This window comes from Deinococcus aerius (assembly GCF_002897375.1).
GTDB lineage: Bacteria > Deinococcota > Deinococci > Deinococcales > Deinococcaceae > Deinococcus > Deinococcus aerius.
Map to the genome: position 1 here is coordinate 1 of NZ_BFAG01000010.1, position 57,388 is coordinate 57,388.

Annotated in this window: 52 protein-coding genes (1 of these 52 cut by a window edge); 37 read left to right on the forward strand and 15 right to left on the reverse strand. The window is 70.3% G+C overall.

The window, feature by feature from the left end; translation table 11 throughout:
- The 4 genes from DAERI_RS13735 to DAERI_RS13750 all read left to right on the forward strand — a co-directional run.
- Positions 1-573: EAL domain-containing protein (locus DAERI_RS13735; protein WP_133162037.1), on the forward strand; the 573-nt coding region annotated here is incomplete at its 5' end.
- Between the two features lie 115 nt (positions 574-688).
- Positions 689-1,570: a hypothetical protein gene (locus tag DAERI_RS13740; protein ID WP_103130008.1), complete on the forward strand. Its 882-nt coding sequence runs from the start codon at positions 689-691 to the stop codon at positions 1,568-1,570.
- A 248-nt stretch (positions 1,571-1,818) separates the two neighbouring features.
- Positions 1,819-2,307 (forward strand): alpha/beta fold hydrolase, encoded by a 489-nt coding sequence (locus tag DAERI_RS13745; RefSeq protein WP_235610391.1) that lies wholly within the window; start codon positions 1,819-1,821, stop codon positions 2,305-2,307.
- 10 nt (positions 2,308-2,317) lie between these two features.
- On the forward strand, positions 2,318-2,632 hold the full coding sequence (locus DAERI_RS13750) for a hypothetical protein (protein WP_103130009.1): 315 nt from the start codon (positions 2,318-2,320) through the stop codon (positions 2,630-2,632).
- Between the two features lie 165 nt (positions 2,633-2,797).
- Here the strand turns inward: DAERI_RS13750 and DAERI_RS13755 are convergent, their stop codons facing one another.
- Complete coding sequence (locus DAERI_RS13755; RefSeq protein ID WP_103130010.1) at positions 2,798-4,492, reverse strand: long-chain-fatty-acid--CoA ligase; 1,695 nt, start codon at positions 4,490-4,492, stop codon at positions 2,798-2,800.
- A gap of 209 nt (positions 4,493-4,701) precedes the next feature.
- Here DAERI_RS13755 and DAERI_RS13760 point away from each other — a divergent pair, with 209 nt between their 5' ends.
- Together DAERI_RS13760 and DAERI_RS13765 are read left to right on the forward strand one after the other, a co-directional pair.
- Complete coding sequence (locus DAERI_RS13760) at positions 4,702-5,982, forward strand: hydroxyacid-oxoacid transhydrogenase (RefSeq protein WP_103130011.1); 1,281 nt, start codon at positions 4,702-4,704, stop codon at positions 5,980-5,982.
- A gap of 77 nt (positions 5,983-6,059) precedes the next feature.
- The gene (locus DAERI_RS13765) at positions 6,060-6,269 is read left to right on the forward strand and encodes a hypothetical protein (RefSeq protein ID WP_103130012.1); all 210 of its coding nucleotides are present in this window, start codon (positions 6,060-6,062) and stop codon (positions 6,267-6,269) included.
- On the opposite strand, the gene DAERI_RS13770 is transcribed toward DAERI_RS13765, so the two are convergent.
- The 4 genes from DAERI_RS13770 to DAERI_RS13785 form a co-directional block, all read right to left on the reverse strand.
- Positions 6,232-7,839 (reverse strand): glycerol-3-phosphate dehydrogenase/oxidase, encoded by a 1,608-nt coding sequence (locus tag DAERI_RS13770; protein ID WP_103130013.1) that lies wholly within the window; start codon positions 7,837-7,839, stop codon positions 6,232-6,234. The two genes, DAERI_RS13765 and DAERI_RS13770, sit on opposite strands and share 38 nt — an antisense overlap.
- Positions 7,840-7,906: 67 nt before the next feature.
- The gene (locus DAERI_RS13775) at positions 7,907-8,686 is read right to left on the reverse strand and encodes a class I SAM-dependent methyltransferase (protein ID WP_103130014.1); all 780 of its coding nucleotides are present in this window, start codon (positions 8,684-8,686) and stop codon (positions 7,907-7,909) included.
- 40 nt (positions 8,687-8,726) lie between these two features.
- Positions 8,727-10,235, reverse strand: coding sequence for a glycerol kinase GlpK (glpK, locus tag DAERI_RS13780; protein ID WP_103130015.1), 1,509 nt, complete (start codon positions 10,233-10,235; stop codon positions 8,727-8,729).
- A 110-nt stretch (positions 10,236-10,345) separates the two neighbouring features.
- Positions 10,346-11,224 carry a manganese catalase family protein gene (locus tag DAERI_RS13785; protein ID WP_103130016.1) on the reverse strand — a complete coding sequence of 293 codons (879 nt, stop codon included), beginning with the start codon at positions 11,222-11,224 and terminating at the stop codon, positions 10,346-10,348.
- A gap of 253 nt (positions 11,225-11,477) precedes the next feature.
- Here DAERI_RS13785 and DAERI_RS23125 point away from each other — a divergent pair, with 253 nt between their 5' ends.
- The 14 genes from DAERI_RS23125 to DAERI_RS13850 all read left to right on the forward strand — a co-directional run bounded on the left by DAERI_RS23125 (position 11,478) and on the right by DAERI_RS13850 (position 28,227).
- The gene (locus DAERI_RS23125; protein WP_268806547.1) at positions 11,478-11,687 is read left to right on the forward strand and encodes an SDR family NAD(P)-dependent oxidoreductase; all 210 of its coding nucleotides are present in this window, start codon (positions 11,478-11,480) and stop codon (positions 11,685-11,687) included.
- Positions 11,645-12,490 (forward strand): SDR family oxidoreductase, encoded by an 846-nt coding sequence (locus DAERI_RS13790; protein WP_268806548.1) that lies wholly within the window; start codon positions 11,645-11,647, stop codon positions 12,488-12,490. Before DAERI_RS23125 ends, DAERI_RS13790 begins: the two co-directional genes overlap by 43 nt.
- Before the next feature lie 93 nt (positions 12,491-12,583).
- Positions 12,584-15,583, forward strand: a complete 3,000-nt coding sequence (locus DAERI_RS13795; RefSeq protein ID WP_165794211.1) for an ATP-binding protein — start codon at positions 12,584-12,586, stop codon at positions 15,581-15,583.
- 68 nt (positions 15,584-15,651) lie between these two features.
- On the forward strand, positions 15,652-17,319 hold the full coding sequence (locus tag DAERI_RS13800) for a tyrosine-protein kinase domain-containing protein (RefSeq protein ID WP_103130018.1): 1,668 nt from the start codon (positions 15,652-15,654) through the stop codon (positions 17,317-17,319).
- Between the two features lie 566 nt (positions 17,320-17,885).
- A complete protein-coding gene (locus DAERI_RS13805) occupies positions 17,886-19,241 on the forward strand; it encodes an NAD(P)-dependent oxidoreductase (RefSeq protein ID WP_103130019.1) in 1,356 nt (451 codons plus the stop codon).
- 137 nt (positions 19,242-19,378) lie between these two features.
- Positions 19,379-20,758, forward strand: coding sequence for an NAD-dependent dihydropyrimidine dehydrogenase subunit PreA (gene preA, locus DAERI_RS13810; protein WP_103130020.1), 1,380 nt, complete (start codon positions 19,379-19,381; stop codon positions 20,756-20,758).
- 37 nt (positions 20,759-20,795) lie between these two features.
- Positions 20,796-21,071, forward strand: a complete 276-nt coding sequence (locus DAERI_RS13815) for a hypothetical protein (RefSeq protein WP_103130021.1) — start codon at positions 20,796-20,798, stop codon at positions 21,069-21,071.
- Complete coding sequence (locus DAERI_RS13820; RefSeq protein ID WP_103130022.1) at positions 21,071-21,508, forward strand: type II toxin-antitoxin system VapC family toxin; 438 nt, start codon at positions 21,071-21,073, stop codon at positions 21,506-21,508. Before DAERI_RS13815 ends, DAERI_RS13820 begins: the two co-directional genes overlap by 1 nt.
- Before the next feature lie 10 nt (positions 21,509-21,518).
- Positions 21,519-22,883, forward strand: coding sequence for a dihydropyrimidinase (gene hydA / locus DAERI_RS13825; protein ID WP_103130023.1), 1,365 nt, complete (start codon positions 21,519-21,521; stop codon positions 22,881-22,883).
- A gap of 202 nt (positions 22,884-23,085) precedes the next feature.
- A complete protein-coding gene (locus tag DAERI_RS13830; RefSeq protein WP_235610392.1) occupies positions 23,086-23,895 on the forward strand; it encodes an ABC transporter ATP-binding protein in 810 nt (269 codons plus the stop codon).
- Positions 23,896-23,942: 47 nt separating this feature from the next.
- Entirely contained in the window at positions 23,943-24,776 is an 834-nt protein-coding gene (locus DAERI_RS13835; protein WP_103130025.1) for an ABC transporter permease, read from the forward strand.
- Positions 24,758-25,729, forward strand: a complete 972-nt coding sequence (locus DAERI_RS13840; RefSeq protein WP_103130026.1) for an ABC transporter permease — start codon at positions 24,758-24,760, stop codon at positions 25,727-25,729. The genes DAERI_RS13835 and DAERI_RS13840 overlap by 19 nt, the downstream gene beginning before the upstream one ends.
- Before the next feature lie 144 nt (positions 25,730-25,873).
- On the forward strand, positions 25,874-26,956 hold the full coding sequence (locus tag DAERI_RS13845; RefSeq protein ID WP_103130027.1) for an ABC transporter substrate-binding protein: 1,083 nt from the start codon (positions 25,874-25,876) through the stop codon (positions 26,954-26,956).
- A complete protein-coding gene (locus DAERI_RS13850) occupies positions 26,953-28,227 on the forward strand; it encodes a M20 family metallo-hydrolase (protein WP_103130028.1) in 1,275 nt (424 codons plus the stop codon). Before DAERI_RS13845 ends, DAERI_RS13850 begins: the two co-directional genes overlap by 4 nt.
- 67 nt (positions 28,228-28,294) lie before the next feature.
- Here the strand turns inward: DAERI_RS13850 and DAERI_RS13855 are convergent, their stop codons facing one another.
- Positions 28,295-28,657 carry an endonuclease domain-containing protein gene (locus tag DAERI_RS13855; protein ID WP_235610393.1) on the reverse strand — a complete coding sequence of 121 codons (363 nt, stop codon included), beginning with the start codon at positions 28,655-28,657 and terminating at the stop codon, positions 28,295-28,297.
- Between the two features lie 115 nt (positions 28,658-28,772).
- Between DAERI_RS13855 and DAERI_RS13860 the strand changes: the two genes are divergently transcribed.
- The 3 genes from DAERI_RS13860 (at position 28,773) to DAERI_RS13870 (ending at position 32,634) form a co-directional block, all read left to right on the forward strand.
- Positions 28,773-29,513, forward strand: a complete 741-nt coding sequence (locus tag DAERI_RS13860; RefSeq protein ID WP_103130030.1) for a PucR family transcriptional regulator — start codon at positions 28,773-28,775, stop codon at positions 29,511-29,513.
- A gap of 82 nt (positions 29,514-29,595) precedes the next feature.
- A complete protein-coding gene (locus DAERI_RS13865; protein ID WP_103130031.1) occupies positions 29,596-30,942 on the forward strand; it encodes an aminotransferase class III-fold pyridoxal phosphate-dependent enzyme in 1,347 nt (448 codons plus the stop codon).
- A gap of 177 nt (positions 30,943-31,119) precedes the next feature.
- Positions 31,120-32,634, forward strand: a complete 1,515-nt coding sequence (locus DAERI_RS13870) for a CoA-acylating methylmalonate-semialdehyde dehydrogenase (RefSeq protein ID WP_103130032.1) — start codon at positions 31,120-31,122, stop codon at positions 32,632-32,634.
- A gap of 355 nt (positions 32,635-32,989) precedes the next feature.
- Here DAERI_RS13870 and DAERI_RS13875 read toward each other — a convergent pair whose 3' ends face one another.
- The 6 genes from DAERI_RS13875 to DAERI_RS13900 are packed head-to-tail and all read right to left on the reverse strand — an operon-like array spanning position 32,990 to position 38,220.
- Positions 32,990-33,745: an SDR family NAD(P)-dependent oxidoreductase gene (locus DAERI_RS13875; protein WP_201262761.1), complete on the reverse strand. Its 756-nt coding sequence runs from the start codon at positions 33,743-33,745 to the stop codon at positions 32,990-32,992.
- Positions 33,742-34,764: a LacI family DNA-binding transcriptional regulator gene (locus DAERI_RS13880; RefSeq protein WP_103130033.1), complete on the reverse strand. Its 1,023-nt coding sequence runs from the start codon at positions 34,762-34,764 to the stop codon at positions 33,742-33,744. Before DAERI_RS13880 ends, DAERI_RS13875 begins: the two co-directional genes overlap by 4 nt.
- A gap of 52 nt (positions 34,765-34,816) precedes the next feature.
- Positions 34,817-36,115: a histidinol dehydrogenase gene (gene hisD / locus DAERI_RS13885; RefSeq protein ID WP_103130034.1), complete on the reverse strand. Its 1,299-nt coding sequence runs from the start codon at positions 36,113-36,115 to the stop codon at positions 34,817-34,819.
- 27 nt (positions 36,116-36,142) lie between these two features.
- Positions 36,143-36,940, reverse strand: coding sequence for an HpcH/HpaI aldolase family protein (locus DAERI_RS13890; RefSeq protein ID WP_103130035.1), 798 nt, complete (start codon positions 36,938-36,940; stop codon positions 36,143-36,145).
- Complete coding sequence (locus DAERI_RS13895) at positions 36,933-37,604, reverse strand: alpha/beta fold hydrolase (protein WP_103130036.1); 672 nt, start codon at positions 37,602-37,604, stop codon at positions 36,933-36,935. Before DAERI_RS13895 ends, DAERI_RS13890 begins: the two co-directional genes overlap by 8 nt.
- A gap of 4 nt (positions 37,605-37,608) precedes the next feature.
- The gene (locus DAERI_RS13900; protein WP_103130037.1) at positions 37,609-38,220 is read right to left on the reverse strand and encodes a cupin domain-containing protein; all 612 of its coding nucleotides are present in this window, start codon (positions 38,218-38,220) and stop codon (positions 37,609-37,611) included.
- 553 nt (positions 38,221-38,773) lie between these two features.
- Here DAERI_RS13900 and DAERI_RS13905 point away from each other — a divergent pair.
- From DAERI_RS13905 to eutC, 14 genes are all read left to right on the forward strand, one after another.
- Entirely contained in the window at positions 38,774-40,153 is a 1,380-nt protein-coding gene (locus DAERI_RS13905; protein ID WP_165794212.1) for an ABC transporter substrate-binding protein, read from the forward strand.
- A gap of 84 nt (positions 40,154-40,237) precedes the next feature.
- Entirely contained in the window at positions 40,238-41,188 is a 951-nt protein-coding gene (locus DAERI_RS13910) for a carbohydrate ABC transporter permease (RefSeq protein WP_103130039.1), read from the forward strand.
- Between the two features lie 92 nt (positions 41,189-41,280).
- A complete protein-coding gene (locus DAERI_RS13915) occupies positions 41,281-42,036 on the forward strand; it encodes a carbohydrate ABC transporter permease (RefSeq protein ID WP_235610394.1) in 756 nt (251 codons plus the stop codon).
- Positions 42,037-42,167: 131 nt separating this feature from the next.
- Positions 42,168-43,247 (forward strand): nuclear transport factor 2 family protein, encoded by a 1,080-nt coding sequence (locus tag DAERI_RS13920; RefSeq protein ID WP_103130040.1) that lies wholly within the window; start codon positions 42,168-42,170, stop codon positions 43,245-43,247.
- Between the two features lie 3 nt (positions 43,248-43,250).
- On the forward strand, positions 43,251-44,339 hold the full coding sequence (locus DAERI_RS13925; RefSeq protein WP_235610395.1) for a nuclear transport factor 2 family protein: 1,089 nt from the start codon (positions 43,251-43,253) through the stop codon (positions 44,337-44,339).
- A complete protein-coding gene (locus tag DAERI_RS13930; RefSeq protein ID WP_103130041.1) occupies positions 44,336-45,451 on the forward strand; it encodes an ester cyclase in 1,116 nt (371 codons plus the stop codon). The genes DAERI_RS13925 and DAERI_RS13930 overlap by 4 nt, the downstream gene beginning before the upstream one ends.
- Positions 45,429-46,523, forward strand: coding sequence for an ester cyclase (locus tag DAERI_RS13935; protein WP_235610396.1), 1,095 nt, complete (start codon positions 45,429-45,431; stop codon positions 46,521-46,523). Before DAERI_RS13930 ends, DAERI_RS13935 begins: the two co-directional genes overlap by 23 nt.
- A 10-nt stretch (positions 46,524-46,533) precedes the next feature.
- Positions 46,534-47,817 (forward strand): histidinol dehydrogenase, encoded by a 1,284-nt coding sequence (gene hisD / locus DAERI_RS13940; RefSeq protein WP_103130042.1) that lies wholly within the window; start codon positions 46,534-46,536, stop codon positions 47,815-47,817.
- A complete protein-coding gene (locus DAERI_RS13945; RefSeq protein WP_103130043.1) occupies positions 47,817-48,716 on the forward strand; it encodes a carbon-nitrogen hydrolase family protein in 900 nt (299 codons plus the stop codon). Before hisD (DAERI_RS13940) ends, DAERI_RS13945 begins: the two co-directional genes overlap by 1 nt.
- A gap of 43 nt (positions 48,717-48,759) precedes the next feature.
- Positions 48,760-49,884: a nuclear transport factor 2 family protein gene (locus tag DAERI_RS13950; RefSeq protein WP_103130044.1), complete on the forward strand. Its 1,125-nt coding sequence runs from the start codon at positions 48,760-48,762 to the stop codon at positions 49,882-49,884.
- A gap of 28 nt (positions 49,885-49,912) precedes the next feature.
- Positions 49,913-51,382 (forward strand): glycoside hydrolase family 32 protein, encoded by a 1,470-nt coding sequence (locus DAERI_RS13955; RefSeq protein ID WP_103130045.1) that lies wholly within the window; start codon positions 49,913-49,915, stop codon positions 51,380-51,382.
- On the forward strand, positions 51,379-52,554 hold the full coding sequence (gene solA, locus DAERI_RS13960) for an N-methyl-L-tryptophan oxidase (RefSeq protein WP_103130046.1): 1,176 nt from the start codon (positions 51,379-51,381) through the stop codon (positions 52,552-52,554). Before DAERI_RS13955 ends, solA begins: the two co-directional genes overlap by 4 nt.
- A gap of 47 nt (positions 52,555-52,601) precedes the next feature.
- Positions 52,602-53,984 (forward strand): ethanolamine ammonia-lyase subunit EutB, encoded by a 1,383-nt coding sequence (locus DAERI_RS13965; RefSeq protein WP_103130047.1) that lies wholly within the window; start codon positions 52,602-52,604, stop codon positions 53,982-53,984.
- Positions 53,981-54,742, forward strand: a complete 762-nt coding sequence (gene eutC, locus DAERI_RS13970) for an ethanolamine ammonia-lyase subunit EutC (RefSeq protein ID WP_103130048.1) — start codon at positions 53,981-53,983, stop codon at positions 54,740-54,742. Before DAERI_RS13965 ends, eutC begins: the two co-directional genes overlap by 4 nt.
- Positions 54,743-54,870: 128 nt before the next feature.
- Here eutC and DAERI_RS13975 read toward each other — a convergent pair whose 3' ends face one another.
- From DAERI_RS13975 to DAERI_RS13985, 3 genes are all read right to left on the reverse strand, one after another.
- Positions 54,871-55,662, reverse strand: coding sequence for an SDR family NAD(P)-dependent oxidoreductase (locus tag DAERI_RS13975; protein WP_103130049.1), 792 nt, complete (start codon positions 55,660-55,662; stop codon positions 54,871-54,873).
- A 25-nt stretch (positions 55,663-55,687) separates the two neighbouring features.
- The gene (locus DAERI_RS13980) at positions 55,688-56,851 is read right to left on the reverse strand and encodes a M20 family metallopeptidase (RefSeq protein ID WP_103130050.1); all 1,164 of its coding nucleotides are present in this window, start codon (positions 56,849-56,851) and stop codon (positions 55,688-55,690) included.
- Positions 56,852-56,937: 86 nt separating this feature from the next.
- Positions 56,938-57,388: the final stretch of a P1 family peptidase gene (locus DAERI_RS13985; RefSeq protein WP_103130051.1), read on the reverse strand. It continues 590 nt past the right edge of the window; the window shows 451 of its 1,041 coding nt (coding positions 591-1,041); the start codon falls outside the window, past its right edge; it ends in the stop codon at positions 56,938-56,940.

The window sequence follows — 57,388 nt, forward strand, 5'->3', positions numbered from 1 at the left end:
ACCGGGCGGGCGGTCAGGGTCGCCGTCAACGTGGCGCCGCTTCAGCTCGCCCAGCCGGACTTCGTGGACGTAGTGACGGCTGCGCTGAAAAGCACAGGGGTGTCCGCGGGCCAGCTTGAACTTGAACTCACGGAGGGGGCCCTGCTGCGGGATTCCCAGACGGTGCAGCAGACGCTGCGCACCCTCCAGCACCTGGGCCTGGCCCTGACCATCGACGACTTCGGGACGGGGTACTCGTCCTTGTCGTACCTGCGGGACCTGCCGATCAGCAGCATCAAGATCGACCGCTCCTTCGTGCGCGACCTGAGTGCGCCCCGCCGCGCTCCCCAGTACGCCCTCGCCCTGATCGAGGCGATCCTGACCGTGGCGCAGACGCTCGACCTCCAGGTGGTCGCGGAGGGGATCGAGACGCAGGCCCAGCTCGACGTGGTGCGCGACCTGGGCTGCCACGTGGGCCAGGGCTTCTACTGGTCCAGGCCCCTCCCTCCCCACGAGCTGGAGGCGCACCTGCGCCGGACCCCCGGACCCGGGCGTGCGGAGGCCGAGGAGCAGAGCGCTCGCCGGATCAATTAAGTTTTAATGAAGATCCAAACTCCCGAGCGTTGCATATATCTTGGGTCCACCCCTTTAGCTGATCTTTAATTACCCGCCCAGAGAAGCGGTGATCCTCACCGCCCAGGAGTTGAGTATGTTGCAAGTTCCGTTCACCGGACCCATCCCCGTCAAGCCCGCTCGGGTGGAGGAAGAAGCCCTGCTGAGCCGCATTTGCGTGCGCCCGCCGTATTTCGCCCTGCGCGAGATGGCGTTCGACGGCGAGACCTTCGCGGCCCAGGTGCGCGCGGAGGTGCCGCAGGGCGCCGAACTCGGCCCCATCCAGGGGGCGGACCTGAGCCGCCACGCGGCCATCGCCGGGCTGTGCCGGGCGGCGCTGGCGCAGGGGGACGACAAGCGGCGGTACTACCTCGCCCAGCAGGCCTGGTACGAGGGCCACCCGAGTGACGCGCCGTACGGCTCGCCGGTCACGCTGCGCGCCTCGTTGGCCGACCTCTCCAAGCGGTCGGCGCGCGCCTCCATCGAGGCGACGGCCCAGGGGGCGCCGCTCGCGCGTCTGGAGGTCGAGTACACGGTCCTCACCGAGGCCGCCTTCGAGCGGCTTTTTCAATCGCGCCGCAGGCTGACCCCCGAGAGCGGGGCCATGGCCGCCCTGCCGCCCGGCCACATCGAGCGGCGCGGCGCGACCCTCACCCGCGCCCTGGATCACGTGCCCGCCGAGGCCTGCGCCGGGCACTTCGAACACTACCCCGCCATGCCCGTCGCCATCCTGATGGGGCAACTCGCCCAGCTCGCGGGGATGGGCCTGGGTGACGGGCCGGTGCCCTACCGGGTGGTTCGCGGCCGCGTCGAGGCCCAGGACTTCTGCTGGGCCGGGGAGCCCGCCCGGTTTGAAGTCACCCCCACCGCAGGGGACGGGGGGCTTCACACCTTCCGCTGCGCCGCCCACGCGAGCGGGCGCCTCACGGGCAGCATGGACCTCACCCTCCAGCCGGTGGAACTGGCCGCCCAGGGGTGATGTCGGGCAGCCGGGCGAGCCTCCTGGCGCGGGGCCCAGCCTGGGGAAGGAGAGGGACGGCGGACCCGTCCAAATGGTCCTGGCGGGGAATGCCCAGCTTCCTCGGCAAAGCTTGCCGGACCCCGGGACGCTGGGCCACTTCGGCGCGGGCCGGTGCCTGTTCATCCACAGCCCCGGGGCAGGTGGCCCTGCTGCCCCGGGCCTGAAGTGGCGGGCGGCGCCGCGGGTCCGGCGGAGGGCCTCCTGGCGTGGGGCGCAAAAAGGTCGTCATGCTGAGGGCCAGCGAAACCAGCGCCAACCCCGCCTCCATCGTGGAGCAGAACCTCTGGAAGGGCATGGCGCAGAAGGCGAGCACCTACGGCCCGCAGTCGCTCGCCCCCGAACTGCTCAAGGACATGCTGACCGGCCAGACGCGGGTGAACCGACCCGCCGACGCCATGTTCCTGACCAACATCGTGAAGCAGGCCAGCGTAGCGGCGGATGTGGCGGGGGCGAACGTGCTGGCGACGCGGCCCGACTCCATCCCGACCCTGAAGACGATCACGGTGCCGACCCTGATCATCGAGGGGCTGGAGGACACGGTGTATCCGCCGGAATTTAGCCTGAAGATGGGGCAGAACATCCCGGGAAGCAAGCTGGTCATCATCCCGGGGGCGGCGCACGCGGCGATCTTCGAGAAGGCGAGCGCCGCCAACGCCGCGATCCTGAGCTGGGCGCGCGCCAACAACCTCCGCTGAGGCTGCCCGCATGTTCCTTTCCGGCCAGGGCAAGAGTTCAGGGCGTCCCGTAACAGGCCGGGAGGGGCATTCGGACGCCGAGCTGCTGTGTGCCCTCCCCCGGGGAGACCCCCGTGCCCTGAGGGAACTGCACCGCCGGTACGCCCCCTCCCTGTATGCCCTCGCCCGCCGCGCGGGGCACCACGACCCGGAGCCGCACGTCCAGGAGGCGTTTTTGCTCATCGCGCGTCGCGCCGACTGCCATGCCCGCACCGCCCTGGAGGCGCGCACCTGGATCATGGCGGTGGCGCGGCGGGCACTCGTGGGAACCGGGAGTCAGGCCTGAAGCATTGGACGGAAAAGCGTCCCGACACCGGGAAAATTCCTCGCCCCGGGAGAGCTTCTTCCCTCCGGGGGGCCTTGGTCAAGCAGCGGGTAGGGCTCTTCCCGAGTCCATGCTCAAGACGTGGGGGCGGGGCCGTTCAACTGGCCCCGCCCCCTTTTCCTCCTCCTACCTCTGCCCGGTCATCTCGGCGCGGGCCTGTTCCTGGAGGGGGCGCCAGGCAACCTTGCCCGTCGCGCCGCGCGGCAGGCTCTCCACGAAGCGGTAGTCGCGGGGCACCTTGTAGGTCGCCATCTGGGTCCGCGCCCAGGCCTCGATCTCCTCCCCGGTCGCGCTCTGCCCCGGCTTCAGGACGATGAGCGCCCGGGCGCGCTCGCCGGTGCGCTCGTCGGGCACGGCGATCACGCAGGCCTCCTGCACGGCGGGGTGGCCGTGGAGGGTGTTCTCGACCTCGGCGGGCCAGACCTTCATGCCCGAGACGTTCACCATGCGCTTGAGGCGGTCGGTGAAGAAGAAGTACCCCTCCTCGTCCCGGTAGCCCAGGTCCCCGGTGCGGAAGAAGCGCTTGCCGCCGATCTCGGTAAAGGCCTCCTCGGTCGCCTCGGGGCGGTTCCAGTAGCCCTGCATGACCTGCGGGCCGTGAATCACGATCTCGCCGACGCCCCCCGCCGGGAGTTCCTCCCCGGTGTCGAGGTCCACCACCCGCGCGTCCACGTCGAAGAGCGGGATGCCCAGGCACTGGAGTTTCTGGCGGCCCTTGGGGTTGGTGTGCGTCTGCGCCATCGTCTCGGTCAGGCCGTACCCCTCGATGAAGGTGATGCCCGTCAGGTCGAGCAGCCGCTGCCCGATGGCGGCAGGCAGCGAGGCCCCGCCGCCCGTGATGTCGCGCACGCTGCTCAAATCCTCCGGCCTGAAGTGGGGGGAGGCCATCAGGTCGATCACCATCGTGGCGGTGTTCGTCCAGCGGACCACCCCGTGCCGCCGGATGAGTTCCCGCGCCACGTCCCGGTCCCAGCGGGCCATGACGACGATCTTGGCGCCGCCGTTGATGGGCGCGAGCAGGCTGTTCACGAAGCCGGTCACGTGGAAGAAGGGCAGGGTGGCGAGGAACACGTCCTCCACCGTGCCGTCCACCCACACGCCCGCCCCGAAGACGTTGGCCTGCACGCTCCCGTGGGTGTGCATGGCCCCCTTGGGCAGCCCGGTCGTGCCGCTCGTATAGGGGAGCACGGCGAGGTCGTCGGCGCCCACCTCGGCGGCGGGGGCGGGGTGGTGATTCAGGGCGTCCTCCAGGGTGGTGTCCCCCTCCCGCACCTCGGGGTTCACGTCCAGCCCCTCGGGAAGGGGCACGCCCGCCCGCCCCGCGTCGGTGCCCCGCATGATGTTCGCCACGACAGCATGTTCGAGGCCCCCCTGCTTGGCCCGCTCGTACAGCTCGGCACCGACCACCCCGACCTTGACCCCCGCGTCCCCCAGGAAGTAGGCGAACTCGCGGGCCTGGAGCATGGGGGCGAGCGGCACCACGACCCCGCCGAGCTGCCAGACCGCGTGGGCGGCCACGGCCCAGGCGGGGCTGTTCTGGAGCCACACCGCCACACGGTCGCCCTTGCCCACCCCCTGCTCGGCGAGGTGCCCGGCCAGCCGCTCGGCCCCCTCGCGCAGCTCGCGGTACGTCATCTCGCGGCCGTAGAACCACAGGGCCACCTTGTCGGGGTACCGCTCGGCGGACACGCGCAGGTTGTGCATCAGGCTGGTGCGGGGAATCGTCAGGCTGCGCGGCTTGCCCTCGGGCCAGTAGTGCCCCACGCTGCGGGTGGCGGGCGGGGCGGGACGGGGCGGTTCGGTGGGGTGATCCTGGGTCATGGAAGCCTCCGGGAGGAGTGGGGGAGAGCGGGCTGCGCCACCCACGGCAAGGGCGCGGCGGCGGGGACTGGAATGAAATGTGAACAGAGTCTAAGGCAAAACCCCGCTCCGGCGCATGTCCCCCGCTACTCGTCACGTGACGAGCAGGGGCGGGCGGGGTGCTAGCTTGACCCGCACAGGCTACCCGTCCCCTTTCCCGGAGGTTTCCCATGCTTCCCGACCACGAAACCCTCTTCACCATCGAGGCCACGCCCGTCAAGTTCGGTCCCGGCGCCGCCGCCGACGCGGGCTGGGAGGCCGCCCGGCTCGGTATCCGGCGGGCGTTCGTGGCCCTCGACCCGGCGCTGGCGGGGGGCGAGGCGGCGCGGGGCGTGCTGGACAGCCTGCGGGCTTCCGGGATTGATCCCGTCGTCTACACCGACATCCGGGTAGAACCCGACCTCGGCAGCCTGGAGCGGGCTGCGACCGCCGCGCGGGGGGCGGGGGTGGACGGTTTCGTGGCCCTGGGCGGCGGTTCCACCATCGACACGGCGAAGGTCGCCAACCTGCTGTGCACCCACGGCGGCGGCGTGATGGACTACGTGAACCCGCCGGTCGGTGGCGGTCGCCCCCTCCCCGGCCCGCTGCGGCCCCTCCTTGCCATCCCGACGACCGCGGGCTCGGGGTCGGAGGCGACCACGGTGGCGATCCTCGACCTGCCCGAACTGGGGGTCAAGAGCGGGATCAGCCACCGTTACCTGCGCCCCGCCCAGGCCATCGTGGACCCCGAGCTGACGCGCACCGCGCCGGGCCCCGTGATCGCCTCGGCGGGCCTGGACGTGGTGTGCCACGCCGCCGAGAGCCTGCTGAGCCGTCCCTACACCACCCGCCCGCGCCCCGCCTCGCCCGATACGCGGCCCCCCTACCAGGGGAGCAACCCGGTGGCGGACCTGTGGTCAGCGCAGGCGCTGCGCTACGGCGGCCAGTATCTGCGCCGGGCGGTGCGCGACCCGGACGACGTGGAGGCGCGCGGCTTCATGATGCTCTCGGCGACGATGGCGGGGGTGGGCTTCGGCTCGGCGGGGGTGCATATCCCGCACGCCTGCGCGTACCCCATCGCGGGGTTGCGTCACACCTATCACGCCCCCGGCTACCCGGAGGACCACGCCTTCGTGCCCCACGGCTTCAGCGTGATCGTGACCGCCCCCGCCGCCTTCCGCTTTACCTTTGGGGCCGATCCCGCCAAGCACGTGTACGCGGCCAGCCTCCTCACCGGGCAGGAGTACGAGCCGGACGACGCGGACGCCCTCCCGAACGCCCTCCTCGACCTGATGCGCGATGTGGAGGCCCCGAGCGGGGTGGCCGAACTCGGTTACGGGGAGGCCGACCTCCCCGCCCTCGTGGCCGGAGCCCTCAAGCAGCAGCGCCTCCTGGCCGTCGCGCCGAGGATGCCGACGGCGGAAGACCTGGAGGGCATCCTGCGGGCGTCCCTGCACAACGGGGAGGGATAAAGCTTTCCTGGGGAGGAGGGGAGGGGATTCTTGCCCAGGCCGGTCCCCGGGCGCGTTCAATAGGCGGGAGGTACGCCATGAACGACAACGACGACCGCCAGGATCATCCGCAGGAGGACACGGGCACCCCGACCGAGCACGGCCGCTGGACCCCCGAGGTCTCGGAGGCGGCCGACCGCGAGATGCGCGAGCTGCTCCGCGAGGACCCCGGAACCGAGCCCGCGACGGAGGGGGTGGACAAGTCCGACCTCAGCCTGCCGAGGGAACGGAGGCCTGTGGATCACTGACCGTGGGGAGTTCACCCAGAATGTATCCCCCCGCCACCTCCCGGTAACGCCGCACCTGCTCCCCCGCCCACGCCGCGTCCTTCCCGAGTTCCTCGGCGAGGAGGGCGGCGGCGCGCGGGGCGGCCTCGATGCTCGCCCGGGCGTTCAGCAGCAGGGCGCGGGTGCGCCGGGCGAGCAGGTCCTCGACGGTGCGTGCCCCCTCACAGCGGATGCCCCAGCGCAGTTCGGCCTCGGTGTAGGGCAACTCGGGGTGGAGGAGCCGGTCGGCGCCGGGCAAGGCCTGTACCCGCTCGGCGTCGCTGCCGTAGACCTTCCAGTGGTCGGGGCGCTCCTCCCGCGACCAGCCATGCAGGTGCAGGCCGGGCGTCACGCTCAGGCGCTCCGGCAGACCCGCCAGCCGCTCGGCCCGGTCCACGGTGTCCTCCCCCATGCGGCGGTAGGTCGTCCACTTGCCGCCCGTGAGGGTGATCAGGCCGCCCGGCGAGACCCGGATCACGTGGTCGCGCGAGAGGGCCGCCGTCGAGCCCACCCCGTCGGTCTTCTCGTTCTTCACCAGGGGCCGCAGCCCGGCGAACACGCTGCGGACATCCGCCCGGGTGGGGGCGGGGTCCAGGTAGCGCCCGGCGGTGCTCAGGATGAACGCGATCTCCTCCTCCAGCGGGCGAGGGTCGGGGCTGGCCTCGGGGACCGGCGTGTCGGTCGTGCCGATCACCACATGGTCGTGCCAGGGCACCGCGAACAGCACCCGCCCGTCGTCCGTGCGCGGAATCATGATCGCGCTGTCGCCCGGCAGGAAACGGCGGTCCACCACGACGTGCGCCCCCTGGCTGGGGGAGAGCATGGGCTTTACCCCGGGGTCCTCCATCCGCCGGATCTCGTCCACCCACACACCCGTCGCGTTCACCACCGCCCGCGCCCGCACCTCGTACTCGCCGCCCGTCTCGGCGTCGTGGAAGCGGGCGCCCACCACCTTGCCGTCCTCCTTCAACAGCCCGGTCACCGGCGCGTAGTTCAGGGCCACGCCGCCGTGATCCTCCAGGGTCCGCAGCAGGGTGACCGCGAGCCGCGCGTCGTCGAACTGGCCGTCGAAGTAGAGGATGCCGCCCTTGAGTCCCTCCGTCTGGAGGGTGGGGGTGCGCTCCAGCGCGGCGTCCCGGCCCAGGTACTTGCTGGTCCCCAGGTTGAGCCGCCCGGCGAGGAGGTCGTACAGCTTCAGGCCCACCCCGTAGTACGGCCCGGCCCACCAGTCGTAGGCGGGCACCACGAAGCCCAGGTCGCGGACGAGGTGGGGGGCGTTGCGCCGCAGCAGCCCGCGCTCGCGCAGCGCCTCGCGCACCAGCGACACGTTGCCCTGCGCCAGGTACCGCACGCCCCCGTGCACGAGCTTCGTCGAGCGGCTGCTCGTGCCCGCCGCGTAGTCGCGCCCCTCCAGCAGCAGCGTCCGGTGCCCCCGCGAGGCGGCCTCCACGGCGGTGCCCAGCCCCGAGGCTCCCCCCCCGATCACGAGGACATCCCAGGTGGTGGGGGCGGTGGCGGCGACGAGGGCGGCGGGGCGGGGGTCCTGGGGCATGGGGGTCCTTTCGGGGGGAGGGGGTCAACGTGGGGGGCGGTGGCAATCATCCGGACGCCCCCGGGTTTCAACGTTTATAGGCGAAAATGTACTCGGTGCGCAGCTGCTGCACGAACCGCCCGGAAGGATCGAGGGCCAGGAGGGAGCGCCGCACGTCCGCCTCGAAGGCGTCCGCGTGCTCACCCAGCAGGGCCCGGCTGGCAAACGAGGTCGAGAAGAGTTCGCCCACGATGGTGTCCACCTCCACCTCACGCGACCAGCGGTGTTCTCCCGCCGTGACGTCCACGAGCCGTGAACGGGAGAGGGCCCGACGTTCGGCGCCTTCCTCGGCCATGAACGGGCCGGTTCGGGTCCGCCGCCGTGGTCCGAGCCAGCGAACGAGACTCTCCCGCACGGCGCGTTCCCAGGCGTCTGTCCCGGTCCAGATGCCCCCCGGATGGCCCAGGATCGCCACGCCGCCACTGGACAGCAGGTCGTAGGCCTTGCCCAGCACCTCGTCCTGGCGCATCCAGTGAAACGCGTTGCCCAGGGTCACCAGGCGGAAATGCCCCAGCTCCCCGGAGATGGCCTCGGCGGGCAGGCAAAGCCACCGGATGTTGGCGATCCCCGCGCGGGCACTCTGCCGCCCCGCCTCGGCGATCATCTCGGGGCTGACGTCGAGCCCGACCACTTCCTCAAAATTCGCGTGCAGCGGGCGGGCCACCTCGCCGGTGCCGCATCCGAGGTCGAGCAGCCGCCCGCTGCCGTCCAGGGTGAAGGCGGCCCGCAGGTGCCCGAGCACCGCGTCCGGGTAGCCGGGGCGGTAACGGGCATAGTACGGGGCAGTGCCCGCGAACAGATCGCTCATTTCGAGTTGAGCCTACCCCGGCATGACCCCGGCAGGGGCTTCAGCTCCCGACCGTTTCCCCCTCCTCCCACGCCCGGCTGCGCTCCACCGCCCGGCGCCAGCGGTGCAGCCGCTCCCCACGCTCGGCCTCTTCCATCCGGGGCTCGAAGACGCGGTCCACCTGCCAGCGGCGGGTAATGTCCCCGGTGTCCTGCCAGTAGCCCACCGCCAGCCCGGCCAGCGAGGCGGCCCCCAGCGCGGTCGTCTCGGTCACCCGGGGCCGCACGACGGGCAAGCCCAGCAGGTCGGCCTGGAACTGCATCAGGAGGTTGTTCGTACTCGCGCCGCCGTCCACCCGCAGCTCGCGCAGGGGCGCGTGGCTGTCCTGCCCCATCGCGGCGAGGAGATCGGCCGACTGGTAGGCGATGGATTCGAGCGCCGCGCGGGCGATGTGCGCCGCCGTCGTGCCCCGCGTCATCCCGACCAGCGTGCCCCGCGCGTAGGGGTCCCAGTACGGCGCCCCCAGCCCCACGAAGGCGGGCACCAGGACCACCCCCCCCGAGGACGGCACGCTCGTCGCCAGCGCCTCGACCTCGCCGCTCTCGCGGATGATGCCCAGCCCGTCGCGCAGCCACTGCACGACCGCGCCCGCCACGAAGACGCTGCCCTCCAGCGCGTAGGTCCGCTCGCCGCCCAGTTGCCAGGCGACCGTGGTGAGCAGCCGGTTGGCGCTGGGGACCGCCCCCGGCCCCGTATTCATCAGCATGAAGCAGCCGGTGCCGTAGGTGTTCTTCGCCATACCCGGCGTCAGGCACGCCTGCCCGAAGGTCGCCGCCTGCTGGTCCCCCGCGATCCCCGCGATGGGGATGCGGGCGCCGAACAGCCCCTCGGCGGTCGTCCCGTACACCTCGCTGCTGCTCCTCACCTCCGGCAGCAGGGCGCGCGGCACGTCCAGCAGGCCCAGCAGCTCGTCGTCCCAGTCCCCGGTGTGGATGTTGTACAGCAGCGTGCGGCTGGCATTCGTCGCGTCGGTGAGGTGCAGCTCCCCGCCGGTCAGGTGGTACACCAGCCACGAGTCCACAGTGCCGAAGGCGAGGTCGCCCCGCTCGGCCCGCGCGCGCGCCCCCTCCACGTGGTCCAGAATCCAGCGCACCTTCGTCCCGCTGAAGTAGGCGTCGAGGAGGAGGCCGGTCTTCTCCCGGAAGGTGTTCTCGTGCCCCCGCGCCCGCAGCTCCTCGCACAGGCCAGCGGTGCGGCGGTCCTGCCACACGATGGCGGGATAGACCGGCTCGCCCGTGCGGCGGTCCCACACGATCACCGTCTCGCGCTGGTTGGTGATGCCGATGGCGGCAATGTCAGCGGCTCGCAGCCCCGCCCGGGTCATCGCCTCCTGGGCCACGCCGCTCTGGGTACTCCAGATTTCCAGCGGGTCGTGTTCCACCCAGCCCGGGCGCGGGAAACGCTGCGTAAACTCCTTCTGCGCGGCGGAGCGCACCCCGCCCTCCCGGTCAAACACGATGGCGCGGCTGCTCGTGGTGCCCTGGTCCAGGGCGAGGATGTACTGGGACATGGCGACTCCTTCTGCCAGGAGTCTAAAAGGGAAAGAGGTTTGGGGGTGCGGCAACAGAAGAGCGGTGGACGGGCTCCCGCTCCCATCCACCGCCCCACGACGGGTTGCGCTCAGTCGTCCGAACTCGTGCCCGCGCTGCTGCCGCTCAGGCCGGCGGCGCCCATCATCTGCTGGCTCTCAGCGTAGGCCTCGGGCAGGGGAGGGGCGAGCTGGGGTTCCTGGCCCCTGGGCTGGGCGGCGACCACACGGAATTCCCCCAGGCCGTCGAGCGAGGGGCCCTGGGTGAAGCGGCCCATGGGGGGCTGCACGCCCTCGATCCCGGTGAAGACGTAGTCGTAGCTCACCTCGCGCAGCTCCTCCTGCACCGGGAAGGAGTTGGGGATGGGCAGCGTGCCCGGGTGCCCGCCGAGTTCCTCGATCACGGCGAGCCACTGCTGCTGGTGCATGGTGTCGCGGGCGATCAGGAAGCGCAGCATGTCCTTCATGCCGGGGTCGTCGGTGAGTTCGAAGAGGCGGCAGGCGAGCGCGCGGCCCGTCGCCTCGGCGGTCACGTTGGAGTACATGTCGGCGGCGATGTTGCCGCTCGCGTACACGTGCGAGCCGTCGAAGGGCACCCCGTTCGCGTCGGCGGCCAGGGCGGCCAGGCCCGCCGAGAGGTACTGCCGGGGGTCGCCCCCGCCCATCACGGCCTCGACCAGAGGATTGGCCCGCGCGGCGGCCTCCTGCACCGCGCCCGGCGCCCCCTCCAGGTTCATCGCCACGGCGGTCGCCAGCATCTCGATGTGGGCGATCTCCTCGGTGCCGGTCGCCAGCAGCATGTCGCGGTACTTCTTGGGGCCGCGCGACCCGAACGCCTGGAAGAGGTACTGGAGACACACCCGTATCTCGCCCTCGACCCCGCCGATGGCCTGCTGGAGCGCCCGCGCGAAGCGGGGATCGGGAGTTTCGACACGCACGGGATACTGGAGCTTGCCGTCGTAATAGAACATCTTTCCCCTCCTGGTCCTGCAAAATCGGGCTCTGCCGCATTGGAACACCCGGGCCGGGCCAGGCTGTGAGCGCCGCCTTGAGTGGGGCGTAGCCAAGGCTTCATGCCCTGCCCCTTTTGTCTGGGCGACGCTTTACCCCGGCCTCATGGGTGCCCCGGCGGTCACCTTGAGGAAGCGTTGACCCTCTCCGGGCTTTACCCGAGTCGCGTCAAACTCACCCCCCAGGCCCGAAAGACTCTGCTCGGAGGCGGACATGGTGAAACTCAAACCCCTGAACGAGCAGGTCATGGTGATCACCGGCGCGTCGAGCGGGATCGGGCTCACGACCGCGCGGATGGCGGCCAAGGGGGGCGCCCGGCTGGTCCTCGCCGCCCGCAGCGAGGAGGCCCTGCGCCAGCTCACCCGGGAGATCGGGAGATCGTGGACGGGGGCGGGGAGGCGACCTACGCCGTCACCGATGTGAGCCGGGAGGAGGACGTGCGGCGCCTGGCGGACCTGGCGCTCTCGACCTTCGGCACCTTCGACACCTGGGTGAACAACGCGGGCGTGGGCCTGTACGGCACCCTGGAGGAGCTGGAGGTGGGGGACATGCGCCGCCTCTTCGAGGTCAACTTCTGGGGCGTGGTGTACGGCTCGCGGGTGGCGGCGGCGTACCTGAAGGGACCCGGCGGCGCGCTCATCAACATGGGGAGCGTCGCCTCCGAGCAGACCATCCCGCTCCAGGCGCTGTACTCCGCGACCAAGCACGCCGTCAAGGCCTTCACCGACGGCCTGCGGATGGAATTGGAACACGAGGGAGCGCCCGTCGCCGTCACGCTGATCAAGCCGGGACCCATCGACACCCCCTTCCCGCTGAACGCCCGCAACTACCTGAACGCCGAGCCGCAGCACGTGCCGCCCGTGTACGCCCCCGAGACGGTCGCCCGGGCGGTCCTGCGGGCCGCGACCACCCCGACCCGCGAACTCTTCGTGGGCGGCGGTGGCCGCGGCATGGCCGCCTTTGGCGAGTTTGCCCCGGGCATGACCGAGCGGGGCATGGCCGCCACCGTCATCTCCCGGACCCACAGCGACAAGCCCCCGCTGCCCCGCGAGCGCAACGCCCTCGACCACCCCTCGGAGCGCCTCGCTGAACGCGGGGATTACCCCGGACAGGTGCGGGAGACGAGTGCCTACACTGCCGCGGCGTCGCGCTTCGGGCAGATCGGGGCAGGCCTGCTCGTGGCGGGCCTGGCCGCCGCCCTGTGGCGCCTCTCGCGGCGGCCCTGAGGGCGGGGAAAGTCTCTTAACGTTCTTTTTATGAATATGGCGGAATCTGCCGTTGGCCCCGGCCACCCCTTAGCATTTCGGGATAGGCCCGGCGTGATTCCAGACTCCCCCGTTTCCCCCCAGCTCGACCCGGCGGCGCTGCTCGACGGCCTGCCGGACCCCTTCTTCGCGGTGGACGGGGGGTGGCGCTTCACGCTGGTCAACCGCCGCGCGGCGGCGCTCCTGGGGGTCACGCCCGCCGACCTGCTGGGGCGCGTCCTGTGGGACTGCTTTTCCGGGGCGCCGGAGACCGAGTACCGCCGGGTGATGCAGACGCGCCAGGGCTGCCAGTTCGACCTGCACGACCCGGCGCTGGGCCTGTGGCTGGAGGTGCGGGCCTTTCCCCACGCGGACGGCATCGCGGTCCATTTCCGCGACGTCACCGACCGCCGGCTGCTCGATGAGCGCCGCGAGGCCCTGCTCCTCGCCACCCAGGCGCTGGCCGGGGCGGGCAGTGTGGCGGAGGCCGCCGGGGTCGTCTTCGGGACCGCGGGGCGCGTGCTGGGGGCGTCGGGCGGCACCCTCTGGCAACTGAACGGCGAGAGGCTGGAACCCTGGGAGGGGGAGGAGGCCCCCCTGCCCGTGGGCGCCGCCTCGCCGGTCGCGCGGGCCCTGCACGAGCCGGAGGGCGTCTTCCTGCGGGAGCGGGACCTGCTGGACGCCTGGCCGGCGGGGCCGGACCTTCCCCGCGCGTTCGCCGCCCTGCCGCTGGGGACGGGCGGGGAGACGATCGGGGTGCTGGCGCTGCGGTTTGGGACCGACCGCGTCCTCGGCGAGTGGGAGCGGGACTTCCTGCGCTCGCTCGCGGCGGGGCTCGCGCACGCCCTGGGGCGGACCAGGATGGCCGCGGCGAACGCGCGCGCCCTCGCCGCCCTGGACCGGGAGCGGGCGCGGCTGCACGCCATCCTCGACCAGATGCCCGCCGCGATCTGGATCGCTGAGGTGCCGGGGGGCCGCATCGTCGCCGGAAACCGGGCCGTCGAGGGCGTGCTGCGGATCCCCTACCGCCCCAGCCGGAACGTCGAGGAGTACGCCGAGTACGTGGGGTTTCACCCGGATGGGCGCCGCTACGAGGGCCACGAGTGGCCGCTCGCCCGCACGGTCCTCACCGGCGAGCGGGTGGGGGGCGAGGAGATCGAGATGGAGCGCGGCGACGGCACCCGCGGCTTTGTGCGCTACGCCTCGGCCCTGATTGAGGACGGGGGGGACGGCGGCCCCGCGCTCGCGGTCGTGACCGGCGTGGACGTGACCGAGCTGCGCGAGCTGAGCGCCCGGCTGGAGGAGCGGGTGGAGGCCCGCACCCGCGAACTCCGGGCGCGCATGGGCGAGCTGGCCGCCGAGACCGCCGCCCTCCAGGCCTTTGCGAGCTTCACCGAGCTGGCCGGCCACGAGACCGACCCCGCGGTCCTGACCCAGGCGGCGGCGGGGGTGCTGCACCGCGCGCTGGGCGAGGGCAGCACCGGCTACTACGAGCGGGGGGGCGAGCTGTGGCGGCAGACGGCCTGGGACGGGGACATGGAGGAGGGGACCCTCCTCGCCGCCCAGGCGGGCTTTCCGGCGGACATGCCGCTCCTCGCGGGACCCGCCGCCTCGCGGGGGCCGCTCTTCGTGGAGGACTGGCGGGCCTCGGACCACGTGCTGGCCCCCCTCGCGCCCGAGTACGGGGCCGTCGCAATCTACCCGGTCACCGTGCAGGGGGAGACCGTGGGGCTGCTCGCGGCGGGCCTGCGCGAGAAGACCCGCTGGGGCGAGCGCGACCGGGCGGTCTTCCGGGCGGTGGGCCGCGCCCTGAGCCTCGCGGCCGAGCGGGCCCACCTCACGCGGGTGCTGCACCTCCAGAAGGAGGCGCTGGAGGCGCGGGGCAGCGTGCTGGAGGCGTTCGCCGAACTCGGGCGCGACCTGAGCCTGCACCGCGATCCGCTCGACCTGGTGCGCCGCGCCCAGGAGATCCTGCGCGGCATCCTGCCCGAGGGCTACCTGGTGTATGCCGAGCCCGAGGGGGACCGCTGGCGGTTCCGGGTGCAGGTGGGCGACCTGGGCAGCCCGGCGCTGCGGGCGGCGGTGGAGGCGGGGCTGCCCTTCGAGGAGACCCGCAACCTCTCCACGCCCTGGCACACCCGCCAGCCGCTCTACCAGGACCGCTACGACGTGAACACGGACGGGCTGGAGGACCTCACCACGCACGTCACCACGACCGCCAGCCTGCCCGTCCTCGTCAACGGCGAGCCGCGCGGGGTGCTGGCCGTCGCCCTCTTCGAGTCCCGGCCGTGGCAGGACACCGACCGGATGATCCTGGAGACGGTGGTGCGCAGCCTGGGCCTCGCGCTGGAGCGCGCCGAGGCGGCGCGGGCCCTGGCGGGCAAGCAGGCGCAACTGGAGGCGGCCAACCGCGACCTGGAGGCCTTCGCCTCCAGCGCCTCGCACGACCTGCGCGCCCCGGTGCGGCACATCGCCAGCTTCGCGGGCCTGCTGCGCCGGGCCGTCGCCGGGGACCCCCGCGCCGCCCGCTACGCGCAGATCATCGAGGAGAGCGCCCGGCGCATGGCGGCCCTGATCGACAGCCTGCTCGCCTTTGCCCGGCTGGGGTCGGCCGAGCTCCACAAGAGCGAGGTGGCGCTGGCCGAAGTGGTGGAGGCCGTGCGGCAGGAACTCTTCCCCGAGCTCAGCGGGCGGCGGGTCGAGTGGCGGGTGGGCGAACTCCCGGTCGTGCGCGGCGACCCCACCCTGCTGCGTCAGGTCCTGCAAAACCTGCTCGGCAACGCCGTGAAGTATTCCCGGACCCGCGAGGTCGCCGTGGTCGAGGTCTGGGCCGAGCGGGCGGGCGCCGAACACGTCCTGCACGTGCGCGACAACGGGGTGGGCTTTGACCCCGGCCACGCCGGGCAGGTGTTCGAGGTCTTTCGCCGTTTGCACAGCCCCCAGGAGTTCGAGGGCGACGGCGTGGGGCTGGCGAGCGTCCAGCGCATCGTGACCCGGCACGGGGGGCGGGTCTGGGCCGAGGGGGAACCCGGCCGGGGGGCGACCTTCTCCTTCAGCCTGCCCGCTGAACCCTGAACCGCCCGGGCGCCGCCGTGAAAAATCCGGCGATGCCCCCACCGGGGGATTGCTAGACTGGCGGTCATATGCAGACCCCGCCCTCCCGCGCCCCCAACGCGGATCAAATCGACCTCCGGCAGGTGTTCGGAACACTGCGCCGCTACGCGCCCTGGCTGCTCCTCACCCCGGCGCTGGCGGCGGGCGGGGCGTACCTGCTCTCGCGCCAGCAGCCGCCCGTGTACGAGGCCAGCGCGAGCGTGATCGCGGTCGACAACGACGCCCAGAACTCGCTCATCAACAACACGCTCGTCACGGCGCCGCCGCTGCCCCAGGGCGCGGTCGAGCAGGTCATGCACAGCCGCAGCGTCCTGAACAGCGTGGTGGGCCGCCTGCAAAAGACGGACCTCGACCCGGCGCTCGTGCGCGGCATCGCCCGCGACCTCACCGAGGAACTCGCCGACAACGCCTTCACGCGCTTCAAGGTGCGCGCCCGCCTCGATCCCCAGCAGCGCGGCGTGTACGAGCTGCGCGCCCGCGCCGAGACGCCCCAGGCCGCCCAGCGGCTCGCCGAGGCCGGGGTCGAGTCGCTCATCGCCTGGGACAACAACCGGGCCAAGCAGGGCGTGATTCGCTCGCGCCAGAGCCTGCAAGAGCAGCTCGCGGACCTCACCGCCCGCATCGCGGCCACCCCGCCCAGCAGCCTGGAGCGCCAGAGCCTGATCGCCGCGCGCGGGCAGGTGCTGCAAAACCTCTCGCAGATGGCGGTGCTGGAGACGGCGGCGAGCGGTACCCTCGTGCTCGTCGCCGAGCCGGTCGCCCCCCGCGCCCCGGTCTCCCCGCGCCCGCTGCGCAACGCGGCGCTCGCGGGGCTGCTGGCGCTCTTCCTGAGCGCGGCGGGCGCGCTGCTGAGTGACAGCCTGCGCCGCCGGGTCAACGGCCCCGAGGACCTGCTGCCGCTGGGCCTGCCGCTGCTGGGCCAACTCCCGCTGCTGCGGCGCAAGAACCTGGGGCAGGGCTTCGTGGCGGCCAGCCACAGCGGGCCGCTGTACGAGAGCGTGGGCTTCCTGCGCATCAACGTGCAGTCGCTCCTCCAGGAGGGCAAGCACCGCCGCCTGGTGGTCTCCAGCGCCTACCCGGGCGAGGGCAAGAGTTCGGTGACGGCGGCCCTCGCCGAGAGCCTGGGGGCGAGCGGATTGAGGGTACTCGTGGTCGACGCCGACCTGCGCCGCCCCACCCAGCTCAAGGTCTGGTCGCCCGACCGCCTGGCGACCCACCCCCTGCCCGGCACCGACCCCGCCCTGCCCCCCGCCACGACCGTCTCGGAGATGTTCCTGCGCCCCGAGGCGGCCCACGCCACCCGCGTCTCGCCCCACGTGGACCTGCTGCCCGCCGGAACGCCCGCCCGCGGCGGCCTGCCGGGCATCCTGAACCAGGCGACCTTTCGCGCCCTCCTCGACCGCTGGGCCCAGGGCTACGACTACGTGCTCATCGACTCGCCCCCCATGCTCTCGCTGCCCGACACCCTGGCGGTCGCCCCCTCGACCGACGGCGTCCTGCTCGTCGTCGAGGGCGCCAAGACCCGCCTCGCCGACGTGGAGCGCACCCTGGAAAACGCCCGGGTCGCCAACGTCCGGGTGCTGGGCATTGTGGTCAACAAACTCGCGCGGGTGGGCAGCGCGTACTACAGCTACGGCTACGGGAGCGAGCAGGCGAGCCCCCCGGCCAACCCCAACTTGCGGGCCACCCGCGTTTAACCGGCCACCGGTGGGAGGCGGCGCGGCTTTGGCGAAGGTCGGCCCGTGCTCCCTCGACCCGGCAGGGGGACGGGCCGACGTGACTCCGAACTGCCGTGCAGAGGACCTTCTCATCGCCGGTGAACAGGGCAAGCCCCCACGAGTTCACGCGGCGGGTCAGGGGGCAGAGCGCGGCCAGGCCACCCCGGGGGCGACACTTCCGGTCCGGGGGTACGTGTGCCGGGGCGGTCTGCCCAGCAACGGGAGGGGTGATCAGGGCGCAGCTCGGACATCCCTTCAGGCCAGCTTCCAATAACGATTCCGGGCCAGAGGATGAACGCGCCCAGGGGCACACCTTCCAGCGCTCAACCGTTGACTTCAGCCCTCCAGCTTTGACTGGAGGGTTGCTGCATTGGGCGGCGGGTGAACAAGAGTCGCCCCCTCTTTTTCTCGGCAAAAGGCCGCGGCGCCAAGCTCCCGACGGCTTGACGCTATGCATACCCCGCCCTACAATTCATCAAGATTCGGTTAAATCAGCTCCCGTGAGGGCTCGGACCGACCCGCCCCTGTGAGAAGCGAGGTCAGTCATGGAACGTTCGAGTCCGGCCGTCCCCGAACCAGAGGTGTACCGTTTTCAGGAGGCCCTGCCTCCGCTGACCGCCCACGAGGCGACCGTCGAGGCCCACCGCTGCCTGTACTGCTACGACGCCCCGTGCATGCAGGCCTGCCCGACGCACATCGACATCCCCAGCTTTATCCGCAAGATTTCGACCGGGAACCTGCGGGGGTCGGGCCGCGTCATCCTGGAGGCGAACTTCCTGGGGGCCACCTGCGCCCGTGTGTGCCCGGTGCAGGAGCTGTGCGAGGGCGCCTGCGTGCTGGGCAAGGACCACACGCCCATCCAGATCGGGCGCCTCCAGCGGTACGCGACCGACCATATTTTTGAGCGCGGCGTGCAGGTCTTCACCCCCTCGCCTCCTACGGGAAGAAGCGTAGCCGTCATCGGCAGCGGCCCGGCGGGCATCAGCGTCAGTGCCGAACTCGCCAAGCTGGGGCACCGGGTCACGCTCTTCGAGCGGCGCGAACTGGGCGGCGGCCTGAGCACCTACGGCATCATCGGCCTGCGCGAGCCGGTGGAGGTGTCTCTGCGCGAGGTGGAGGCGGTGCAAAACCTCGGCGTGGAGGTCCGCACCGGGGTCGAGCTGACCGACCGCGAGGGGCTCGACGTGCTCCTTTCGCAGTACGACGCGGTGTTCCTCGGGCTCGGACTCGGCGCCGTCCCGGCCCTGGGCATCCCCGGCGAGGAGGCGGTGCTCGACGGCCTCACGGTCATCGAGGCGAGCAAGGTCGAGCCCTGGCGGCTGAAGGTGGGGCCGCTCGCGCTCGGGAAGCGAGTGGTCGTCATCGGCGCGGGCAACACCGCCATCGACGCGGCGACAGTGGGGCGGCGGCACGGCGCGGAGGTGGAGATCGTCTACCGCCGCACGGAACACGAGATGACCGCCTACCGCCACGAGTACGAGTTCGCCCTGCACGAGGGGGTGCGCTTCACCTTCCTGACCCAGCCCGTCGGGGTGGAGGTGGAAGACGGGCGCGTCACGGGCCTGCGCTGCGTGCGGATGAGCCTGGGTGTGGCCGACGCCTCGGGCCGCCCCCGCCCCGAACCCGTGCCCGGCAGCGAGTTCGTGATCCCGTGTGACACGGTGATCGCCGCCATCGGGCAGGAGAAACCGGCGCTCGCCGCCCAACTCGGCCTCGCCCTCGAAAACGGCTATATCCAGGTGGACGACGGGCTGCAAACGAGCCTGCCCCGGGTCTATGCGGGCGGCGACTGCATCCGGGTGCGCGGCAGCGCGAGCACCGTCATGGCCGTGCAGGACGGCAAGCTGGCGGCGGCGAGCATCCACGCGGCGTTGATGGCTTCGCCCGTGGCGGCGGATTAGTGGTGTCGGGGGTCTGCATGTTGGGGAGGCCGTGACAGCTCACCCCCACCCGGCCTCCCCCCTCAAGGGGGAGGGGAAAAAGACGGCATCCTGTGTCTTCTCTGTAAAACACTCCTTCCGCTCCCTGGAGACTCCCCATGGCTGACCTTTCCGTGAACTTCGCGGGCATTCGGGCGCCCAACCCCTTCTGGCTGGCCTCCGCGCCGCCGACGAACAGCGGCATGCAGGTCCACCGCGCCTTCGAGCACGGCTGGGGTGGGGCCGTGTGGAAGACCATCGGCGCCCCCGTGCTCAACATCTCCAACCGCTACGGGGGCCTCTCCCTCGGCGGGCAGCGGCTCGTCGCCATCAACAACGTCGAGCTGATCTCCGACCGTCCGCTGGAGGTCAACCTGCGCGAGATCGCTGAGGTCAAGCGCATGTGGCCCGACCGGGCGCTCATCGTCTCCGCGATGGTGGACGCCGATCCGAAGGCGTGGCGCGAGATCGTCATGCAGATTGAGGACACCGGCGCGGACGGCATCGAGCTGAACTACGGCTGCCCCCAGGGCATGAGCGAGCGCGGCATGGGCGCGGCGGTGGGCCAGGTGCCCGAGATGTGTCAGCTCAACACCCACTGGGTGACGAGCGTGACCCGCCTCCCCGTCATCGTGAAGCTCACGCCCAACGTCACCCACATCACCGACCCGGCGCACGCGGCGCTGGCGGGGGGAGCGCACGCCCTCTCGCTCATCAACACTATCAACAGCGTGATGAAGGTGGACCTCGACACGCTGCTGGTGACCCCCAGCATCGGTGGGCAGGCCACCCACGGCGGTTACGCGGGTCCGGCGGTCAAACCCATCGCGCTGCACATGCTGAGTGAATTGATGTGCGACCCCACGGTGCGGGCATCTGGTGTTCCTATCTGCGGCATGGGCGGCATCCAGACATGGCGCGACGCCGCCGAGTTCCTGCTGCTGGGCGCCTCGGCCCTCCAGGTCTGCACGGCGGCGATGCACTACGGCTACCGCATCATTGAGGACTTCGTGGACGGCCTGAGCAACTGGATGGACGACAAGGGCTTCGCCACCCTCGCGGACGTGACGGGCCGCAGCCTCCCGCAGATGAGCAGCTTCGGTGGGCTGGACCTCGGCTACCAGGCCGTCGCGCGCATCGACCCGGACAAGTGCATCCAGTGCGACCTCTGCTACGTCGCCTGCAACGACACCGCCCACCAGTGCATCGACCTGTACTCGCCGGAGGGGGTGAAGGTGAATCCGGGCTTCAACGTCCGCGATGGCGGCAAGCAGGTCGCCCAGGGCCGCGCCACCCCGGTCGTCCGCGAGCCCGACTGCGTGGGTTGCGCCCTGTGCGCCAACGTCTGCCCGGTGGACGGCTGCATCGAGATGGTCAGCGTGCCGAGCGGTCGCCCGTCCGTCACCTGGGACCAGCTCACCGCCACCCGCCCCGCCGTGACCCAGGAGTGGGCGGCGATGGAGGCGTACCGCAAGGAGGCGGGGATCGAGATTCATTAGGAGTAGGACCTAATCTGACCGGAGAGGAGGAACGCCCATGACGATGACCGCCACAGAGGTTTTGCTGACCATTGGGGAAGACGGCGCGTTGAAGCTGCCACAGGAGGCGCTGAACGCATTGGGCACCCGACAGGTGAAACTGAGCCTTCAGGACGGGCAGATCACGGTGAAGCCGCGCCCCAAGTACCTGCACGAAATCGAGGACGTGCAGGAGAGGATGGAGGCGTTTGACAGGTTTATCGAGTCTTTCGCCAAGGAAACCAACGTCTCCTGGCCGGAAGACTATAACGTGAGAGACGACATCTACGACTGATGCGAATCCTGCTCGACACGAACATCGTCTTGAGGATGGCAAACCGTGGAGCTGCGGGAAGCCAGAACATCACCTCCGCAATACGTCAGCGTTACGCTCGAGGTGACGAGTTCTTTGTTGTGCCGCAATGCATCTACGAGATGTGGTCGGTAATGACTCGCCCTGCCGAGGCGTCCAATGGACTGGACTTTTCTCCTGAGGAAGCGGCGTTGGAGGTCGAGCGGTTGCTGACACTCATTCCGCTGCTGCCCGACCCGCCCCACCTGTTCTCCCGCTGGCTCAACCTCGTCAGCACCCACGCCGTCTCCGGCCGCCCGAGTCACGACGCCCGCATAGCTGCCGCCGTGCAGGCGCACGGATTAGACGCCCTCCTCACCCTCAATGCCCCCCATTTCCAACGTTTTGGCCTGACCGTGCTGACCCCCACCGACCTGTAACGGAGGTTCCGTGGCTCTCCTTATCCAGAATGGCCGCATCATCACCGCCGACGCCGACTACACTGCCGACCTCCTCGTGGAGGGCGAGACCATCAGCCGGATCGGGGAGGGGTTGACCGCGCCCGAGGGCACGCGCGTGATCGACGCGAGCGGCAAGTACGTCTTTCCCGGCTTCATCGACCCGCACGTCCACGTCTACCTGCCGTTCATGGGCACCTTCGCCAAGGACACCCACACGACGGCGAGCCAGGCGGCGTTGATCGGCGGGACGACGACCTATATCGAGATGCTAGCCCCCGCCCAGAGCGAGCCGCTGCGGGAGGGTTGGGAGAAGTGGACGGGGCTCGCCGAGGGCAAGAGCGCCTGCGACTACACCTTCCACCTGGGGGTGACCCGCTGGGACGACGAAACGGAAGCCACCCTGCGCGACCTGGTGGCCCAGGGCATGAAGTCCTTCAAGGTCTTCCTGGCCTACAAGGGGGCTTTCGGTATCGACGACGACGTGCTCTACCGGGTGCTCACCCTGGCGCGCGAACTCGGCGTGGTGGTCACCGCCCACTGCGAGAACGCCGAGCTGGTGGCGCAACTGCAACGGAGGCTCCTGGCCGAGGGCAAGACGGGCCCCGAGTGGCACGAGCCGAGCCGCCCGGAGGGGGTGGAGGCCGAGGGCACCGCCCACTTCGCCGCCTTCGTGGAGATGACCGGGGCCGAGGGCTACGTCGTCCACCTCTCCAACGAGCGGGCGCTGGAGGCCGCGCTGGAGGCCAAGCGGCGGGGGGTCAGGCTCCACATCGAGTCGGTCATCCCGCATTTCCTGCTGGACAAGACCTATGCCGAGCGCCCCGGCGTGGAGGGCGCGAAGTACGTGATGAGCCCACCGCTGCGCGAGAAGCACAACCAGCACGCACTCTGGACGGCGCTGGAGCAGGGCCTGATCGACACCGTGGGCACCGACCACTGCCCCTTCGACGTGGCCCAGAAGGCGATGGGTGAGGGGGACTTCACCAAGATTCCGAACGGCATCCCCGCCATCGAGGACCGGGTGAACCTGCTCTACACCTACGGGGTGAGCCGGGGCGGGCTCAGCCTCAGCCGCTTCGTGGAGTCGGCCAGCACGAAGGCCGCCAGGCTGTTTGGGCTCTTCCCGCGCAAGGGCACCATCGCGGTGGGTTCGGATGCCGACCTCGTGATCTACGACCCCAATTACCGGGGCCACATCTCCGCGAGCACGAGCCACATGAACAACGACTACAGCGCCTTCGAGGGCTGGGAGATTGACGGGCGGCCCGATGTGGTGACCGTGCGCGGCGAGGTGGCGGTGGAGGGCGGGCGGTTCGTCGGGGATCCGGGGCGGGGTCAACTGCTGCGGCGGTGAGGGTTTCTTAGCCCCTCCCCCTTGAGGGGGGGGTTGGGAGGGGTGAGCCGTCGCCGCATCTCAGGGCCAACCAGAAGGAGAAGGCATCTTCTCGGCAACGCAGTTGGTCACACGCCCCCTCACCCCAGCCCTCTCCCACAAGGGGAGAGGGAGAAAAAGACAAAGCACGAGTCCCGAGACTTCCATTCAGAGGAGCGTCCCCGTGACACAAGTGTTCACTCCCCAGGCCGTTCACCCGCCCCCCTCTGAGCCCATCGTCACCATCCGGGACCTCCAGATGGTCTTCGCGCATCCGGGCGGGCAGACGGTCGCCCTTCAGGACGCGAATCTGACCATCGGGCGGGGGGAGTTCATCAGCCTGATTGGGCCCTCGGGGTGCGGCAAGACGACCTTGCTGCGGCTGCTCGCCGACCTCGTGCAGCCGACCGCCGGAACCATTCTGATCGGGGGACAGCCGCCGGGGCAGGCGCGGCGGGAGCGGAAGTACGGGTACGTCTTCCAGGCCCCGGCGCTGCTGGAGTGGCGCACGGTGCTGAGCAACGTCACCTTGCCCCTGGAGGTGATGAACGTGCCCGGCGACCGGGCGGCCAGGGCGCGCGAGATGTTGAACCTCGTGGGGCTCTCAGGCTTCGAGCGGCGTTACCCGTGGCAGCTTTCGGGCGGGATGCAGCAGCGGGTGAGCATCGCCCGGGCGCTCGCCTTCGACCCGCCCCTGCTGTTTATGGACGAGCCCTTCGGGGCGCTCGACGAGATCACGCGCGAGCATCTGAACCTCGAACTCCTGCGGCTGTGGCGCGAGACGGGCAAGACGGTCATCTTTGTGACGCACAGCATCAGCGAGGCGGTGTTCCTGAGCACGCGGGTCGTGGTGATGACGGCCCGACCCGGCAAGATCGAGGGCGTGGTGGATGTGGACCTGCCGCAGCCCCGGGGCGACGACACCCGCGAACTGCCGCGCTTCTTCGAGCTGATGACCCAGGTGCGGGAACTGCTCAGGAAGGGGCACGCATGACGGCTGCACCCAGGCGGGGCAGACTTGCCGGTTCTCCCCTCCTCCCGATGCTGGTGGTGTTGGTGGTTGCCGTCCTGCTGTACCTCCCGCTGATGCTGTGGGCGAACGTCGGCCCGGCGTCGCGGGCGCTGGCGAGCGGGGCGGACCTGGGATGTCCAAACGCGATTGCTTGTGCGACTCAACTGAGAAATCCGGTGCTGCCCGCCCCCGGTCAACTCGTGCAAGGGTTTCGCTCCCTCAGCGTGCCGCCCACGGCTCCCACCTCCGCACCCTACAACGCCGTCGTGACGGGTGGGGAGACGCTGCTGGGGCTGGTCCTGGCGACTGGATTAGGCCTCGTTCTGGCCGCACTCCTCGTTCTGAGTCGGTCCTTCGAGCGGGCCACCCTGCCCTGGCTGGTCGCGTCCCAGACGGTGCCCATTGTCGCCATCGCGCCCATGCTGGCGGTGCTGCTGGGGCAGTACGGGGTGCAGGGCTTCCTGCCCAAGGCGCTCATCGCCGCGTACATCGCCTTTTTCCCCGTCGCAGTGGGGATGAGTCGGGGATTGCGGAGCCCGGACACGCTGCAACTCGACCTGATGCGGACGTACAGCGCCTCGCCGGGGCGGGTGTTCTTCCAGCTCCGGCTGCCCGCCAGCCTGCCGTACCTCTTCACGGCGCTCAAGGTGGCGGTGACGGCGGCCCTCGTGGGCAGCATCGTGGCGGAGATCAGCACGATCTCCTTTTCGGGCCTGGGCAAGATGCTCGCCGAGAACTCGCGGGCGTCGGACACCATCGCGCTGTGGGTCATCATGGCCTACGGGGCGGCGCTGGGGGTGGGGCTGGTCGCCCTCGTCGGCCTCCTTGAAAGGGTGGTGACGCCGTGGCGAGCGGGGCGGTGACGTGGCGCGGGGCCGCTCGCCGTCCGGGGCTGGGGGCCCTGCTCCCGCTGGCCCTGAGCGGCCTCGGCCTGCTGGGGCTCTCTGTCGCGCTGGCACGGTTGGGGACGGCACCGGACCGACCGCTGCCCTGGCTGCTGGGAGTGCTGGCCCTGTTGCTCTTAGGCGTCCTCGGCATCCGTTCGGCGGCACGGGGAGAAGGAAGGGCCGCCCGGACCCTCCCCGCCGCCCTCACCGGGCTGCTCGTCGTGCTGGCGGTCGAGGCTCTTCTGCGCGCCTACGGCGTTCCGGCGGGCCTCATCCCCACCCCCAGCCGTGTGCTCGTCGCGCTGTGGGAGGCGCGGACGGTCCTCCTTCAGGACACCTTTTACACCTTTGTTTTGGAGGCCCTGTTGGGCTTCGTGGTGGGCACCGTGATCGGCCTGGCCCTCGCGCTGCTCGTCGTGCGCTTCCGCTTTCTCGAACGCGGCCTGCTGCCCTACGCGGCCCTCTTCAGCTCCGTGCCCATCGTGGCGCTCGCCCCGGTGGTGGTCAAAGCCCTGGGGCTGGAGTGGCCGAGCAAGATGGTCGTCGTGGCGATCACGGTGCTGTTTCCGGTCGTCGTGAACGCGGTGCGCGGCCTGCAAGCGGCCCACCCCCTGCACCTCGACCTGCTGCACACCTATGCGGCGAGCCCCTCGCAGACCTTCCGCGCCGTCCGGGTGCCCACCGCGCTCCCCTTCGTCTTCAATGCCCTCAAGGTGGGGAGCACCCTCGCCCTGATCTCGGCCATCGTGGCGGAATTCTTCGGCACGACCGGGCACGGGCTGGGGTTCCGCATCCAGATCGAGGTGGGGCGCTTCAACCTCGCCGTCGTGTGGGCCGCCATCGTGCTGGCGAGTGTGGTGGGGCTGGCGTTTTTCGGCCTGATCAGCGTGCTGGAGCGGCGATTCGCGCCCGTGCCGCAGACCTCGTGAAGGACTGTTGGAAGAACCGTTTTTCTTGGACGACCACCTCTTCACCCCCGCAGAGCTTGAGAAGTCCCGGCCTCCCTGCCTGAAGGGGGAGGAGCAACCAGAGAACACCTGAATCCCGCCCTTCTTCTCCCCCCGGAGGAACAGATGAAGCATTCCAAGTTGACCGCCGCCGTCACCGCCGTCCTCGCCGCCGCGCTGCTGGCCCCAGGAGCCCACGCCCAGAAGCTCGTGCCCGTCAAGGTGCAGCTCAAGTGGTTCCCGCAGGCGCAGTTCGCGGGCTTTTTCGTGGCACAGGCGAAGGGCTACTACAAGGCCGAGGGGCTGGACGTGCAGTTCCTGCCCACCGGGGACCAGTCGCCGATTCAGACGGTGGCGACGGGCACCGCCGACTTCGGCACGACCTGGATCACCGACCTGCTGACTGCCCGGGCGCAGGGCATCCCGGTGGTTCACATCGCGCAGCTCTTCCAGAAGAGCGGGTATACCCTCGTCGCCCTGAAGAGCAGCAACATCACCAAGCCGCAGGACTTCAAGGGCAAGCGGGTCGGCGTGTGGCCCAGCGGCAACGAGTACCCGGCGGTCGCCCTCCTCAAGAAGTACGGCCTGACGACCAGCCTCGACAGCACCGTGAGCAACCCGGACGTGCAGGCCGTCACCTACCCCTTTGACCCCAGCATCGTGTTCCCCGACAAGGTGGACCTCGTGTCGGCCATGACCTACAACGAGATCGACCAGATCGTGGGGCTGGGCTACAGCCTCGACAAGCTGCGGATCTTCCGCACCGCCGACTACGGGATCAACCTCCTGGAAGACCTGATGTTCACCACCGACCGCACCCTGAAGACGGCCAACTTCAAGGGCAGCGGCCAGAGCGGGCAGCAGATCGCCGCCAAACTCGTGCGCGCCACGCTGAAGGGCTGGAACTACGCGGTCACCCACCAGGCCGAGGCCGTGAGCATCGTCCTGCCGCTGTGCGGCAACACCTGCAAGGGCAGCGGCACCCGCGCCGACGCCAAATCTCACCAGACCTGGCAGATGGCCGAGGTCGCCAAGCTCTACAACACCGGCCCGACGACCCGGGGCCTGGCGGGCTACCTCGATCCCGCCGTATACCGCAACAACGTGGCCCTCCTGAGGAACCTGGGTATTCTCAAGGCCAGCCCCGACGCGGGCGCCGTGACCTACAGCGTGTGGGAGGCCGCGACGGGGAAGAAGGCCCCGCGGTGAGTGGGGGAGGAGTCGCGGAATCCACGCCAACCGGGCTCAATCCGGCCCGCACGGTCGCCGAACTCAAAGAGCTGCGGCGGCTCACGGGCGACGAAAACGGCGCCCAGCGCGTCGCCTTCACCGACACCTGGCTGCGGGCGCGGGACTTCCTGAAAGAACGTCTCGCCGAGCTTCCCGTGGAGGTTCACCAGGACCCCGCCGGGAACCTGTGGGCCACGTTGAAAGGAGAATCCGAGCGCGAACTGCTGATCGGCGGCCACCTCGACAGCGTGCCGAACGGGGGGTGGCTCGACGGCTGCCTCAACGTGCTCGCCGGGCTGGAAGTGTTGCGGCGGGTGAACGCCGAGTATGGGGGCCGTCCGCCCGTCACCCTGCGCCTGGTGGACTGGGCCGACGAGGAGGGGGCGCGGTTCGGCCGCTCCCTGTACGGGTCCAGCGCGGCGAGCGGCCATTTCGACGTGGCCGAGATGGCGAAGTTGACCGACCGGGATGGGGTCGGCCTGGGAGCGGCGTTAGAGCGGGTCGGCGTGAGACTGGAGGATGCCCCAAAAGCCCGTGACGAACTTCGCAACGCCGCCGCCTACCTGGAACTGCACATTGAGCAGGGGCCGGTGTTGGAAGGATTGGGATTGCCGCTCGGCGCAGTGCTCGGCACGGTGGGGGTCGAGCGCCACGTCCTGACCTTCCACGGGCAGGCGGCGCATTCAGGCAGCACGCCGATGAATGTCCGGCGCGACGCCTTCCTGGCCGCAGCCCGACTGGGACAGGAAATCTACGCCATCGCCGAGCGGCACGGCGGCGTCTGCACGGTCGGCAGCGTCAAGACCTGGCCCGGGATCGTGACCAGCGTGGTGGAGCGGTGCGAGATCACGCTCGACCAGCGCCACCTCGACGCCGGGAAACTGGCGGCGATGTGGCAGGACGCGCGGGAGGCCGCCGAGCGGTTCGCTCAGGAGGGCGGCTGCACCGTCGAGGTCGGCAACCTGTGGAACATCGAGCCCATCCCCTTCCACCCGGACCTCATCGAGGCGGCGGAGGCGGCCATCCTAGAGACGGTGCCGACCAGCCACCGCCTTCCCAGCGGCCCGCTGCACGACGCGGCGGAGGTGGCCCGCGCCGGGGTGCCCACGGTCATGCTGTTCGTCCAGAGCCTGCGGGGGATCAGCCACAACAAGATCGAGGACACGCGGGAGGAACACATCATGCAGAGCGTGGAGGCGTTCGACCGGCTGGCGAGTCGGGCGATGGGGTGGATTCAGGGGCGGAGGTGAGGTGAAGGTGGGAAGGGTGGCCCGGACGGTTCACCCCCTCCCAACCTCCCCCCTCAAGGGGGAGGGGCTAAAGCGGCTTTCGGGCTTCCAGGGTCTGCTGAATTCGTTCCAGTACACGAGTCAGGTTGGTTCGGACCTCGTGGTTCCAGAAGCGCAACGTCTCGAAGCCGTGTTCGGCCATGTCTGCGTCCCTTGCCCGGTCGGCCTCGCTGTTCAGGTGCTGGCTGCCGTCGAGTTCGATAACCAGGCCTCGCTCGTGACACACGAAGTCAGCGACGTACCGGCCCATCGGCTCCTGTCGGCGGAAGCTGACGCCGAGCCCCTTGCCCCGCAAGGACTGCCACAGCCGCGTTTCCTCCGGCGTCATCCGGCCCCGGAGGGTGCGCGCCACTTCGCTCGACGGACTGGTTCTCGCTTCCCACTTTGCCACGCTCCAGCCTAAACCCTTCTTTTCTCCCTCCCCCTTGAGGGGGGAGGGCCGGGGAGGGGGTGAACCGTCCGGGCATCCCCAAAACACCGCTCCCCATCTCCCCAGAGGTTCCCCCATGCTCCCCACCCTGCGCGAACTCCTCACCCTCCCGGCCTTCGCGGGCGCGGAGGTGCTGAGCGGCCACGCGCGGCTGGGCGAGCCCGTGACCTGGGTGCATGTCTCGGAAATCCCCGATGCGGCCCGCTTCCTGAGCGGCGGTGAGTTGCTGCTGTCGGTGGGCGCTCCGCTGGTGAACGCGGGAGAGCAGGCGGGACATGACTACATCCGCTCTCTTGCCGAGCGCGGGGCGAGCGGGTTGGCCCTCGAACTCGTGCGCGAGCTGCGCGAGCCGCCGCCCGCCGTGCTCGGCGCCGCCCGGCTCTACGACCTCCCGCTGCTGGTCTTCCGGCAGGAGGTGAACTTCGCCCAACTCACCCGGGCGGCCCACGCGCGCATCCTGCGCCAGCCCGCCGAATATGGGGAGCCCAGCCTCGCGCCGCTCCTCGACGCCCTGGCCGAGACGGGGCGCAGCCGGGCCTTTCTGGAGGCGCAGCTCGGACCACTCCTCGTCCTGCCCACGCGGGCGCGAGTCACCCTGATCGGCACCCTCGCCGCCCTGCTAGAGACGAACTTCAACATGGCCGAGTCCGCACGGCGGCTGAGCGTCCGGCGTCAGACCGTGTACTACCGCCTCGAACAGTTGCGGGCGATGCTGGGCGATCTGGACAATCCCCGGCGGCAACTCGGCCTGCACCTCGCCCTGGAACTCAGCCGCAGCGAGGTGGCGGAGGCGGTGCCCGACTCCGCGTCGCCCTAGACACTCTGTCTCTTGGCACGCCCGCACCTGCAACCTACGATCAGAGTCGTCCCTCTTTCCCCTCTCAGCCAGGAGGCGCCCCATGCCGGAACCCAGACCCGACACCCAGCAGGTCATCGCCGAGAACCGCGAATACACCCTCTTCTCGTGGAGCGTGCAGGGGCAGGCCAACCCCATCCACATGGTTGGCGGGAAGGGCAGCCACTTCTACGACGGCGACGGCAACACCTGGCTCGACTTCTCCAGTCAGCTCATCAACATCAACGTGGGGCACCAGCACCCCAAGGTCCTCCAGGCCATCAAGGACCAGGTGGACCGGATGTGCTTCGCCGGGCCGTCCTTCGCCACGGACGTGCGCGCGGAGCTGGGCAAGAAGCTCGCGGAGGTCACCGGCCTCGCCAAGAGCTTCTTCACCCTGGGCGGCTCCGAGGCGAACGAGAACGCCATCAAGATGGCGAAGCTCTACACCGGGCGCGACAAGATCATCACCCGCTACCGCTCCTACCACGGGGCGACGATGGGCTCCATGAGCGCCTCGGGCGATCCCCGGCGCTGGCCGGTCGAGCCGGGCATTCCGGGCATCGTGCGGGTGTTCGACCCCTACATGTACCGCCCGCCGATGGGCGGCAGCGCCGAGGAGTGGGAGGACGGCTGCATCACCCACATCGAGGAGGTGATCCAGCTTGAGGGTCCCCACACCATCGCCGCCATGCTGGTGGAGGGCATCACCGGCAGCAACGGCCTGCTGATCCCGCCCGACTCCTACTACCCCCGGCTGCGGGCGCTGCTCGACAAGTACGGCATCCTCCTGATCGACGACGAGGTGATGAGCGGCTTCGGGCGCACCGGCAAGTGGCTGGCCACCCAGCACTACGGCATCGTGCCCGACATCGTGACCTGCGCCAAGGGCCTCACGAGCGGGTACATGCCGCTGGGCGCCGTCATCGTGAACCAGAAGATCGCCGACTATTTCGAGAACCACTTCCTGGCGGGCGGCCTGACGTACAGCGGCCACCCTGTCAGCCTCGCCGCCGCCATCGCCAACCTCAAGGTGTACGAGGAGGAACGCCTCTTCGAGCACACCCTGGAACTGGGGAAATACCTGGGCGAGCGTCTGGAGGCCATGAAGCGCAAGTACGCCTGCGTGGGCGACGTACGGTACATCGGCCTCTTCAGCGTGCTGGAACTCGTGAAGGACAAGCGGACGAAAGAGCCGCTGGCCCCCTACAACGGCACCTCGCCGGAGATGGCGCGGCTCACCTCCCACATCAAGTCGAGGCACGTCTACGCCTTCAGCCGCTTCAACATGATCTGGGTCTGCCCGCCCCTCGTCATCACGAAGGAGGAGCTGGACGCGGGGCTCGACGTGTACGAGGAGGCGCTGGCCCTGGTGGACGAGATGATCGGGGCGCCGGTGGCGGCGGACTAGGTGGAGTTCTCCCTCTCCCCTCGTGGGAGAGGGCTGGGGTGAGGGGGCGTGTGACCAACTCTATTGCCGAGAAGATACCTTCCCCCTTCCCGCTGGCTTCCTGACGTCCGGCCCGTTCACCCCCACCCGGGGGAGGAGCAAAACCCACAACCCCCCTGATTTCCCCGGAGGTCCACCATGACCAGCACCGCCCAAAAGCCCGCCGTTCAAACCCTCACGCACTGGCTCTCCGGCAAGCCCGCCGAGGGAACCTCCAGGCGCACCGCCCCCGTCTACAACCCGGCGACCGGGCAGGTGCAGGCCCTCGTGCCCCTCGCCAGCCGCGCCGAGGTAGATCAAGCGGTTGGGATCGCCACCGCTGCCGCCAAAATCTGGCGGGCCGCGCCCCTCGGCAAGCGCGCCGAAGTCCTCTTCCGCTTCCGCGAGCTGCTCGACCGCCGACGGGAGGAGCTGGCCCGCATCCTCACCCGCGAGCACGGCAAGGTCCACGCCGACGCGCTGGGCGAGATTGCCCGGGGCATCGAGAACGTGGAGTACGCCTGCGGGGTGCCGAACCTGCTCAAGGGCGGGTACTCCGAGCAGGCGAGCACGGGGGTGGACGTGTACTCCATCCAGCAGCCGCTCGGGGTGGTGGCGGGTATCACGCCCTTCAACTTCCCGGCGATGGTGCCCCTGTGGATGATGGCGAACGCGCTGGCGTGTGGTAACGCCTTCATCCTCAAGCCGAGTGAAAAGGACCCCAGCGCGAGCCTCTTCCTGGCGGAACTGCTGAAGGAGGCGGGTCTCCCCGATGGCGTCTTTAACGTCGTCCACGGGGACAAGGAGGCGGTCGACGCCCTGCTGGAACACCCCGGTATCGCCGCCGTGAGCTTCGTGGGGAGTACGCCCATCGCGCGCAGCATCTACCAGAAGGGCACCGCGCACGGCAAGCGGGTGCAGGCCCTCGGCGGGGCGAAAAACCACATGCTCGTCCTCCCCGACGCGGACGTGGGCATGGCCGCCGACGCCGCGGTATCGGCCGCCTACGGCTCGGCGGGCGAGCGGTGCATGGCGATCTCCGTCCTCGTGGCCGTCGGCGGGGTGGGGGACGCCCTCATCTCAGCGATTCAGGAACGCCTGCCCGCGCTCAAGGTCGGCCCCGGCGACCAGCCCGGCAACGAGATGGGGCCGCTGATCACCCGCGAACACCGCGACCGGGTGGCGGGGTACATCGAGCGCGCGCGGGGGCAGGGCGCGACCGTGGTGGTGGACGGGCGCGAGCAGCAATTTGACGGCGACGGCTTCTTCCTCGGCGTATCGCTCCTCGACCATGTCACGCCCGAGATGGACGCCTACCAGGACGAGATCTTCGGCCCCGTGCTGTGTGTCGTGCGCGCGAACAGCTACGACGAGGGCCTGAAACTCATCAACGAGAACGAGTACGGCAACGGCACGGCGATCTTCACCCGCGACGGCGGGGCGGCCCGGCGCTTCCAGTTCGAGGTCGAGGTGGGGATGGTCGGCATCAACGTGCCCATCCCCGTGCCGGTGGCGTACTACTCCTTCGGCGGCTGGAAGGCGAGCCTCTTCGGGGACAGCCACATGTACGGTCCCGAGGGGATCAAGTTCTACACGCGCTCCAAGGTGGTCACGTCGCGCTGGCCCGACCCGGCGAGCAGCCGGGTGGACCTGGGGTTCCCGCAAAACCGGTAGGCGGGGCCCCCTGCGCCTGGTCCTCCTGCCCCGCGGGTGAGGTCCTTCAGGTCACCCCACAGCCCCGCAGCCGGGTGGCCTGAACTTCAGAACAGGGGGCGCCTTTGTGCAGGCCTCTGGCGCCTCGAAACCTGCCCAGCGGGGAGCGCCAGTGGCCCGCGCTTCCTCCCCACCTTCGGCGGCCTGAGGGTCGAACGCGGGGAGGAACACGAGGCAACGGCGTTGGGCGTCGCGCTCGCGGCGGGAACTCTGACCTGGGGACAGGTCCGCGGCCGCACGTCCCCTGCTCAGGTCTTCGCCGACCCTCGCGCCGGAGAAGCGGGAACAGGCCGCCGCCCTGCCGACCGAGTGACCCTCAGCCGAGGGGTCGCCCGCCGTCCACGGGGATGATGCAGCCCGTGCTGAAGGTGAGGTGCGTGGCGGCGGCCAGGACGGCGCGGGCCACCTCCTCCGGTTGGGCGATGCGGCCCAGCGGCGTGCGGGCGGCCTGGGCGGCGATCAATTCGGGGGGCATCCGCTGGGCGTACTCGCCGTCCACCCAGCCGGGCGAGACGCTGAGCACCCGGATGTCCGGGGCCAGCGCCCGGCCCAGGCTGCGGGTCAGCGAGTCGAGGGCCGCCTTGCTCGCGCAGTAGGCGACGTTGCTGCCCAGCCCAGTTTGACCTGCAACGGAGCTGATGTTGACGACCAGCCCGTTCCCCCCCTCACGCAGCAGCGGGGCAAAGGCCCGCACGCAGGCGAAGGCCCCGCGCACGTTCACCCGCAGGATGTTGTCGATCCACTCGTCGGTGAGCCCGTCCAGGTCTGCATGTGCGACCGGCGTGGTCACCCCCGCGTTGTTGACGAGCAGATCGAGGCGGCCCTCCCGCTCGCGCACACTCCTGGCGGCAGCGGCGAGCGTGCCGCTGTCGTCCACCCGCGCGAGCAGGGCGCGGTGTGCGCCTCCCCCGGGCAGGCGGGCGGCCAACTCCACCGCCCGCGCCTCGCCGCCCGCGTACCCGACGAGGACCGTCGCGCCCGCGCCCGCCAGCGCCTCGCAAATCGCCGTGCCGATGCCGCCCGCCCCGCCGGTGACGAGTGCCACCCGGCCAGCCAACGCTCCGGCGGTCATGGTGGATTGCCCCTCACCGTGCCGCGCCAGACCAATTCGCCGGGATGCAGGCGCGGTCCACTCCCGGGCCGCGGGTCGTCAAGGGTCCGCAGGGCGTCCTCGATCATGGCCTCCAGCGGCTGGCGGATGGTGGTCAGGCGGTACGCCACCCGCCCGCCCTCCTGAATGCCGTCGAAGCCGATCACGCTCACCTCCTCGGGGACCCGCCGCCCCAGCAGGCGCAGGGCGTCGAGCACCCCGATGGCGACGATGTCGTTCGCCCCAAAGATGGCGTCCGGGCGTTCCCCCGCCGCGTGCAGGTCGAGGGTCGCCTGGAAGCCCCAGTCGTAGTGGAAGGCGCGGGCGGGCGCGGCGACCGGGCTCAGGCCCACCCCGGCCAGCCACTCGCTGAAGCCCCGCAACCGGTCCTGGTGGGTGGAAGTCTCCGGGTCGCCGCCGATGAAGGCGAGGCGCCGCGCCCCACTGCCGTACAGGATCTGCGCGGCCAGCCGTCCCCCGGCGTGGTTGTCGCAGGCCACCGAGAGCAGGTCGTCGTGGCCGGGCAACCGCCGGTTGAAGAGCAGCACCGGGATGCCGCCCCTCGACACGTCCCCCAGGCTGGGCGGGGTGCTGTTCAGCCGCGTCGGGAAGACGATGGCGGCCTCGATCTGGTAGGCCCGCGCGGCGTCCAGCGTCTCCTGCACGTCGCGCCCGGCGTCGTGGGTCAGGAGGAGCGCCCGCCTGCCCCCCGCCTCCAGCGCCTGCGCCATCTGCGAGAGCGCCTGGGGATAGAAGGGGTTGTGCAGGTCCCCCACGATCAGGGCCACGATCCCGCTGCGCCGGGTGGAGAGGCTGCGGGCGATCGCGTTGGGGCGGTAGCCCAGCCGCTCGGCGGCCTCCAGCACCCGGCGGCGCGTCTCGGGGCTGATGCGCGCCCCTGGCGTAAAGGCCCGCGACACTGCCGACTGCGACACGCCCGCCTCCCGCGAAACGTCGATGGACGTGACGCGGTGATCGGGGGGCGCGGGGGGCCTGTTCATGGGTGGTGTTCAGGATAGGGGGCAGGGGGTCGAGGCCGCCCTGGCCGTGTCTTCAGGTCGCCGCCTTCTCCGGAACTGCCTCGCCGTACCGCTCCACCCTCAGGTCGGCCTGCCGCTGGTGGCCCGCGAAGCCCTCCACCCCGCAGATCACCGAGCAGTGCCGCCCGACGGTCACGCTGGCCTCCCGGGTGGCCCGCTGATAGGTGACGGTCTTGAGGAACTTGCCCACCCACAGCCCGCCCGTGTAGCGCGCCGCCCGGCCGGTGGGCAGGATGTGGTTGGTGCCGATAGCCTTGTCGCCGTAGGCCACGTTGGTTTCCGGGCCGAGGAAGAGCGAGCCGTAGTTGGTCATGTGCCGCAGGAAATAGTCCGGGTCGCGGGTGAGCACCTGCACATGCTCGCTGGCGATCTCGTCCGCTACCCGCACCATCTCCCCCTCCGACTCGGCGAGGATGATCTGGCCGTAGTCGCGCCAGGCCCGCCCGGCTATCTCGGCGGTGGGGAGACGCGCGAGTTGCCGCTCGATTTCGGGCACCACCGCCCGCGCCAGCGCCTCAGAGGTCGTCAGCAGCACCGCCGGGCTGTTCGGCCCGTGCTCGGCCTGGCCCAGCAGGTCGGTGGCGACCATCTCGGCGTCGGCGGAGTCGTCGGCAATCACCAGCGTCTCGGTCGGCCCGGCCAGCAGGTCGATGCCCACCTGCCCGAAGAGTTGCCGCTTGGCCTCGGCCACGTAGGCGTTGCCGGGGCCGACGAGCATGTCCACCGGGGGGATGCTTTCCGTGCCCAGGGCGAGCGCGGCCAGGGCCTGCACCCCACCCATGATGTAGATTTCGTCCGCCCCGGCCAGGTGCATGGTCGCCACGGTGGCGGGGTAGGGCTGCCCATCCTTGGGCGGGGTCACGGCGGCCACCCGGGGCACGCCCGCGACCTTGGCCGTCGCCACGCTCATGATGGCGCTGGCGACCATCGGGTAGCGCCCGCCCGGCACGTAGCAGGCCACGCTGCCCACGGGCAGGATGCGGTGCCCCAGCGTCACACCCGGCAGCGTCTCCACTTCCAGGTCGTGAATCGACCCGCGCTGCGCCCGTGCGAACGTCCGCACCTGCTCCAGCGCGAAACGGATGGACGTTAGGTGCTCCTCGGGAACTTGAGCCACCAGGTTCTCGATGTCGGCTTCACTCAGGCGGAAGGAGGGCGGGTTCCAGCCGTCGAAGCGGGCGGACAGTTCGCGCAGGGCCGCGTCCCCCCGTTCCCGCACGTCCGCGATGATGCCGCGCACGGTCTGCTCGACCTCGCCGTGGACCTGGAGTTGCGCTTGGGCGGTCATGCCGGGCTTCAGGGTGCGTGCCATCGGGGTCTCCTCTCGGGGTGCAGGGGCTTAGTAGCTGGTCGAAGGGGCGGGCGTGGGTTCCGGGCGGCGCAACTCGTCCAGCACGGCGCGGGCCGCCCCGCCGAGCAGGGCCAGGTCGGACCCGGCGGTGACGAAGCGGTAGCCGAGGTCGATGGCCGCGCGGGCCAGCTCGGCGCCGGGGGTGAAGATGCCGGGAATCAGGCCCCGCCGCAGGGTGTCCCGGGCGATGCGGGCAACGATGCCCGCCGTGTCCCCCTGCCGGAAGTCGAGGGTCGCGCGCCCCGTGAGGCTCAGGCTGAGGTCGCCCGGGCCGACGAACACGCCGCTCAGGCCGGGAGTACCGAGGATAGCCTCAAGGTTGCCCACCGCCCCGGCCGTCTCGATCATGGCGAACACCAGCGTCTCGCGGTTCGCGCGCACCCCGTAGTCGTCGCCGTACACCATCCGGGCGCGGGTGGGGCCGAAGCTGCGCCCGCCCTCCGGCGCGTAGCGGCAGGCGTGGACGAGGGCGCGGGCCTGCCCGGGCGTGTCGATCATCGGGCAGATCACCCCGGCGGCCCCCGCGTCCAGGGCGCGCATCAGGTCGGGCGGGTGGAGCCAGGGAACGCGCACCAGCGGCACGGCGGGCGTGGCCGCGATGGCCTCCAGTGTGGCGACCAGCCCGCCCTCCCCAATCAGGCCGTGTTGCAGGTCCACCGTGAGGATGTCGTAGCCCGCGTGTCCCATCACCTCGGCGCTCACCCCGCCGGGGAGGTGCAGCCAGCCGCCCAGCACCGTCTCCCCGGCGGCGAACCGTTCAGCCAGGCGTGACAGGGCCTCAGGCATGGGCCACCGCGTTCAGGGCGTCCGAGATGGCGCCCGGGGCGTCCAGCGGGAGGTAATGCCCCGCGCCCGGCACCACGCGAATGGCGGCGTGAGGAACGAGCGCGTGAAGCTCTGCGGCCAGGTGGGGCGGCGTCACGCGGTCCTCCCCGCCCACCAGCAGCGTCAGCGGCCCGGTGAAGCGGGCCACGTCGCCCCGGCTGTCGGGCCGGGAGCGCAGCAGGGCGAGCTGTTCCAGATAGACCTCCGGGCCCACCCGGCGCGCCATGTCGAGCACCTTTTGCCGGTGTGGCCCGGCGGTGTCCGCAATGGCCCGCACCACCTCCCCGAAATGCCCGGCACGGACTCGCCCCTCCTGCGCCGCCCAGGTTTCCAACTGGGACGGGGTCGGCGCGTGAGGATTGGCGCTGATCAGCGTGAGGCGCGCGAGCCGCTCCGGGGCCCGCCGCAGCACCTCGAAGGCGACGATGGCCCCGAGGGAAAAGGCCACGAGGTGCAGCCTTTCATCCACAGGAGCGGCATCGAGGACCCGCCCGGCGGCCTCCGCGAGCGAGCGGCCCCGGACCATGTCCAGCACGTGCGCTCTCCCCGGCACGGCCACGCCTCCCCACAGCGCCGCGCCGCACAGCGTGCCCGGCACCAGCACCACCCGCGGGTCGCCCGTCACGGCGCTACTCGTCCCCGAACTGGCCGCGCATCTGGCGTTCGAGTTCGGCGAAGTTCCCCGGCTTGATCATCTTGCCGCGCTCGTCCGCCTCGAAGCCGTACTCGCGCGCCTTGCGGATCACCTCGGGCGCCCAGTAGGGGTCCTTGCCGCCGAAGACCTCGTGCTTTTCGAGCACCGCGAAGATCCAGCTCTCGCCCTCGTCCACGGCCTCGAAGCCGCGCCACAGCCGCGGGGGCAGGGTGATGTAGTCGAACTCCTCCAGGATGGTCTCGCCGTCCACCCGGTCCTCGTGCTCGCCCCAGTAGAAGCGCCAGCGGCCCCGCAGCGGCAGGAACGACTCGATGTAGTCGTGGGTGTGGTAGGCCGGGCCGTTGCCCTGCCGCGCCCGCACCATACCGATCTGGAACCCGTGCGGCGTGGTAATGAAGGGCGCGTAGGCGTCGTTCTCGCTGGCGGTGTCCCCGATGATCGCGTAGTTGTGGCGCTGGTGCCCCGGGATGATGCTGTCGATGAACATCAGCGGCACGGCGCGTGACTTGAGCTGCGAGAAGCGCACCACGTTGCCGGTCATGATGCCCAGGTCTTCGGCAGGGGAAACTTCGGGGTTCGAGGTCATGGGGACTCCTGAGCAGGGGGGCCCGCGAAGGCTGGCTTCGCGGTCGGCGGCGCGAACAGCCCCACGTTTGGCGGGCGGACGGCTCCTCGGGGCAGGGCGGTCACCGTGGCGGGCCTGTGGGGCAGGGGAGACCTCCGGGGAATGAACCGGGAACGAGCCGACCACGCGCCGAGCCAGACGAGGCCCGGCTGCCTATTTGCATACGTATTCACACCGTACCCCCGATGTCCGCCGTCGTCAAGCACCGGCGAGAACACCGCGCGTCAGGCTGGCGGCCCGATTGGCTTCCATTACGGTGTTGCCGAGGTAAAGTTGGCTGCCATCGCAATAAGAAAAGCTGGCGCAGAGGTGGCGCCGCATGGACTCCCCGCCCCGCGAGCGTGAAGGACTTGACAAATCTGGCGAGATGTGCCTACGATACGTGCATACGTATGCAAAAGTAAGGAAGGTCCGTCGCCTGCCCAGTGCTGCCTGCACCGGCCCGCGGCGCCCTGCGGCCCACCCGTCCCGTCCACATTCTGTTTTGGTCACGCTGACGCGAGGAGGATGGCAGATGGATCACGCACGGAAGCTCATCTGGCGGCGGGCGGGCGGGGCGCTCGTCATGGCGGGAGTGCTGGGCCTGGGGACGCTGGGAACGCCGTCGGTCCAGGCGCAGAGCGCCTCGTCCTACGGCCTCAAACCCGGCAAACCCTACAACGGGACCCGGCTCAAGTTCCTGATCTGCTGCCTGGCCGCCGGTCAATTCGCCCAGCTCAGCAAGCTGACCGGGGAGGGCGGCGAGTTCCAGAAGCTCACCGGCATCACGGTGCAGTGGGAGAACACGCCCTACGGCGCCCTGCAGCAGAAGGAGCTGGTCGAGGCCACCACCGGCGGCACGACCTACGACGTGGTCGCCTGGGTGGATGCCTGGGGCGAGGCGCTCAAGCCGTACCTGCTGCCGCTGAATAGCCGCATCAAGGCCGACAAGATCAACCTCAAGGACTACCCCAACGCCTACCTCCAGGCCTCGACCGACAGCAAGGGCAACATCATCGGCATCCCGTTCCGCGGGCACCCGCTGGTGCTGTTCTACCGCAAGGACGTGTTCAAGGACCTGCGGCTGCCGGTGCCGCGAACCTGGCAGCAGGTGGTCAACACCGCCCAGATCATCCAGCAGCGCAAGCCGGGCATGGTGGGCTTATCGGCCATGTACGGGGTGAGCGCGGGCCAGAACCTCTTTAGCTGGGTCAGCATGCTGTGGGGCAACGGGGGCGACATCCTCGACAAGACGGGCCGCCCGGTCTTCAACAACGAGAAGGGCGTGCAGGCCACCCAGCTCTACATCGACATGCTGCGCAAGAACAAGATCGTGCCCGCGGCGGCCACCACCTTCGGCGAGACCGAGTCCTCCAACCAGATTCTCCAGGGCAAGGCCGCGATGTGGGTCGGCTGGTGGTGGTACTGGTCGCAGTTCTCCGACCCCAAGGCCGTCGCGCCCGGGGTGCTGAACAACGTCGGCTTCGCGCCCGCACCGGGCTGGGCGGGCGGCACCACCCAGAACTACGCGCTGGTGTGGCCGGTCGGCATCTTCAAGAACGCCAAGAACCCGGACGCCGCCTGGGAGTTCATCAAGTACGTCACCAACACCAATGTGCAGAAAAAGGTCGCGGCAAACCGCAGCGTTCCTGCCGAGGCCGACAACACCATCGTTACCTTTTCCGGCATGAACGATCCCAAGGTCAACGCGGCGAACGGCGGCATTCCCAAGGTCGGGGCGCAGGCGCTGCGGACCGCGCGGACCCTGCCGCAGGTGCGCTCGTGGGCCGAGATCCAGAGCGTGCTGGAGGTGGGCATCAACAAGATGGCGAACGGGGCCGATGTCAAGGCGACCCTCGACAGCATGGCGAGGGACGTGGACGCCATCCAGAAGCGCGCGGGCTACTACCAGTAGTTCGGGCGGACCCCAGGGGGACCGGGCGGCGTTCCCGGCCCCCTGGCACGTGATGGACCCCGCCGCACCGCCGAGGTGAACCCTATGGCACTTCCCCAGACGACCGCCGAAGCCTCGACCCCGCCCCTTCGTTCGGCCCTCCAGCCCAGGCGGCAGGGCGCCCAGGTCCGCACCGGTGCCCTGCGCTGGCTGCTCCTCGGCCCGGCGCTGCTGATCGTAATGGCGACGGTGCTCTACCCGCTGGTCTCATCCCTGATCACGTCGTTCCGCGACTGGCGGCTGATCTACTCGCCCACGCCCGGCCCCTTCGTGGGCTTGGCCAACTACGCCCGCGCCTTTACCGACGGCGGCTTCCTGAACAGCCTGCGCGTCAGCACCGAGTACCTGTTCATCTCCGTCACCCTGACGCTGCTCATCGGCCTGGGGATCGCGCTGCTGCTCGCCAAGCCCACGCGGCTCAACATCTTCGCGCGCACGCTGCTGATCCTCCCCTTCGCGGTCGCCCCGGTGCTCAAGGGCTACAGTTGGCGCTTCATGCTCGACCCCGACGCCGGGGTGTACTCCCGCCTGATCGGCGCGGTGGTGCCGCCGCTCAAGGGCTACCTGTGGCTGGGGCACGAGTTCAGCGCGCTCCTGGCGATCGCCATGTCGGAGGTGTGGGGCTGGGCCCCGCTCTTCGCGCTGATGTTTATCGGGGCGCTGGGGTCCATCCCCGCCGAGACGACGGAGGCCGCCCGGGTGGACGGGGCGACGAATACGCAGATCTTCTTCCGCATCACCCTGCCGCTGCTGGCCCCGGTGATCTACATCGTGGCGCTCCTCAAGATCATCTCGGCCCTGAAGATGTTCGATCAGGTCGTCACCATGACGGGTGGCGGCCCCGGCAACTCGACCCAGACGCTGTACTACTACGTGTACCAGCTCGCGTTCCGCAACCTCGACATGGGCTACGCCTCGGCGGTGTCGTACCTCCTGGTGGTCGTCATGGGGCTGTTCGCGGTGCTGTACGTGCGCGTGCTGCTGAGGGAGCATTAGATGACCACTTCTGTTGCTGCCAAACGGCCCACCCCCGCCGACGCCTGGGGCAGACGCTCGAAACGCTGGGCACGCTGCTCGTCATCTTCTTCGTGGCCTTCCCGCTGCTGTGGATGCTGCTGACCGCCTTCAAGACGCAGGCCGACACCTATTCCCCCAAACTGTTCTTCCAGCCCACGCTCGACAACTTCCGCGCGGTCTTCTCCAACCCGATCTTCCTGGGATCGCACGTCTGGGTGAGCGCGCTGGTGTCGTTCATGACGGTCGCCATCACCGTGCCGCTGGGGGCCGCCGCCGCCTACGTCATCTCGCGGCACCGCTTCCGGGGGCGCGAGACGCTGTCGCTGCTCATCCTGATGACCCAGTTCATCCCGGCAGTGGTCGTCGCCATCCCCTTCTTCACGCTGTTTCGCAGCCTGAACCTCATCGACACGGCGACCGGGCTGGTCATCCTCTACCTGTCGTTCGCGCTGCCCTACGCGATCTGGCTGCTGCGCGGCTTTTTCGACGCGCTCCCGGTGGAGGTCGAGGAGGCGTCCTTCATCGACGGGTGTAACGAGGTGCAGACGCTGCGCTACGTGACCATCCCGCTCATCATGCCGGGCATCCTGGTCTCGGCGGTCTTCGCCTTCATCTCGGCCTGGAACGAGTTCTTCTTCGCGCTGATCCTGGCGCGCTCCAACACCCAGACGCTGCCCATCGCCATCCAGGGCATCTCCGGGGCGAAGGGCCCCGAGTGGCAGCAGGTCGCGGCGGCCAGCATGGTCGTGATGGTGCCGATCATGGTGATGTCGCTCTTTATCCGCCGCTATTTCGTGGAGGGGATTACCGTCGGGGCGGTGAAGTGAGCCAGTCCCGGGGCCGCAACTCCAGACCCAAACAGGCCAAAGCGAGTGTTCAGGCGGCCCCCTCGGCCAGCGGGGCAGCCTCTCTCACGGTGCCCTCGCCGCGCCCCACCGCCCGAAGGAGAACGCCCCGAATGGAAGACCGAGTTCAGGCCCCCCTGCCCGTGTTCGACTTCGCCGACCACCCCGACATTTCGGACTTCGAGCAGGCCGCCGATACCGGGAGGCGGCAGCCGCTCGCGGGCTTCGACCCGGATTACACCGATATCGTCGATTACATCGTTCGCTGTACCCACAAAATATGGGAGGAGAAGGGCGTCGGCCTGATCTACACCCACTACGGCCACAACGCCACCGTCCACTACTCCAGCGGCGTGATGTACGGGCGCGAGGGCATGGTCGTGAACACCTTGCAGCGCCAGGCCGCCTACGCCGACCGCCGCGCCTACGCCGACGACGTGATCTGGAGCGGCAACGAGCGGGACGGCTTTTACACCTCGCACCGGGTGATGAGCCTGGGGACGAACACCGGGTACACCGAGTTCGGGCCGCCGACGGGCCGCAAGATCCAGCGCTGGGGCTTCGCCGACTGCTTCAGCGTGCGCAACAGGATCGTCGAGGAATGGCTGATGAGCGACGCCATCACCGAGCTGCGCCAGATGGGCTACGACCCGTTGGCGCTGGCCCGCGCCTCGGTGCTTCCCTGGCGTCCGCATACTCACGGGGAGGTGGACCGGCTGCCGACCGGGCAGCAGGCGCCGGAGTTCGTGACGGTGCCGAACGCCGACGAGGACCCGCAGGGCTTCATTCGGGCGATCTTGCAAAACCTCTGGAACGCTCGCCTCGTCAACATGGTCCGCGCCCATTACTCGCCGGGCCACGTCGCCTTCGTGCCCGATTCGCGCAAGCTGTACGGGTACGGTGACTACGAGAATTTCGTCATTACGCTGATGGCTTGTTTTCCCGACCTCGCCATGACGATAGACCATCAATGCCATCTGGGGGACGAGCAGCGGGGCTACCGGGTTGCCACCCGCTTCACGTTGCAAGGGACGCACGAGGGCTACGGCCCTTACGGTGCCCCGACCGGACGACGCATCTTCCTGATCGGCGGGTCGCACCACATCATCCGCGGGGGCAGGGTCGTTCAGGAGTGGACGCTGTTCGACGAATTCGCCCTGCTGAGGCAGCTCTACGCCCGGATGGAGGGTTGAGGCGTGACGGTCGAGCGCAGCCGGACCGGTCCTGCCATCTTCGATTTCGCCGACCACCCCGACATCTCGGACTTCGAGCAGGCCGCGGGCACCGGGAGGCGACAACCGCTGGCGGGCTTCGATGCCGGTTACACGGACATCGTGGACTACATCGTGCGGTGTACCCACAAAATTTGGGAGGAAAAGGCCATCGGCCTGATCTACACCCACTACGCGCACAACGTCATCCTGCACACCTCGTTCGGCGTGACTTATGGGCGCGAGGCGGTGGTGCGGAACACCCTGCAAAGCCAGGCGGGCTTCACGAGTGGACGCGGGTACGCCGACGACGTGATCTGGGGCGGCGACGAGACAAGGGGCTTTTACACCTCCCACCGCGTGCGCGGCTCGTCCGTCAACACCGGCCCGACCCTGCACGGCCCGCCCACCTTCCGCCGGTCGGCGCGCTGGGGCATCGCGGACTGCTTCATCCGGGAGAACCGCATCGTGGAGGAGTGGCTCTTCCACGACGGGGCGAGCAGCCTGCGGCAGATGGGGTACGACCCGGTGGTTCTGGCGAAAAGGGCGGTGCTTCGGGGCGGGCCACACACGCGCGGCGAGGTGGACCGCCTTCCGACGGGCCAGCAGGCCCCCGCCTTTCTGGACGTACCGGGTGGAGAAGCGGACCCGCCGGGCTTTATTGCCGCCCTCCTGCACAACCTCTGGAACGCCCGCCTCGTCAATATGGTGCGCGACCATTACGCGCCCGGTCTCGTGGCCTACGTCCCGGGGGAGCGCAAGCTGTACGGGTATGGCGAGTACGAGAACTTCGTCATTACGCTGCTTGCCAGTTTTCCCGACCTGGCGCTGACGGCGGACCATCAATGCGTGTTGGGTGACGAGCGGCGGGGCTTCCGGGTCGCCACCCGCTTCACGTTGCAAGGGACGCACGAGGGCTACGGCCCCTACGGCGCCCCGACCGGACGGCGCGTCTTCCTGATCGGGGCCAGCCATCACGTCATCCAGGGCGGCAGGGTCACCCGGGAGTGGACGCTCTTCGACGAATTCGCCCTGCTCACCCAGCTCCACGCCCGCCAGGAGGCCCAGCAGTGACTGACGACATCCAGCCACTTCCCGTCTTCGATTTCGCCGACCGGCCGGACATCGCCGACTTCGAGCGTGCGGCCAATACCGGGCGCAGACAGCCGCTGCGGGGCTTCGATGCCGACTACACCGACATTGTGGACTACATCGTGCGGTGTACCCACAAGATCTGGGAAGAAAAGGCCATCGGGCTGATCTACACGCATTACGCGCATAACGCGGTGGTGCATAGCCCCGCTGGCGTGTTCTACGGGCGCGAGACGGTGGTGAGAAACACCCTCCAGAATCAGGCGATCTGGGGCGACCTGCGGGCCTACGCGGACGACGTGATCTGGGGCGGCAACGAGGACGAGGGGTATTACAGCTCCCACCGCCACGTCAACACCGCCACGCACACCGGCTACACCGAGTTCGGGCCGCCGACGGGCCGCAAGATCCTGTACTGGGGCATTGCCGATTGCCTGATCCGCGAGAACCGGATCGTGGAGGAGTGGCTGACCCATGACGGCGTGACCATCGTGAAGCAGATGGGGTATGACCCGCTGAGCCTGGCAAAACAGGCCGTCCTGCCCGCCACGCTCCACACCCACGGCGAGATAGACCGCCTGCCTACGGGTCAGCAGGCACCGGAATTCGCGCCCGTGCCGAACGCTGACGGGGACCCGCAGGGCTTCATCCGGGCCGTCTGGCAGAACCTGTGGAATGCACGGCTCGTCAACATGGTGCGCGAGCACTACGCCCCCGGCCTCGTCGCCTTCCTGCCCGACGCGCGTAAGCTGTACGGCTACGGCGACTACGAGAACTTCGTGATCACGCTGATGGCCTGCTTTCCCGATCTGGCGGTCACCGTGGATCACCAATGCGTGCTGGGCGACGAGCGGCGCGGCTACCGGGTGGCGACCCGCTCCACCTTCCAGGGCACCCACGAGGGGTACGGGCCGTACGGCGCCCCCACCGGGCGGCGCGTCTCCATGATCGTGATCAGCCACCACACCATCCAGGGCGGCAGGGTCGTGAAGGAATGGACGGTCTTTGACGAGTTCGCGCTTCTCAAACAACTGCATGGGCGGATCGGGGGTGCCAGTGACAGCGGACCGGATGTCATCGAAGCCAGCCAGTGAGCACGAGGAACGCGCCCGGCTCACGGTGGACGAACGCGACCTCGGGCCCCAGATGGCCCCGGTGGTGGCCGGGCGGCGGCAGAGCCTGGAAGGCTTCGAGGCCGATTACACCGACATCGTGGACTACATCATCCGGTGTACCCACAAGATCTGGGAGGACAAGGCGGTCGGCCTGATCTACACCCACTACGCGCACAACACCCCGGTCCACCTCTCGGACGCCGAGTTCTACGGGCGCGATCAGGTCGTCGAGAACACCGTGCGGACGCTGGCGGCCTTTCCCGACCTGCGCCTCTTCGGCGACGAGGTGATCTGGAGCGGCAACGACCGGGATGGCTTTCACTCCTCGCACCGGGTCACCTGGAGCGGGCACAACCTCGGCCACAGCATCTACGGCCCGCCCACCGGGAGACGGGTGCAGCGCCGCGAGATCGCCCACTGCGTCGTGCGCCGGGGCCGCATCGTGGAGGAGTGGATCGTCCACGACGAGACCGCGCTGATCCGCCAGCTCGGGCTCGATGAGGTCGAACTCGCCCGCACCCTCGCCCGGATGGAGGCAGAACTGGGGTGGCAGAGTCCCGGTGACCTCGTCGGCGAGGTGCCCCGGCTGCCCGGCCAGGGCCACCCACCCGTCCAGCTCGACGGCGACCCCCGCGACCCGGACGCGCTGCCGGGCCTACTCTACGGGCTGGTCTGGAACGCGCGGATGCTGAATTACCTGGCCGAGTATTACGCGCCGAACGCCGTGGTCTGGGTGCCCGGCAACCGCCGCCTGGAGGGGCACGGCGACCTCACCGCCTACGTGCTGGGGCTGCTGGCCGCCTTTCCCGACGGGGCGATGAGTGTGGACCACGTCGCCTGGATAGGGAGCGAGGCGCAGGGGTACAAGGTCGCGGCGCGCTGGACCTTTCAGGGGACCCACGGTGGGCCGGGACCCTATGGCCCCCCCACGGGGCGGCGGGTGCGGGTGCTGGGAATCAGCCACTTCGAGGTGCGCGGTGGGCGCATCGAGCGCGAGTACATGGTCTGGGACGAGTTCGCCCTGCTCAAGCAGGTGTACCGGCCCGGGTGAAAGGACCCTCATGGAGTATTTCAAGCAGGCCGCCCCCCAGCCGCCTTCGGTCAATCAGGAAATCCGCGACACCGTTTCGCGCATCCTCTCCGACGTGGAGCGTGAGGGCCTGGTCGCCGTCCGGCGCTACAGCGAGCAGTTCGACGGCCACAGCCCACCTTCCTTCCGCATGTCTCAGGAGGAGATTGCCCGGGTCACCTCGGAGGTCGAGGATTCCGTGGCCCGCGCCATTGACTTCAGCCTGGAGCAGGTCAAGGGTTTCGCCGCGTTGCAGCGCCGCACGCTGGTGGACTTCGAGGCGGAGACCTTGCCCGGCGTGACCATCGGGCAGAAGCAGATTCCGGTGAACGCGGTGGGGGCGTACATTCCGGGAGGGCGCTATCCCATCACGGCGGCCCCGGCGATGACGATTGGCGTGCCGAAAGCGGCGGGGGTGCCCCGAGTTGTGGCATGCGCGCCCGTTCAGCGCGGCACCGGGCGCATCAATCCCTCCCAGCTCTATGGCATCGTGCAGAGCGGGGCCGACGAGATCTACACCATCGGGGGCGCGCAGGCGATGGCGGCGATGGCTTTCGGGCTGGAGGGCAGCCCACCCCTGGAGGCCGTGGACATGCTCGTGGGTGCGGGCAACGCCTACGTCGCCGAGGCCAAGCGGCAACTCTTCGGGGTGGTGGGGATTGACCTGCTGGCCGGGCCCACCGAAATCTGCATCCTGGCCGACGACTCCGCCGACCCGGAACTCGTGGCCGCTGACCTGCTGGCCCAGGCGGAGCACGGGGTCAACTCGCAGTCGGTCCTGATTACCACCTCGCGCCCACTCGCCGAGGCCGTCACGCGCGAGATCGAGCGACAGCTCGCGGGCCTGCCCACCGCCGACGCCGCCGGGGCTTCCTGGCGCGACTACGGCGAGATCATCCTGGTCGAGTCCGACGAGGAGATGGCGCGGGTGTCCGACCGGGTGGCCTCCGAGCACCTGGAGGTGCAGACCCGCGATCCCGACTGGTTCCTCGCGCGGCTCACGAACTACGGCTCGCTCTTCCTGGGGCGGAACGCGGCGGTGGCCTACGCGGACAAGGGCATCGGCACGAACCACGTCCTGCCCACGAGCCGGGCGGCCCGGTACACGGGCGGCCTGTGGGTCGGCAAGTTCATCAAGACCGTCACCTGGCAGCGGGTCGCGGACGCGGCCAACGCGACAGTCGCCCCGCCCTTCATCACGATGGCCGACACGGAGGGGATGGTCGGCCACGCGGACTCCATGCGCCTGAGACTCCGCGGGGCGTCTGGGGACTGATGGCGAGGGTTCTGCCGCTGGCCGCCGTGCAGGAGGCCCCATGTCCCGCTGACGCGCCGCTGAGCCTGTTCGCAAACCATGTTCAGGCGCTGACGGCGGCCTTTCCGCAGACGCGGCTCATCGTCTACCCCGAACTCCACCTGTTCGGAACGGAGGGGCCCCTGAGGCGGGAGATGCTGCTGGACATGGCCGAGCCGCTCTCCGGCCCGCGCATGGCGGCCCTGGGAGAACTGGCGGGGGACCTGGGTGTGTGGCTGGTGCCGGGCAGCGTGTGCGAGCGGGGCCCTGGGGGGCAACTCTTCAACACCGCCGTCGCCCTCTCACCCGAGGGACAACTCGCCGCGTCGTATCGCAAGGTCTTTCCCTGGCGCCCGTACGAGCCCTTCGCCCCGGGCGACCGCTTCGTGACCTTCGACCTGCCCGGAGTCGGGCGGGCGGGCTTCTCCATCTGCTACGACGCCTGGTTCCCGGAGGTCACCCGCCACCTCGCCTGGATGGGCGCCGAGGTGGTGCTCAACCTCGTGAAGACGACGACCTGCGACCGCGCCCAGGAGGTGATCCTGGCGCGGGCGAACGCCATCGTCAATCAGGTGTTCGTGGTGAGCGTGAACTGCGCCGGGCCGGTGGGGACGGGTCGCAGCCTCGTCGTGGACCCGGAGGGGATCGTCCGGGCCGAGACGGTCGGGGCAGAGCAAACCGTCCTGACCCATGTGCTCGACCTCGATCACGTTCCGCGCGCTCGGCAGTACGGCACGGTGGGACTGACCCGGCCCTGGGAGCAGTTTCAGCCCGGCGACCCGTCCCTGCCCTTGCCGCTGTACGGGGGAAGCATCGCCCCGGAGCGGTGGCACCCGGCCTCCCCGGAAGGACCCCGGGTGGTGGAGGGACGTGCCGAATGAGCGGGGCAGGTCGGCCCGACCGCGCTCTCAACGGAGGAACCGCGTGACTCAAGAACTCAGGCCTGTCTTCGACTTCGCTGACCACCCCGACATTGCCGACTTCGCCGCCGCCGCGAACACGGGGCGGCGCCAGGACCTCGGCGGCTTCGACCCGGACTACGTGGACATCGTGGACTACATCGTGCGGTGCACCCACAAGATCTGGGAGGAGCGCGCGGTCCACCTGATCTACACGCACTACACCCACAACGCCCGGGTGCATACCGCGGACGGCCTCACGACCTACGGCTCGGCGGCAGTCGTCCGCAACACGCTGCGCAGCCAGGCGGCCTTCAGCGCCTCGCGCTCGTTCGCGGACGACGTGATCTGGGGCGGCAACGCGCAGGACGGCTTTTACACCTCGCACCGCCTCTTCACGGTGGGGGTCAACACCGGCCACACCGATTACGGCCCGCCGACCGGGCGGCGTATTGGGCGCTGGATCGTCGCGGACTGCCGGATCAGGGACAACCGCATCTTCGAGGAGTGGCTGGTCAGCGACCACAGCGCCGAGTTGCGCCAGCTCGGCTACGACCCGCTGGAACTGGCCCGCGCAAGTGCGCCCGTGCCGCCCCTCCCCCCAGGCGAGCCCACCGGGGAGGACGGTCAGTACCCGCCCACCGTCCTGCCGCTGCCCGCGCCGACTGAGGCCGAGGCCTTCGTGCGCGCCCTGCTGCACAACCTGTGGAACGCGCGGATGCTGAATCTGGTGCGCGCCCGCTACGCTCCTGGGCACGTCGCGTGGGTGCCGGGCCACCGCCAGCTCTACGGGCACGGGGACTACGAGGGGTTCGTACTGGGGCTGATGGCGCAGTTTTCCGACCTGCGGCTGAGCGTGGACCATGTGTGCGTGCTGGGCGACGCCGAGCGCGGGCACCGGGTCGCCACCCGCTGGACGATGCAGGGCACCCACGACGGCCCCGGGCGGTACGGGCGCCCCACCGGGCGGCGCGTGCGGATTCTCGGCGTCACCCACCACGAGCTTCAGGGCGGACTGATCCGGCAGGAGTGGACCCTGTTCGACGAATTCGCGCTGCTCCGGCAGCTTCACGCCCCGCTGGCGACAGAGCACGAGCCGTTCGCAGCCCAGCTTGCGCCGTCCGCCTCCGAGGAACCGACCCTCCCGTGAGCCGCCGGGGAGAACGCCCGTCCCAACCATGACCACTGCCCAGACCCGGCCCGCCGAGCGCCACCGCCCGCTCTTTCACTTCACGCCCGCGCGCCACTGGCTGAACGACCCCAACGGCCTGCTGCACTTCGGGGGCGAGTACCACCTCTTCTTCCAGCACAATCCCTTCGGCTCGACCCACGGGCACATGAGCTGGGGCCACGCGGTGAGCCGCGACCTGATGGCCTGGGAGGACCTCGGGGTGGCGCTGCCCGAGCGGGAGGGCCGCGCCATCTTCTCGGGGAGTGCGGTTGTGGACTGGCACAATACGAGCGGGCTGGGGCTCCCGGACGTGCCGCCCCTCGTCGCGCTGTACACCGGGCACCGGGAAGGGCACCAGGCGCAGTACCTCGCCTACAGCCGGGACCGCGGGCGGACGTGGCACGACCTCGGGGAAGTGCCCGTGCTCGACCGGGGCAAGTGCGACTTCCGGGACCCCAAGGTGTTCTGGCACAGCGGGACGGAACGCTGGGTGATGGCCGTCGCCCATCCCACCGAGCGCCAGGTGGAGATATTCAGCTCGCCCAGCCTACGCGACTGGACCTCCGAAAGCCTCTTCGGTCCCGCGGGCGACACGAGCGGTCCCTGGGAGGTGCCCGAGCTGTTCCCGCTGATGGACGAGGACGGCCTGGAACGCTGGGTCCTCAAGGTGGACGTGTACCCAGGTCGTCCGGCTGGAGGATCGGGGTGCCAGTACTTCGTCGGGACCTTCGATGGCCGGACCTTCTCACCGACAACCCCCGCCCGCTGGCTGGATCACGGGCCCGACTTCTACGCGGCCCTGTCGTTCTCGGACCTCCCCGGGCGGCGGGTCTGGCTGGGGTGGATGAACAATTGGCGGTACGCTTCCCGGCTGCCGACCGAACCCTGGCGCGGCACAGTGAGCGTTCCCCGGGAGCTGTCCCTCGCGGAGTCGGCGGAGGGTCCCGTGCTGAGGCAACAGCCCGTCGCCGAACTCGACCGGCTGCAGGGAGCGGAGTTTGGCGTGAGGGAACACACCCTCCGGGACGGCGTGCCGCTCATCCTCACGCCTCACGCGCTGCCCGCCCTGGACCTGTCCCTCGACCTGGCGGGACGGGGAGCGCGGCGCCTCGTCCTCCACATTGGGAGCGGCGATCAGGAGGAGGTCGTAATTTCGTGTGACCTCGGGGGCAGGCGCCTCGTCCTACGGCGCACAACCGCGCCCTCGGTCGGCGCCCCGGAGGGTTTCGACGGGGAGTACGAGGCACCGCTCACCGCCGCGGATCACCTCCTCTCGCTGCGGATTCTCGTGGACCGCTCGTCGGTGGAGGTCTTTGCCCAGGACGGGCGCGTGGTGATGACGGCCCTGGCCTTTCCAGAGGAGGCGGGCTGGACCGTCCGGGCCGCGGCCCAGGGAGGAGATGCGGAGGTGCTGCGGTCCAGCGTCTATGCGCTGAGGCGGGCGGCACCTCCCAGACCGGGCTCAGGAGACCCATGAACAGGACCTATGACTGCATCGTGCTGGGCGCCGGGGGGGCCGGGACGAGCGCCGCCTATCACCTCGCCCGGCGGGGGCGGCGGGTGCTGCTGCTCGACCAGTTCGCCGTGGGGCACGACCGGGGATCGAGCCACGGCCACTCGCGCATCTTCCGCCTCGCCTACGACCAGCCCGACTACGTGCAGTTGGCCCAGCGTGCCCTCGACCTGTGGCGTGAGGTGGAGCAGGTTTCCGGGCAGACCCTGCTGACCGTCACGGGCGGCCTCGACCTGGGCCCGCACGAGTTGCCGAGCCTCCGGGCGGTGGAACAGAGCCTGCGACAGGCGGGCGTGGCGGTCGAGACGCTGGACGCCGGGGCGCTCATGCGCCGCTTCCCGCAGTGGCGCGTCCCGGACGATTGGGCGGCGGTCTACTCGCCCGACGCGGGCATCGTCAACCCCTCCCACACGGTCGAACTGCTCGCGGCCCTGGCCCGCGCGGAGGGGGCCACCATGCTGGAACACACCCCGGCGCTGGAGCTGGACCTGGGCGACCCGGACGCGCCCGCCGTCCGCACCCCGCGGGGCACCTTCGCCTGCCGCCGCCTGATCGTCGCCGCCGGGGCCTGGCTGCCGGAGCTGGTGCCGGACCTGGCGCGTGGGCTGCGGGTCACGCAGGAGACGACGGCCTTTTTCCGGGCCCAGGACCTCGCCCCGTTCCAGCCGGAACACTTCCCCGTGTTCATCGGGCACGCCCGGGCGGGGGAGGCGGAGGTCTACGGCTTCCCCGCCTTCGGGCTGCCGGGCGTGAAAATCGCCGAACATCTCCGGGGGCCCGTGACGACGGCCCGGACCCGGGACTTCGAGGTGGAAGACCTGACGCTCGCGCGGCTGGGCGCCTATCTGGAACGCCGCCTGCCCGGGGCGGCGGGCCCGGTCATGCAGGCCAAAACCTGCCTCTACACGGTGACACCCACCCAGGATTTCCTGCTCGACACGCACGGCGCGGTCACCCCGGGCGGTTCCCCGTCCGTGCTGCTCGCCTCGCCGTGCAGCGGGCACGGGTTCAAGTTCGTGCCCGTGTTGGGTGAACTGCTGGCCGACTGGGCGGACGGGGTGCCTCACCCGCTGCATTCCGCGCGCTTCCGGGCCCGGCGGGCGATGGCTCACGGTCATCCCACCCCCGCAGAATGAGGCCGGGCGCGGCGCCTGGCCCCGCGTCCAAGCCCCCCGGAGACCCGATGTCCTACTCCATCACGCTGGGCCACCGCCACTACACCTTCCCGGACCTGCGGAGCGTGCTCGCCCGCGCCAGCCCGGTTCGCTCGGGCGACGAGCTGGCGGGGCTGGCCGCCGCGAGCGCCCACGAGCGGGTGGCGGCGCGCTCCGTCCTCGCCGGGCTGCCGCTGCGCCTCTTTCTCGAAGAGCCGCTCATCCCCTACGAGACCGACGAGGTCACCCGGCTGATCGTGGACACCCACGACCCGGCGGCCTTCGCGCCCGTGGCGGGACTGACCGTCGGCGAGTTCCGCGACTGGCTGCTGGGGGAGGAGGCGACCTCTGAGGTCCTGGCCGCCCTCACCCCCGGCCTGACTCCCGAGATGGTCGCCGCCGTGAGCAAGCTGATGCGCAACCAGGACCTGATCCTGGTGGCCCGCAAGTGCCGGGTGGTCACCGCCTTCCGCACCACCCTGGGGCTGCCGGGCCACTTCTCGATGCGGCTGCAACCCAACCACCCCACCGACGACCCCCGGGGCATCCTGGCCTCCACGATAGACGGGCTGATGTTCGGCATCGGGGACGCGGTCATCGGCGTGAACCCGGCCCTCGACAGCGTGGCCTCCACCGTCCGGCTGCTGCACCTCCTCGACGAGTTGCGAGAGGGGCTGGAGCTGCCCGCCCAAACGTGCGTGCTCGCCCACATCACCACGCAGATCGCGGCGGTCGAGGCGGGTGCGCCCCTGGACGTGATCTTCCAGTCGGTTGCGGGCACCCAGGCGGCCAACGCGGGGTTCGGGGTGGACCTGGCGCTGCTGCGCGAGGGCCGGGACGCGGCGCGGTCGTTGAACCGGGGCACGGTGGGCCAGAACGTCATGTATTGCGAGACCGGCCAGGGGAGTGCGCTGTCCGCGAACGCCCACCACGGGGTGGACCAGCAGACCTGCGAGGCGCGGGCCTATGCGGTGGCGCGCTCGCTCTCGCCCCTGATCGTGAACACGGTGGTGGGCTTCATCGGGCCCGAGTACCTGTACGACGGCAAGCAGATCATCCGCGCCGGGCTGGAGGACCATTTCTGCGGCAAGCTCCTGGGGCTCCCGATGGGCTGCGACGTGTGCTACACCAACCACGCCGAGGCCGACCAGGACGACATGGACACCCTGCTCACGCTGCTCGCCGCGGCGGGCCTCACCTTCGCCATCGGGGTGCCGGGGGCCGACGACATCATGCTGAACTACCAGTCCACGAGCTACCACGACGCCTGGTATGTCCGCCAGCTTTTCGGCCTGAAGCCCGCCCCCGAGTTCGTGGCCTGGCTGGAGCGCATGGGGATCGCGGCGGGCGAGCGGCTGCTCCCACCCGACCCGGCCCGCGCCGAGCGCCTGCTGGGTTGGAGGGGCGCGTGAGGGGCGAGATCGAGCCCGGCGTCACCCCCTCGCCCTGGGAGGAGCTGCGCGCCCACACCCGGGCCCGCATCGCCCTCGGCCGGGCGGGGCACAGCCTGCCCACCCGCGAGGTGCTCGCCTTCGGCGAGGCGCACGCCCGCGCCCGCGACGCCATTCACACCCCGGTGGACTTCGGCCCGGTGGAGGCCGTGCTCACGGGGGCGGGGATGCCGTTCCTGCACCTGCAAACCGGGGCCGACAGCCGCGAGACCTACCTGCGCCGGCCCGACCTGGGGCGGAGCGTGGGCCCGGGGGCGCTGGAGAGCCTGCGCCCGCACGCCGGAACGTACGACGTGGCCCTGGTCGTCGGCGACGGCCTGAGCGCCACCGCCGTCCGGGAGAGCGCGCCGCCCTTCCTGCGGGCCCTGCTGCCCGAACTCTCCGGCTACCGGCTCGCGCCCGTGGTCCTCGTCCAGTACGCCCGGGTGGCCGCCGCCGACCCCATCGGCGAGGCGCTCGGCGCCCGGCTGACCCTGATGGTGCTCGGCGAGCGGCCGGGGCTGGGGCTGCTCACCCCCGAGAGCCTGGGGCTCTACCTCACCTACGGCCCGCGCGTGGGCCGCCTGGACTCCGAGCGCAACTGCATCAGCAACATCCACGCGGGGGGCCTGCCGCCCGGCGTGGCGGCCCGGGCCACGCGCCACCTCGTGCGGGCCAGCCTGGGGCGGGAACTCAGCGGCGTGCGCCTGCCCGCGGGGGACGCCCTGCCGGGGGGGTGACAGGAATTCCCGATTGAACCGATTCTGGACCTGTTCAACCCGGGAGAAGGCCAAAAGCGGTTGCCGGGGCAGGAGCCGCGGGGTCCGGCAATTCTGCGGGGCGCTCCCGTGAGACGCGGGAAGGGACGCTACAGCGGGGGCGTGAAGCGCCCGTCCATGCTCGTCCAGCCGCCGTCCACGAAGAGGACCGTGCCAGTCACGAAGGAGGCGGCGTCCGAGGCGAGGTAGACCACGGCCCCGGCGATCTCTTCCGGCCTGCCCCAGCGGCCGAACACACTCTTTTGCGCGTAGGCCTCGTACCACTGCGGATTGTTCTTGATGGGCGCGGTCAGGGGCGTGTCGATCACGCCCGGGGCGACGGCGTTGGCGCGCACGCCCCGGCCCCCCAACTCGCTGGCGAGGCCGCGCAGCAGTTGCAGGGTCCCCGCCTTCGTCGCCGCGTAGACGCTCTGGCCGGGCTCGACGACCTGCGAGCGGATCGACGAGAAGGCGATCAGGCTGCCGCCGCCCCCCTCGGCCATCGCCCGGCCCGCACTTTGCAGGAGGTTGAAGGTGCCGCCCATATTGACCCGCAACACCCGCTCGAACTCCTCAGGGGTGTAGTCGAGCAGCGGCTTGCGCACGTTGATGCTGGGGCTGCTCACCCCGATGTCGAGCCGACCATGCTGACGCAGGATGCCCGCCACGGCGTCCTCCACCGCCCCCGCGTCGGTGAGGTCGAGGGTGAGGCCCTCGGCGGCGTATCCAGTTTGCACGATGGCGTCCGCCGTCCGCGAGGCCGCCTCCCCGTTGAGGTCCGCCACGACCACATGCGCCCCGTTCGCCGCGAGGGCGTGCGCGCTGGCCTCCCCGATGCCGCTGCCGCCCCCCACCAGGAGGGCCACCTTGCCGTCGAGCCGAAACATCGTCGCGTAATCCATAGGGCCTCCGAACAAGGGGGGGGCTTCACTCGTCCCGGTTCAGGAACAGGATGGCGGCGGCGGCGTAGAGCCGCGCGGCGTCCACCACCGCCTGCACCGGGACATGCTCGTCCACCTGATGCGGGATGGTGCGGTCCCCCGGGCCGATGGTCACGATGGGCACGTCCGCCCAGGCGTGCAGGAAGGTGCCGTCGGTCGCTCCGGGCACACCGCCGTAACGCACCGGCTGCCCGGTGAGGTCCAGCCCCCGGACGACGGCCCGCACGACTGGTGCATCGGGGGGCGTCTGGGTTGCCGGGCGGTCCTCGTACACGTCGAGCCCGGCGGAGATGCCCGGGAAGCCCGGCAGGACCGACCGGAGGAGGTCCCCGATCTGCCCGGCCAGCAGGGCGTGGTCCACCCCGGGCACGGTGCGGATGTCCAGCCCCACCCGGCACGTGCCGGGAATGACGTTGTTCTGCCCCGGCCCGGCGTTCGCCTCGAAGACGGTCGGAGTGAGGTACACGTCCCCCAGCCACTCGTGCCGCGCGCCCCGCCACTCCCGTTCGAGGGCCGAGAGTCCCCCCACGAAGGCCGCCGCCGCCGGAATCGGGTTGGCGCCCGCATAGGGCATCGCGCCGTGGGCCATCCGCCCGGTAAAGGTCACCCACGCCCGCATGGCGCCCTTCTGGCACAGGCAGACCTCGTTCTCCTCCGGCTCGCAGATGATCGCCCCGGCAAAGCCCCGCGCATACCCCGCCCGCACGAAGGCCTTGACGCCCAGCATCAGCCCCTCCTCGTCGCAGAGGATGGCGAGGCGCAGGGGGCGCTGCGGGGTGGGCAGGACCTCCCGCACGGCGACGGCGGCGCAGATCGCGGCGGCCAGCCCCGCCTTCATGTCGGCGCTGCCCCGCCCGTGCAGCAGGCCGTTCTCGATGCGGCCCTCGAAGGGAGGAATGGCCCAGCCGCCCGGGTCGCCGATGGACACCACGTCGGTATGGCCCTCAAAGATCAGGCCGCCCTCGCCCGTGCCCAGGTCCGCGATGAGGTTGGGCCGCCCCGGGGCCACCTCCTGCCGGGTGACCGCGAAGCCGCGCTCACGCAGGTACGGCTCCAGGAAGTCGGCGGCGACGGCCTCGCCGGGCACGGGTACCTGGGTGTCGAGGCGCACGAGCGAGCGGGCGAGGTGGATCAGAGCCTCCTCGTCCACGGCGTCGGCGGCCCGCCGGGCGAGGTCGAGCAGTGGGCTGGGTGGTGAGGGTTCGATGGCACAACCTCCTGGCAGGGAAGAGGACTTCAGGGCGGTGAAGGGCGGCTTGCCACCTCCCGGTAGGCGGGCCAGCGGCCCAGGGTGCGGGCGTTCAGGACCGCGTGCACGACCGCCCGGGCGAGCGTGTCGGCGGCAACGGTCCCCAGGCGGCTGAGGTCCCCGGGCGTCTCCACGGGCTGACCCCCGGTCGCCGCCGCGAACACCACGTCGCCGTCAAAGGGGGTGTGGACCGGCCAGAGGGAGCGGGGCAGGCCGTCCTGGGCCATCTGCGCGACCTTGAGCGCCTGCGCCTTGGATAGGGTGCGGTTCACGGCGACCAGCCCGAGGGTGGTGTTCTGGCCGGGCTGGGGCGGGTCGGTGGGGGGCAGCAGGCGGGGGTCCACCGGGGGCAGCGGCCCGCCGAATTCCCCCGCGAGTTCGAGTTGGTGCGCGTAGAGCCCGCCCGTCGTGGGTGAGAACACCTGCCCGGCGGCGTTG

Coding starts and splice junctions, on each gene's coding strand:
- DAERI_RS13740 (WP_103130008.1), top strand. CDS start 689: ATGTTGCAAGTTCCGTTCACCGGACCCATCCCCGTCAAGCCCGCTCGG.
- DAERI_RS13750 (WP_103130009.1), top strand. CDS start 2,318: ATGTTCCTTTCCGGCCAGGGCAAGAGTTCAGGGCGTCCCGTAACAGGC.
- DAERI_RS13755 (WP_103130010.1), bottom strand. CDS start 4,492: ATGACCCAGGATCACCCCACCGAACCGCCCCGTCCCGCCCCGCCCGCC.
- DAERI_RS13760 (WP_103130011.1), top strand. CDS start 4,702: ATGCTTCCCGACCACGAAACCCTCTTCACCATCGAGGCCACGCCCGTC.
- DAERI_RS13765 (WP_103130012.1), top strand. CDS start 6,060: ATGAACGACAACGACGACCGCCAGGATCATCCGCAGGAGGACACGGGC.
- DAERI_RS13770 (WP_103130013.1), bottom strand. CDS start 7,839: ATGCCCCAGGACCCCCGCCCCGCCGCCCTCGTCGCCGCCACCGCCCCC.
- DAERI_RS13775 (WP_103130014.1), bottom strand. CDS start 8,686: ATGAGCGATCTGTTCGCGGGCACTGCCCCGTACTATGCCCGTTACCGC.
- glpK (WP_103130015.1), bottom strand. CDS start 10,235: ATGTCCCAGTACATCCTCGCCCTGGACCAGGGCACCACGAGCAGCCGC.
- DAERI_RS13785 (WP_103130016.1), bottom strand. CDS start 11,224: ATGTTCTATTACGACGGCAAGCTCCAGTATCCCGTGCGTGTCGAAACT.
- DAERI_RS23125 (WP_268806547.1), top strand. CDS start 11,478: ATGGTGAAACTCAAACCCCTGAACGAGCAGGTCATGGTGATCACCGGC.
- DAERI_RS13800 (WP_103130018.1), top strand. CDS start 15,652: ATGCAGACCCCGCCCTCCCGCGCCCCCAACGCGGATCAAATCGACCTC.
- DAERI_RS13805 (WP_103130019.1), top strand. CDS start 17,886: ATGGAACGTTCGAGTCCGGCCGTCCCCGAACCAGAGGTGTACCGTTTT.
- preA (WP_103130020.1), top strand. CDS start 19,379: ATGGCTGACCTTTCCGTGAACTTCGCGGGCATTCGGGCGCCCAACCCC.
- DAERI_RS13815 (WP_103130021.1), top strand. CDS start 20,796: ATGACGATGACCGCCACAGAGGTTTTGCTGACCATTGGGGAAGACGGC.
- DAERI_RS13820 (WP_103130022.1), top strand. CDS start 21,071: ATGCGAATCCTGCTCGACACGAACATCGTCTTGAGGATGGCAAACCGT.
- DAERI_RS13835 (WP_103130025.1), top strand. CDS start 23,943: ATGCTGGTGGTGTTGGTGGTTGCCGTCCTGCTGTACCTCCCGCTGATG.
- DAERI_RS13845 (WP_103130027.1), top strand. CDS start 25,874: ATGAAGCATTCCAAGTTGACCGCCGCCGTCACCGCCGTCCTCGCCGCC.
- DAERI_RS13860 (WP_103130030.1), top strand. CDS start 28,773: ATGCTCCCCACCCTGCGCGAACTCCTCACCCTCCCGGCCTTCGCGGGC.
- DAERI_RS13865 (WP_103130031.1), top strand. CDS start 29,596: ATGCCGGAACCCAGACCCGACACCCAGCAGGTCATCGCCGAGAACCGC.
- DAERI_RS13870 (WP_103130032.1), top strand. CDS start 31,120: ATGACCAGCACCGCCCAAAAGCCCGCCGTTCAAACCCTCACGCACTGG.
- DAERI_RS13875 (WP_201262761.1), bottom strand. CDS start 33,745: ATGACCGCCGGAGCGTTGGCTGGCCGGGTGGCACTCGTCACCGGCGGG.
- DAERI_RS13880 (WP_103130033.1), bottom strand. CDS start 34,764: ATGAACAGGCCCCCCGCGCCCCCCGATCACCGCGTCACGTCCATCGAC.
- hisD (WP_103130034.1), bottom strand. CDS start 36,115: ATGGCACGCACCCTGAAGCCCGGCATGACCGCCCAAGCGCAACTCCAG.
- DAERI_RS13890 (WP_103130035.1), bottom strand. CDS start 36,940: ATGCCTGAGGCCCTGTCACGCCTGGCTGAACGGTTCGCCGCCGGGGAG.
- DAERI_RS13900 (WP_103130037.1), bottom strand. CDS start 38,220: ATGACCTCGAACCCCGAAGTTTCCCCTGCCGAAGACCTGGGCATCATG.
- DAERI_RS13905 (WP_165794212.1), top strand. CDS start 38,774: ATGGATCACGCACGGAAGCTCATCTGGCGGCGGGCGGGCGGGGCGCTC.
- DAERI_RS13910 (WP_103130039.1), top strand. CDS start 40,238: ATGGCACTTCCCCAGACGACCGCCGAAGCCTCGACCCCGCCCCTTCGT.
- DAERI_RS13920 (WP_103130040.1), top strand. CDS start 42,168: ATGGAAGACCGAGTTCAGGCCCCCCTGCCCGTGTTCGACTTCGCCGAC.
- DAERI_RS13935 (WP_235610396.1), top strand. CDS start 45,429: ATGTCATCGAAGCCAGCCAGTGAGCACGAGGAACGCGCCCGGCTCACG.
- hisD (WP_103130042.1), top strand. CDS start 46,534: ATGGAGTATTTCAAGCAGGCCGCCCCCCAGCCGCCTTCGGTCAATCAG.
- DAERI_RS13945 (WP_103130043.1), top strand. CDS start 47,817: ATGGCGAGGGTTCTGCCGCTGGCCGCCGTGCAGGAGGCCCCATGTCCC.
- DAERI_RS13955 (WP_103130045.1), top strand. CDS start 49,913: ATGACCACTGCCCAGACCCGGCCCGCCGAGCGCCACCGCCCGCTCTTT.
- solA (WP_103130046.1), top strand. CDS start 51,379: ATGAACAGGACCTATGACTGCATCGTGCTGGGCGCCGGGGGGGCCGGG.
- DAERI_RS13965 (WP_103130047.1), top strand. CDS start 52,602: ATGTCCTACTCCATCACGCTGGGCCACCGCCACTACACCTTCCCGGAC.
- DAERI_RS13975 (WP_103130049.1), bottom strand. CDS start 55,662: ATGGATTACGCGACGATGTTTCGGCTCGACGGCAAGGTGGCCCTCCTG.